The organism is Haloimpatiens massiliensis (genome assembly GCF_900184255.1).
Classification (GTDB): domain Bacteria; phylum Bacillota; class Clostridia; order Clostridiales; family Clostridiaceae; genus Haloimpatiens; species Haloimpatiens massiliensis.
On record NZ_LT854640.1, the window covers coordinates 1,037,549 to 1,095,219 of the forward strand.

The following is a 57,671-nucleotide window of genomic DNA, read 5'->3' on the forward strand; positions in this document are numbered from 1 at the left end:
AGTCTATTTTTCTATCAAAAGCGTTGACTATGCTTTCACCATCAAAAACCTTATCTTCTTCTAAATAAACAAACTTAATTATATCCTTTCGTTTCTTTATTTCTTCTTCAGCCTTTTCAAGGTCTAAAGTTTTATTAGCCAATTTATTTTTAACATCATAGATATTTTCTAAATTTCTTTTTCTTTCACTTTGTTTACTTTTTAATTTTTCTTCATCAGATAATATTTTTTCTACAATACTTTTTCTTTCCTTATTTAAGGTAAAAATTTCATCATTAATTTCTTTATCAATAACAAGCACTTTCTGGTCATCAAAATACCCCTCAATATTTCTAAATAGATTTAAACTATAATTACTGTTAAAGCTATATTCTAATTTATCAAAGGATAGAATCTCCGCTGACAAGCTACCTTTCTTCTCCGTTAAACCATAATTTTCTTTTCTAGTAGCATTAAGTTTATCATTGATATCCTCTTTTTCCTTTACTAAATCCTTCTTCAATTGTACCTTATCTGATTTCTCTATCTTTACAGTATCTAGTTGCTTTTGTAGAATTCCTCTTATAGTAAAACCAAGATTATTAATATACGGTGCACTATCTTCATTCTTTTTATTCAATATACGCAGTTCAGTTTCATACTGCTGTAACTCTTTTGAAGTATTTTGATACAACCTGTATATCTTAGCACACTCTAATATATTCCCTTTTCTTATCAAACTATTTTTTCTACCTTCACTTTCATTAAGAAGCTCCTGCTGGGTTTTACTCTGAGCTTCTAAAGTATAAATTTCCTCCTGCCTTTTATATATTTTTATTGATTCTTCTTCATATCTAAGCTCTTCTATTTTGTCATTAAGACTTTTAGCTAATTCTTCTAATTCCAGTTCTTCCCTTTCTTTGTCTTTAAGCTTTTCCTTTAAAAATTCCATTACATTCCCAATATAATTTTTTATCTCTTCCTTTTTTTCAGCTGTACCAATAAATTCATCACAACACATATGTATACCCTTAGATAACTCATTAAATAGTTCAAGCTTTGCCTTTTTATCAATGTTTGCTTTATTTTGCCTATACTGCTTAATGTATCTATCTAATAATTTTCTGTAATTATCAATCCTGTCCTCATCAATTTTTAGCTTATTTTCTACTGCTGGTAAAAACCATTCTTTAACTAAACCCTTGCTATCCTTAGCCTTAGTAAAAAGTTCTGATAACCCTGACTCCTTTAAGTTTATCTGCTTAATTATAGTTTCCCATTCCCTATAATTAATTTTATATTCCTCTAATTTACTAAAATAATTTTTAGTAGTTACAGAGTTATTCATATCATAACAATTAAACTTAAGCTCTCTATTCTTTTTCAAATTCTCAAATAGATTTTTGGAATTAGCATAGCTCTTTACTACCCTCCTATCATCTTTCTCCTCAATTATAGGAATGTTATCAATATCATATTTATTTTTATCTCTGTATTCATAAATAAAGTTTATAATGTCCAGCTTTTCTTTTGAATTTTCATCGGAAGCTGCCTGCTTTTTTCTAACCATCATACCTGTCAATAAATAACCTGCTCCATCATCCAGTTTCCATTCAACCAATATGTACGTAGGAGTTCCTGATGTAAAATAACTTTCAAAAGCTCTATTCTTTGTATTTCTGTATCTTCTATTAACAAAAGGAGCCATAACCATTTGAACAAGTACAGATTTACCTCCACCGTTTCTCAAGTTAAGCATAGTATTTTCGCCATTTAAATAAAATTTCTCATCATCTATTTTCATAGTATTGTAATTATAATTTAAATTAACAAATCTAATTTTATGTATTTTACTCATTTATCTCTTCTCCTAAAGCTTTTAATACCCTATTATAATTATTCTTATTTAACAAATTCCAGTCCATAAAACTGTCCAGTTTTTTAGTGGTTTTAATCATATCGTCGCCCTTAATATAATATATTAAACCCTGACTATCCAAGAAATCTAAAATTGTATTTATAAAACCTTCCTTTGTTGTCTTGGAGGTACTTTTACTATCACTACTTTTTAAAGCTTCAAATCTTTCAAGTATATTTTCAAAGGCAATTCCACTTTCAACATTATCTGCTTCTCTATCAATACCATCCTTTAATCTATCAGTGATAATATTCAAAAATTCACCAACTTTAATATACTCCCTGGACTTGCTAGAAATACTTTGAGAACTATAAAACTCAACTAAAAGAGTTAATATGACAAATTGAGATAAATAATAATCCTTATCATTTGCTCCAGATTTACATAATACTTTTTTAAGCTCCCCTTTTGAATATCCTATAAAGTCATTGTCTTCCTTAGGTATCAGATATACTATTCCACCATACTTTTTAACATAGCATTCTGACGCCTCCCCCTGCTCTTTAACAAGCTCCGTTACATTCTCATTTTCAGAATAATTCTTGTAAAGTTCTTCTACATCTTCTTTCAGCTCACCATGCTTTAATAAATAGTAAAATATTTTATTGCTAAGTTTAATTTCTTCAGTAGTATATGCCATTATAATCTCAAGCCTCCTGACTTTGTAATCTCAATAGAAATATCCGAGCATATGAAGTTTTTTATATCTCCATTTTCATTCATTAATCCCTCTAATTTAACGTCCTCACTATCCAATATCTTTTGAACTTTTATTTTCCATATGTTTTTAAAACTTTTATTTCCATCAATAATTTCTAAAATACTCTTATTAAGTTGAAATTCTATTTCACCAGACTCAACAGAGTTTTTTCTTTCCTCTCTTATGTCAGCTATATCTATAATTCTATTTTTAAGCATTTCAATAATAACTTCTCTAAATATTTCCACTGTTGGAATTAAAGTTTTCATTAATATGTTACTTTCTCTTATCAGTGAATTAATTTCCCCTAAAGAAATTTTATTTCTTTCAGAGGCTAGCTCCAAAAGTAATTCTATTACCCCTTTATACTTGTCTAGTCTTTCTAGCTTTTTCTTATTTTCAGCTTCAATTACTTCATCCTCATCAATGGCAAATTCCTCATCCTCTTCAACTTGATTTTTTCTAATAATCTTTTGATATTCTAATGCTTTATTTATGTTATAAAATTTGTGAGGCTTCATTTTAAATAGTGGGCTAAAAAATATATCAATATCTTCTAGTTTCTCTGGACTCTCTAGTATTTTATCATAAACCTCTGACTTAAAATTAAACCTTTCAATCAAAGACATTTTGGAGATATTCTCAAGTTCCCTTCCATAAACATCCTTCAAATCAAAATGCTTTTTCAGCACCTTTTGATCCTCATCTATAGTCCTGCTTAAATACTTCTCTATTATTTTTAAATTATTAAGATTTTCTTCTTCCTCTTTATTTAACTCTTTAATATGTATATCATGTTCAATGAACTCATTAATCTTTTCATTTACCATCTCTCTATGAATAAGAAACTGTTTTTTAGTATTATTTAAAATTTCTAAATTTCCTTCCATCATAGACTTATAGTCTTCTGCTGAATAGGAAAGAGGGTTTTCTCTTATCTTCCTTATGGCATTCTCCATGCTTTGAACTCTTATTCTAAGCATATTAAATATATTTTTAATATCATCCACTGCCTTATCATAAGATGCTTTTTCTAAATGCATTTTAAATACAATTTCATGAATAGTAATTTTTAAATTTTCCTCAATTTCTAAGGTAGATAACAGCAGTGAGTATCCATCATCTGTTAATGAATATGACACCCTTCTTACACCATCAATATATTCCATTTTGTTTTTAATAAAGCTTATATTAATATCCGTATATTGCCCTTCCTTAAAGTTGTAGGCCTTAAAATACATTGCATTACCTTCATCACATAAAATAGCATTCACTATAAACTCCCCTAAATTCTTGCACTCCTCATAGGTTATACCCTTTTTTAAATGAAGATTGTTAACCTCATCAATAAAGGCTGCTATATGGTCAATAGTACACATTTCTTCCTTTAAAGATTGTTCCATTATGTAAAGCAATATTGAAAATATTAAATTATCCTGTTCATAGCCTTCATTAAAACCATACTTTTTCCAAGTGCCCTTAGCTATACTATTTCTAAAAAGCAAAGCATAGGCACCAATTTTCTTCATTCTTATATGCTGTACATCTAAAAAGCTTAAATCCATTTTCTCCTCCAACTATAAATCTATAATACTAACTATCTCCTGTGGTATATATATATCATTTTTTAATATTTCTTCTATTTTAGTTCTGTACTCCTCATCAAATTCCTTTAAAAATATCTCGCTAATATTTTTATTCTGACCCTCTTTAGTCTTTGGTAAACATATTGATTCAATTTTAGCCTTATCAATCATCCTTTTATATCCACTTATAAATGGAATCATATTATACTCTTTACTAAACAGCTTATATAAACCTTCATATATAATAATTCCTTCATAATCTAAATCACCAAAATATAATATTTTATTTCTACTATCTGAAACATAATCTTCAACTGATATTTTATAATCATTAAAAGCTTTATTAATATTTTTACCTCCGCCATATATTAAAGTTCCAATATTTTCTCCAAAAATATTATCTCCGCCACTAATTAAATGTCTCCTCATTGTATAATAGGTATCTTTATTTTCTATAATTAAAACCTTTTGTGGCGTTTCTTTATATTTTGAATAGTATGCCAAAGGTTCAGAAGTATCATAATAATTTAGTTCTTTTAAATCAATTCCTAAATTTTTTAAAATAGTTTTTCCCCCTTCCTTTTGCAAAAATTTCTCCCTTCCCCATATTTGAAAGGCTCTTTCATTCATAGAAATGGTTTTACTTAATAACCACTGCTTATTAGTTATAAAATCATCTAATTTAAAAATATATTCTCTATGCTCCTTATACTTTTCTAAATGATTTTTGTAATATTCAATACTGAATTTAGTTGATAGTTTATAATTTATTTCATCAAGGATCTCACTATTATCTTTATTTTTCTCTAATATCCTATATTTTTTATATAGCGTTGGCTTTTTACCATTTCCACCACTATTCTTTACCGGCAAAAGTCTTTCCTCTTTTATTAAATCAGCTACAACCTTGCATAATTCTTCATAGGATTCTGTTTTATATATTTCATCAATTTTATCCAATTCTATAATTTTCTTACTATAACTATCTATATCTTTCATATTCCACCTCTAATTATTGCTTCATTTCTTTATTAATATTTTATCATAACTCTTTGTAATCGTAAAAAAAACACCAAAGTCCTAGTATCTACTTGGTGTTTTTTTATGCTTTCATATTTTATTTTATAACCTTAAGATTTGCTATATTCTCCATATTTCTAGCTGTTACTATTTCTACTGTTGCCAAGTCTTTTCTCATATTTTCAACTTTTGCTGAAAGATGAGAAATTTCATTACACATATTATCATGTTCTGCCTTATTAGTTATTGCCTTATCTTCAAGTATTCTTAAAATTCTTCCATGTTCCTTTTGCTGAATTTTTATAAATTTTACATCTTCCTTTAAACTAGATATATCTTCTTTTATTGGATTTAATTTTTCATCTAGCAAATTACTAATTGCACTCAATATATCTTTATCCATTAAATTCACCACCATAATTTATTTATACATATATATTATCATTAGATTTATATTACATCAACTAGAAATTCATTCCAGTTTAGTATAAATACCTATACCAAAAGACACTAGTAACTTTCATGCTAGCTACTAGTGTCTCTTTAATCACCTTTAGATTCTCACATCTAAATTTCTTCCTAAATTAGGGTCAGCTGATTGCTCTAACATTTTTGTCATTTCCGCTGCATTTTCTTTTCCCGTATTTAAAGCTAATTTCATAACAGACAAACTAGCTTGCTCCATAAGCTTACTTTGCCTCATTGTCATTGATAAACCTGCTATATCCATATTACCCCTCCTTGTATTAATCTATATATCGTAGCAAAAATAAAAAACCTTAGAATCTTTAGCATATCACTTAATTAAAGAGATTTTAAAAGTTCTATTATATAATTTGGCTGCTGATTAGCTTGAGCAAGCATAGCCTGTGCTACCTGCTGAAGAATACTATGTCTTGATAAATTCATAATTTCTTTAGCCATATCGGCATCTCTTATTCTAGATTCTGCTGCAGTAAGATTTTCAGAAGTATTTTCTAAATAACTTATTCTATGTTCTAACATATTTTCAGATGCTCCCAAACTAGCTCTTTGTGAAGATACATCATTTATGGCATCATCTAATATTTTAATAGCAGAAGATGCATTTTCTTGATTAGAAATATCCAATGCATATTGTGAATTACTACTAGTATCATTAGTTACATTTTTAATTTTAGTATACTTTGCAGTAACAGTTCCATCCTTAGAAGTTACAATTCCATCTGCAGTATCTCCACTTATTTTTAAAGCTTCAGATCTCATATCCTTTATTCCTACCGAACACTCTTGTCCTTTATTAGCACCAGTTTGGAGGATTATATTTGATAAATCTCCTTCACCTCCATTTAAAAGCTTTCTAGTATTGAACTCAGTGGTGTTTCCAATTCTGTTTATCTCTGAAGTTAATTGATTTAACTCTTCTTGGAGTGCTTTTCTATCTTCTGGTGAATTGGTATCATTAGCTGCTTGTACAGCCAATTCTCTCATCCTTTGTAAAATTGAGTGAGTCTCATTTAGTGCTCCCTCTGCAGTTTGGATTAGGGATATGCCATCCTGTGTATTTCTAGCCGCCTGTTCCAGCCCTCGTATTTGCCCTCTCATTCTTTCTGATATAGCAAGTCCTGCAGGATCATCTGCAGCGCTATTTATTCTAAGTCCAGAAGAGAGCCTCATCATAGCCTTACTACACATATTTGAATGGAACATTATGTTTCTATAAGCAGTCATGGCATTTATATTATGATTTATTATCATTTGATCTTATCACCTCCTATTGCAATTTTACCTTGAGTATTTCACTCCATGAATTACTTCCCCATAACTATGAGTATTAAATATTTTAAACCTTTCATACTGTTTTTTGTAAGTAACAGTTACCCAATTTACCCAATTTCGTCTGCTAATATACTTAGCTCATTTAGTATTTCTCTAAAACAACTATCATTAATACTTTTACTGCTATCTTTTCTTTCTCTCATAGCCTTGTAAAATTCATTTATTGTTGCATAATCATATTCTTTGTGAAATCTCGCATTTAGAATTATGCCCGTAGCAAATATAAAAGTTTGTGCAGTTACATCTTTATAAAGATATTCCTCTCCATGCAAAAAATCCATTTTATATACTTTATCTTTTCCTCGAACATTCTTAATTTGAAAAATAGCATTAAATTTATCATCAATTTTAATACTATTTCTTTTTATATTAGGTTCATTTTTTTGCATTCTTGATATGCTTGTATCTAGTTTTTTCCTCCTAGATTCCTCTGTAGAATTAAATCTTTCAAATACTTCAATGCCTATGTTAAAATTTTTCAAAAAATTTTCATATGTATACTTATCCGATATACACTTTTTCATTATAATCATATGTATTAGTTCCTCTTTCATAGTATCTAACATATTCTGTCTATATCGTACCCACTGTAGCTCTTACTCTAATGCTATTTTTAATTCTTTTTTTCTCTTTCTTTTATTCTCTCATTTACCTTGTTATAGCTTGGCACTGGGAAAATTTTCACCCCTGGGATGCAGGTGGGGCACCGTAGCTAGCTAAAAGTCTCCTTGACGATTACCTTTGCTGGACTTTCACCAGCTAGTATGGTCCAGCTTAGCTGGACGTGCCCCCTGAGGTCGTAACAAAAAGGATGTAGCGAAGCGGAAGACTTTTTTTGTTTGCTAATGCTGCCTTAAAATATTTATTAAATTATAAAAATAATATTTTTTATTTCTACTCTTGCCATCTGAATAAATAATTTGCTTTTCTTCTAACTTATTCAAATACACTCCTAATGTACTGCTTGGAATATCAACTATCTCTAATATTCTTTTCTTGGTAAATATAGGTCGTTTAAACATTACATTAACTATATCTATTAATTTATTTGAATTTATTATTTTTCTACTCTCTTCTATAGTTATATTATATAGTTTATCTATCTTCTCAATTAATCTTATATTTTGATTTGCTTGATTTATAATAGCAGTTATGAAAAACTTTATCCATACATTCCATCTTTGTGATGCTAGCATTTTGAATTTATCATCATCATTGGAACCTTCAATTCTTATATCATTTAACAACTTATAATACTTAAATTTATCTTTTTCTAAACTTTCACTTATAAAGAAATTTGGAGAATCAATAAAACCCTTATCAAATAAATATAGTGGTATAAGTATTCTACCTATTCTTCCATTACCATCTAAAAACGGGTGTATAGTTTCAAATTGAGCATGGATAATTGCTATTCGTATTAAATCATGTAAGTCATCCTTAGGCTCATTTATATATTTTTCTAAATTACTCATATATTCAGGAACTCTCTGTGGTTCTGGTGGTATATATGAAGCAGTTTGAATTGTACATCCTTCTGGCCCTATAAAATTCTGTATTGTCCTAAATTCGCCTGAATTTCTATTTTTCCCCCTTACATCACCAGATAATAGTATCTTATGCATTCCCTTAATTAGCCTTGCTGATATAGGTATTCTTCTTATTAAATCTTCCCCAACTCTTAAGGCTTCAGAATAATTTAATACCTCCTGAATGTCATTTGTTTTTTTATTTTCATCAGCCTCATATTCAAGCATATCATCTAAAGTAACTTGAGTTCCTTCTATTTTAGTTGATTGTATTGCTTCCTGTAATGTTATAGGTGCTAATAATAACTCTGGATCTATTTTAGATTTATTTAATAGCACTTGATATATCCCTACTAATTTGTTTGCTTCTAATAATTCTTTAATAAATTCATTAATATTAATTAAATCATCTATAGGTAAATTAAAAGGCTCATATGCTTTTGCCATATTATCCCCTCCAATATAAATTCGTTGATTTTTGTTATATACTATATATATTATAACACTTACAACAAAAAATAAACATTTTTTGTTGCAAAAATCAAACTTTACTATTTAATATTTCTTAACCACCAGATACCAGGTAGCCTAGCGAGAGAAGAGAAATAACCGAGCTTGCTATTTTTTAGGTGAAGAAAAAATCTTCCCTTTTTTGAGGAATTTTTATTGACACTAACATTTAAAATGATACAATTTATATGAAACTATTTGCTTATATCTAATTTTTATAGAAGAAAGGGGACTCTTATGAAAGAATTTGAATTAACTATTGAATATCTAAAAAAAGGTTCTGATGAAATATATGAAAAAGAAATTTATGTAGATTTAGATGATTATATTGAAAGTTATTCAGAAGATTCTTTTCATTTACAACAACAATATTCTATTAAAAAGGTTGAAAAAGAAATAAAGCCTACAAAAAAAAATTTTCTTTTAAATTTGATCAATACACAACTTAGCAATAATGAAGAATTGCATTCCAATATTGATTTACTTATAAGTGAAATTAATGAATGCATTAATGAACTTGGAGAAGAATTTGAAAGCTATTCTAATGATTATGACTAAATAATTACATACATAATAAATATCCACCAGCTAAGCTAGTGGTTTTTCTTAAGCCCTATAAGGGCATTTTACCAGCATTGTGCCTTAAGGCACGTGTAAAAGTATCGCCAGCCGCAATTTAACTGTTACTTGCCACCCTTAAAAGGGTCCATATATTCTTTAATACTTATTTGGTCGGCGATCATATCTTCATTTTGTTGATTTTTTATATACTCTTCTATCGCCTTTTTATTTTTTCCTACTGTATCCACATAATAACCTCTACATCAAAAATGTCTGTTTCCATACCTATATTTTAAATTTGCAAATTTCTCAAATATCATTAAACTACTTTTTCCTTTTAAAAACCCTACAAATCCTGATACACTCATTTTTGGTGGTATTGATACAAGCATATGTATATAATCTTTACATGCATTGGCTTCTATTTTTTCTACTCCCTTACATTCACATAACGTTCTCAATATTTTTCCTATTTCTTTTTTCTTTTTTCCATATATTTCTTTCCTTCTATATTTAGGTTCAAATATTATATGATATTTACATCTCCACTTAGTATGTGCTAAGCTATTATTGTCCATTTTGGGCAATACCTCCTTTGATTTTAGATTGGCTGACGAAACCATTTCTATTTTATCAAAGTGAGGTATTTTTTTTCAACGCTTAAGCTTTTCCGAACACACCTGCATAGCAGGTGGTTTTATTTATAGACAATGAAAATTTTAAAAGCTTTACTTTTAAAATCCACCCAATTTGATATTTGAACTTTGTTATCTGATATCTATAAAAAAAGCCAGGGAAACCCGGCTTTTTTATATTATCTTAATAATTGAAGAACTCCTTGAGGTTGTTGGTTAGCTTGCGGACCATCAAATACCTTTCAGTATCTGCTAGACTATATCTTTAGCCTTTGTTTAATTAATAATTTATAATTAATAGTTTTGGTGAAAATTCAGCAAGCTGAATTTCTTCATTAATTATTCATTATTAATTTTTAACTATTAATTATCAATTGCTTAACTCGTTCGTCTTAGTCATTGAACCTTCTCCAACCTTTTGGCACAGGAGCTTGAGCTGCTTAAGTATCCTTTTTAAATTTATATAATCACTTTTTAACAATAAAAATCACCTTTACATGTTCCTTAGACAAAACCTACCACAAACCACCAGATACCAGTACTCTAGCGAGGGAAGAAATGACCGAGCTTGCTATAAGTTTCTATACATTTGTCCGATTAACCCTTAAATAACCATTGAATAATATATATATTAACACTATAATAATATTATAATACTTTAAAATAGGAGGTGCAAAGTGTCTAAAATAACTGCAAGTGAATTAGAAAGAAAAATTTATGAGTTAGAAGAGGTACGAGTTGTTATTAGAGTCGATAAAAATCAAGAATTTAAGGATTACGATTATTCTAGAAAAACCGCTACTAATACTAGTATATCCGAATGGTTAAATACTAGAGTAAAACCATTATTAGGGACAGATGTACAAGTTGACGTTATAGACGGAACAGGTAATAATCCACATGGTAGGACTAAAATTGAAAATGTAAGAAATAGTTACGTAAAATAAGGAGGATTTTTATGTTTAATAATAATCAAGTAGAATCAATTCCAGAAAAATTAGGTTTATCATATAGATGGTTAAACCCTGAAAGTGGTGCTAATGTTATAATAGTTGAAAATGTTATAGAATTCAAACCGTTTTCTAATTGGATAACTGATTTACGAAACAACAAAAAATATCATTCTGATACTATTCGAAAATTCCAGGAATTATGTCGAGAATTAGCAAATAAATAATAAACAATTATGCTATTTCAGAAGTAATACTTGGTATATTTAGCATCTCAATTACTTTAAATATTATTAATAAACAAAGCTCACATAAGTTAAGGTGTATTTTTTCTTACACATATTGACTTGTATTTTATTGTATACTTGTAATTTTACATCTCTATATTACAAAAGAGAGAAGGGTGTAACGTAGAAAAAAACTTTTTTGTATTTATTAGTGAGTATTTTTAATAAAATGGGCAAATGATGAAAAATATATGAATCAGCAATGTATATAAATGAATTAAATCACCTATGAAATTATATACTTCATAGGTGTATATTTTAAAAAAATCATGAACTAAAAAGTTGTTGACATATACATACGCTAACAGAATAAAAATAGAGTTAATCATTTCATTTCCTTACAGAATAATTTTTATAAAAAGGGTCAGAGCTTTCACTCTGTTACTTTTATTTATTCAACATTCTCCTAACGTCGAAAACCACCACATACCAGACAACCTAGCTATTAGCTATTGATAATAACTATTGAATCCTTTACTAGTTGTTCAAATTCATCATAATTCTCCAATTGAGAATCCATAATTAAATCAACAATTTTACAATTTATATGTGGTTTAAGTGCAAAAATATCATATCCTTCTTCCTCCAATTTTAAATTGCAAATTTCTCAAATATCATTAAACTATTTTTTCCCTTTTAAAAACCCTGCAAATCTTAATACACTCAATCATATGTATATGATCTTTACATCTCCATTTATTATGTGCTAACCTATTAGTATCTATTTTAAGTAATACCTCCTTTGATTTTAGATTGACTAACAAAACTATTTCTATTTTATCAAAGTGAGGTATTTTTTTTCAACAATTAAACACCTGCATAGCAGGTAGTTTTATTTATAGACAAAAGAAGCCAAAGCTTTCACCCTGACTTCTTAATAATTCTTTTTTTAATTCTTTTATAAATCTATCAATTATAGGAAACTCCTTCTCATTACTTCGAATGAGTAAGTTCCACTAACTAAATCGTAGATTTAGAGTGTCACTTATCTTAATAATTGAAGAACTCCTTGAGGTTGTTGGTTAGCTTGCGGACCATCAAATACCTTTCAGTATCTGCCAGACTATATCTTCAACCAAACAAAATAATTGGATATTTAATATTTGCTATTTGTACTTTGCTTTGGTTGTCGGGCACTTCGGGAAACCTCATTCCCTACAGACCTCATGAACATACAATTAATAATTTATAATTAATAGTTTTGGTGAAAATTCAGCAAGCTGAATTTCTTCATTAATTATTCATTATTTATTTTTAACTATTAATTATCAATCGCTTAGCTCGTTCGTCTTACTCGTTGAACCTTCTCCAACCTTTCGGTACAATAGCTTGGATGCTGATTATCCAAGCTACTTTGTTTTTCAACCTATCACGCTTGTCCTTTCAAACTACGCTGTAGGAAAAGTAGCTTAAAGAAGTTCCAGCAATTCAACCGGTTTACAATAAGGATTACTCCTTGAGGGCCCCTTGAATAGTAAACCTATGAAACTCTGCCTCCTCTCGTCGGTGTAGTAAGTTCGAATAACTAAATCAAATATTTAGATTCTCACTTATCTTAGAAGTTGTAATACTCCCTGAGGTTGACTATTTGCTTGAGCCAACATAGCTTAAGCTGCTTGAGTATCCTTTTTCAATTTATATAATCACTTTTTAACAATAGAAATCACCTTTACATGTTCCTTCGACAAAACCTACCACAAACCACAGATATCATGTAACCTAGCGAGGGAGTGGAATGACCGCGCTTGCTACGTATTAATTCTTTATTAAAATAGCCATATATGCCATAGTATTATATCCATTTTCTTTAAATAGCTCAAATGTATTATCAAAAAATATATTATTATGTTCTATAGCTCTTGAAAAAGAATAAACAAGTCTTACAATCAATGCTTCATCCAATTTTTTATTATAAGTAGCCATTCCTATTAGAAGCATTTTAATAAGTGAATAATGTATAGCTAGCTTCATATAGTCATCAAAGACTTCCCCTTTTGAACTTATAGGAAATATTTTTTTAAATACATAATTTACAAGAAGATTCTCAAAGATATATTCATGTTCTCTCATAAAAGGCTCATAATAATTTAAATATCCTTCTTTGTATCTTTCTCCTATATCTTCTACTTTAGCATCGTCAGTATACTTTATGCCCTTTAGGAACTCAGCAACACATTTTACATACGACTGAATATTTGGTGAAATTACTATAGAAAATCGCTGATCATTGAACTCTTTCATAAGTTCCATCTGAATTGTTAAATTAGTTGGAATATCACTGAGTAATTCTTTTAATTTCCGATTTTCAATACTAATATTGTATTCTTCTATAAGTGTAGGTATTTCATGAACTCTATTACTATCCAAATACTCCTGCACTTTTTTCATGAATAATCCTAAAATAATTAGCCTATCTGTAAGTGAATAATTCCTATTTTGGAGTAGAGATATACTAAATATTCTAAGAGGCCAAAAATATCTCTTTACGTTATTAGCATTTTGGATACTATTGGTATTTATTTTATAAAGAATATTATGTTGAATTTCTTCTTGCTCTTCAATTTCATCAAATTCCATGATATTAGAATTTAACAAAACTAATCTCGCTGTTTCTGGACAAGAAAGCATTACTGATTTTTCATATATTCCATTAATTATATTTGTAACCCTTGGATATGTCATACAAACCTTAGATAGATACTCCCCTCCAAGTTTCTTATGTATACTACATAGTTTATCCTCTTGTAAAAAAGGACAACAACCATTCTCATCCATCTTTATTTTTGCATAATCGCTAGAAGAAGGATTAGAACGATTTCTAGTTACATTTTTATCTAATAGAGACTTTAAACATGAATCCGAAGCCTTTCTATATTTCTTGTACGTATTTTCATCTATCCTTACCTTCCAACCATAACAACAATTATCTTCACACTTAGTACCTATACATTGGAATTGTTTCATATATTGTGGAGTTAATAATATCCTTTTTTTCATTATAAAAACTCCTTACTTAGATTATTTTTAAATTTAAATTAATTAAGGAGCCAGAGTTTTCACTCTGACTCCTTAATATTTCTTTTATAAGTTTAACAATTATCTTAATAATTGAAGAACTCCTTGAGGTTGTTGGTTAGCTTGAGCAAGCATTGCTTGAGCTGCTTGAGCAAGTATATTGTTCTTGCTGAAGTTCATCATTTCTTTAGCCATGTCTACGTCTCTAACTCTTGATTCTGATGCTTGTAAGTTTTCACTTGAAGTATTTAAGTTAGCAATTGTATGCTCTAATCTATTTTGGTATGCACCAAGTTTTGATCTTTCAGCTGAAACTGATTCAATTGCTTTGTTTATTGTTGTAATAGCAGCTGATGCAACTTTTTGTGAAGAAACATTTATACCTAAATCCTTATTTGATGTACCAGCTGTTACTGTAGTATCAGTTGGTACTGCAGTAGTTGCATCTAAAGCTGCAGTTAAATCAGTTCCATCTGCTATTTCTAATTTTACTAAACCTGTTGATTCTAATGCTTTTGCCACATCAGCTTTTGTAGCAGTGATTGCTCCAGCAGTAGTACCATCACCTGCAGCTTGCGCTAATGTAATTGTTATAGTTTTTCCATCAGCACTAGCTTTTGCTGTTGTCTCTTTAACTGCTGTTTTTACATCTTTATCACCTAAAGCAGTGTATGTGATTTTAACTTCATTTTCAGTTAAGTTCTTAACTCCTACTCCTGTTACACCTGCTACATCTACTTTATCACCAATTACGCCTTCTACACCTAATTTATTAGCACCCATACCATTAATCTCTAATGTAATATCTTGTCCTTCGTTAGCTCCTATATGGAATTTTCCTTGGAAATCTCCACCTAAAAGATTTTGAGTGTTGAATTCTGTAGTATCAGCTATTCTTGTAAGTTCTTGTGCTAATTGGTCTACTTCCTTTTGAATTTCTCCTCTATCTACTGCTACGTTTGTATCGTTTGATGATTGAACTGCAAGTTCTCTCATTCTTTGTAGAATTGAATGAGATTCATTTAATCCACCTTCAGCTGTTTGGATTAATGAAATACCATCTTGAGCATTTCTTGAAGCTTGGTCTAATCCTCTTACTTGCGCTCTCATTTTTTCAGAAATAGCTAATCCAGCAGCGTCATCTCCAGCTCTGTTTATTCTTAAACCTGAGCTTAATTTTTCCATTGATTTTCCTGATGCTACTGTGTTAGCTGTCATCATTCTATGAGCGTTCATAGCGTTCATATTGTGGTTAATTATCATAATAAATTCCTCCTTGAGTTTAAAGTGCACTTCCCTGCGCACTATTTTTTATTTATAGTTAAGCTTTTAGCTTACTAACAATTTTTAAGTTGAGAATTTAGAGTATACAGTTAAAAATGTTCTTATTTCTTCTTAGCTTTCAAATTCTCTTTAATGATTTTAACTACTGTTTACTTACAATATAAAGTCAATCTTATAATAAACATTTCTCTCTTGCTTACTTTAATTATCGTATTCGCTCACTTTACCTTTACACCTTTTTTAATATTTTTTTATTTTTTTATAGTTTTATTTAATCCTAAGACATTCCCATTTGTGAATACAACCAATTACTTTGGGCATTCAAGTTATTCATATTTCTCTCCAATACAGCAAACATATTATAATATTTTTCTTGCTTTCTATAAATTTTCTTTTCCATTTCCTTTATAGCCTTGTTTCTTTTTTCTATTTTATTAGATAAGTCATTATTTGTTACCCATCTAGTATCTTTGTAACCAGCTTTTTGAATTAAAACACCTTCTGAACCTATATAGCTTTTAAAGGTCTCCTTAAATCTTTGAAGTATTCCTTTTTCATCGTCATTATCACTAATTTGAGTAAATAATTTTTGAACTTGATCACCTTTTGTTTCTAGTGCTTCTTTAAGTTTCGCTTCATTTAGTTTAAGTTTTCCCCCGTCTTTCCATTTACTAGTAGTTTCTATACCTATTTCTTGAGCACTTAATCCAGCTCCCTCTACGGTGCTATAAAAAGTTTCTCTTAAATTCGTGAGTAAACTAGAAAGACTAGCTTCTCTAGAAAGTATTCCTTTTTTAGCTTTTTCTTCCCATCTTTTTATTTCGTCATCACTCAATTCCTTCTTTTGATCTTCTGTAAGTGGCTTGAATTTATATTCTCTTTTCTCATCTACTTTAGTTTTAATTTTATCTATTAATGAATTATATTTATCAATAAATTTTCTGAATTTTTCTATTTTATCTGTGGCATCTGGTTTTACGTCTATGTTTACTTCATCATTAACATTAGCGTCATCTATGTCATATTGGATATTGTCTATGGTAAAAATATTTTTATCAAAAGTTTTAGATTCAAAATACTCAGTTTCTCCTGGCGGTTTAATAGATACCTTAGCATCTTTACCAGTAAAACTACCATCTATTTTTAGACTTTCAGCTGGAGTTCCTGATATGCTTAAAGTTTCAATAGCTCCCGTCTCCTTAGTTTCAATTGTAAATTTTCTAGTAAGTTCACTAAAGCTTATATTTATATGATTGCCTAAAGGATCTTGACTATCACTACTAAGTTTAGTATTTCTAATATCATTTAAAAAATCACCTATAGATTTGGTATTATCTACATTTACAGAAAATTCTTTGTCACCTACTTTGTCACCTACTTGAAACTTCATCGTTCCACTGGAAATGCCAAGAGTTTTTAGACTAGTATTTAAGTCTGTTCCTTCTGCAAGCGCATCACTTTGTTTTCTAGCAGTTTCTGCTACTTGTAAAACCTTCACTGCATAGTTTCCTTTTGCAGCTCCACCTAGAGCAATAGCTTTAATCTTATTTTCATCACTACTTTGAACCTTCAATCCTGAATAAGCTAAATTTGACATTAGATTAGTTTCTTCTGGAGCTAATATATCTAAATATGAGTTATAAAACTCTTTTAAATCATTGATTATATCTATGTAAGCCTCTTGTTGCCATTCCTCTACCTGTCTCCCTTGCTTCATTTGATCTAATTTCATATTATCCCCAGCAACCATCTTTTTGACCATACCATCAATATCCATTCCTGTGGCTAGACCTGTAATTCTGCTATAATCTGTATTGCTATTACTCGTTCCATTTATTTGCATAAAATCACCTCCATTATATTTTTGTGCTAAAGAAATTTCTATTAACTATAGAATTTTTATTATAATTCTTATTGGCACTGTTTTTAACTTTCATTTTGTTCATCTCATGTTTTGCTTGATCTTTTTTGTGCCATGCTAATTTCGTCAACGTTTCTTCATATTTTACTAAATCTATTTCTTTACATATATCTTTAAACTCATTTTGTGTATATTTAAACTTATCTATAGATGATATAACTTTTTGCCTCTCTTCTACATAAGCATCCACATTTTCTAATTGCTCTTTCTCTATGCAATTTATTAACTTTTGCGTCAATTGCTTATATAACAGGAGTTTTTCTTTCAATTGTGTATTAAATTGAAACACCCCCTTTTTCAATTCCCATTATCCAATCACTAATCTCCAAAATATTAAATTAGCTCACTTATCTTGGAAATTTGGGATTGGCAATTGTGATTAAAATAAATGTACTATTTTGCACCTTTAGAAACCTTATAGGCCTGCTCCCACATATCCTTTACTTCTTCAATAAGTGGTATCACTTCATTCATTATTTGCAAATCTTTTTTAAGGTTAGCTTGTACCAAACTATCTATTATAAACTGATAAACTGATACTAAATTCTTTGCCCATTCTCCACCCTTATTTACATCTAAGGTTACCATTAATTCATAAAATATATCTTGAGTTTTAACTATATTTTCGTGAGCTTTTTTTACATCTTTATCAACTATAGCTTGCCTTGCTATTTTAGAAAACTTAACTGCTCCATCCACCAGCATTAGTAAAAGTTGTTCTTTTGAAGCAAAGTTCACACTATTATTTTTGTAGGCATTATATGCATTTGCATGTCCACCGTACATTCTTATTCCTCCTATTTTTTAATGTCTATAAACATTCCTCTATCTTCATTATAATACTCTACTTCTTCTTTGTAGGCATCCACATCAATATCTTGTGATTTATACGCTTCTACTTCTAGCTTGCCTTCTCCTTTTTTAAATTTCTTAAGTCTATAGGCAAAACTTCTGTCTTTAGGAGTATCTTCACTTTTGTCATGGTTTATTCTTATTTCGTCTTTTCTGTGCACAACTCCTGACTTTGTAGTGTCTTTCACTCTTTGTCTAAGTTCTGTGTCTATTTTATTTAATCGAAACTCCATAAAAACACCCCCCACGTTTAGTGGGCTAGGGGGCTAGGGGGCTAGAGGACTAGAGGGCTAGAGGGCTAGTGTAATTTTTTATACATTTGATATGTATAAAAAATTTATTTCCCGTCTATAATGTAAATATAGTATTTATTATGAGGTGGTTTCATTGATTTCTGAACAAAATAGTATTATATATAAAAAATGTTTTAAATTTTCTCTAGAAATAATAACTCTTTGCAAATACCTTAATAATTCTAAAAAGGAATTTGTGCTTTCTAACCAAATCCTACGTTGCAGCACTAGTATTGGTGCCAACGTAAGTGAAAGTTTCAATGCTCAAAGTCATAAAGAATACATATCCAAATTATATATATCCCTTAAAGAAGCATCCGAAACCAAATACTGGTTAGAACTTCTCAATGCATCAAATACTATAAATGACGCTACCTATAAAGATTTACTAGATCAAATTACTCAAATAATCAAAATACTAAGTTCAATTATCAGAAATACAAAACTAAAACACCATCTATAACCTCAAAATCCTAGCCCTCTGACACCCTAGCACTCTATCTCTCCTAGCCCTCTAGCCCCCTGACACCCTAGCCCCCTTCGTAGATAAAAAAGCTAAGCTTTTTTATCTACGATGATTCCTATCATTTCACACATTTTAGCAACCATATCGAGTATCTTCTTTGGCGGTATTTCCTTCACTACTTCTTTTGTTTCATTGTCTACTATTCTTATTACATATTCGTTGAGTTTCTCGTGTTTTTCGTATTCTAAATGAGTATCCGCGTTTTTTATCAATTTGTTTAATCCATCCACCATATTTTTTACTTCTCTTCCGTCTACTACTTTTGCATCCTTATTGTTATATGCTACTTTAGACGTACTTTCTAATGTTTCTTTGGCACTATTATTAGATGATTGTAATGATACCTTAGCTGCAGAATTTACATTTACAATACTCTGTCTTCCTTGACTTATTGAGTTGATTTCCATATCAAACACCCCGCTTATTAGGGGCTAGGGGGCTAGAGGGCTAGTCTTTTGCCCCTAGCGCTTAGCACCGCTAGCTCCTATTTTTTTAAATTTTTAAGTATATCTATGTTAAAATTTAATGCACTTTTATTCTCTTCTTCCACTTCCTTTAGAAGTTCTTTTCGCAATATGGCAACCTCTTTAGGTGCCTTTATAGCTATTTTTACAGAACCACCATCTATATCCACTACACTTATTTCTATATCTTCTCCTAAAACTATAGCTTCTCCTTTTTTTCTTTTAACTACCAACATTATTCTGCCTCCTTAAAAATAGGCTGCTTTATTAAATATTTTTCATTATTTAATATTATTTGTTCCCCTAATCGTTCTTTTATATTAATTATAATAGGAGCTCTCATATTAGTAGTTATTTTTTTTACATCTGAATCTAAAGTAACTGTAGTTAAAACCAATACATCATCTTGTGTACTTATTTTTAATCTCTTTATTACTTCCTCAGATAAGTGAAATTCATAATTCTTATCCACTATAAAAGGAGAAATAACCACAAATCCCACAGAACCATTTTCTATAGAATGTAATACATTGAAAATTTCATTTTCCTCTACTGGAAAGGAAATAAATCTCTTTAAATCTTCAAATCCACATATACCTTTATTAAAATTCCATACCTCTTCTTCACCATATTCACGAATTCCGTGATATTTTGTGCTCAATTTCATGTAATACACCCCTTTTTTTAGGGGGCTAGGGGGCTAGGGGGCTAGAGGGCTAGTTTTTCAATACTAACCTTTAGCTCACTAGTTCACTAGTCCGCTAAATTTATCTAATGTAATCAATTAAAGTTGGTTGAAGAACTCTAGCACTGGTTTGAAGTGAAGCTATATATACTGTCTGTGCTGTGGCAAATTGCATTGTAGTTTCAGTAATGTCAATATCCTCAGTTTTTGAAAGTATTTCCGTCATATTAAAGTTTTGATCTTTATTTTTATCATTAGCACTTTCCATGCTGTTTTGCTTTGCTCCTACTTCTGAACGAACTTTCAATATATTATTCATTACATCACTTATATCTTTAAGATCTTCATTTACAAGTTTTTTAACAGCTTCATCATCCAATGTTGTTCCATCTTCATTTTTTCCATCTAAGTGATTAACTATATTCTTAAATATATCTCTTAAATCTTTAGTTTCGCCATCTGCATTTTTAAACTCAATTATTTCTTTTGCTGAAACATTATAGTTAAATACAACACCTTGAGATACTTCTACTTTTAGTTTCTCACCTATATGCTGATATTCTACTCCACCTACTAATTCTCCACCACCTTTTTTATAGTAAAACAACATAGCATTTTCATTATTATTTTCATTAAAAGTAGCAGTTTTAGTATTAGTAGTTCCAAATAATGTAGAAGATGTTATTTGAACTTCTTTTTTATCCTTATCATCTATATTTACAAACTTTAGCGTCCCATCAGCTAGATTAGTTACAACTTTTACTTTATCCTTTATATTATCGTTATTTGCTATTTGGTCATTTATCTTACCAGCTAAATCACTTAAGCTACTAACTGATGTACCCTTTTTTATGATTATTTGTTGTGAACCCACTTCTATTTTTAGGTCATTATTTAAGGAACCATTAGTAGTTAAGCTATCAGCTCCAGATAAATTTAAATCTGTGCTACTTACGGATTTATTGGCATCTATTTTTGTATCTGCTGATATGCCTAGTTCAGTAATTTCATTGCTGATTTTAATTTTATCACTAGTTTTATTTTTAAATTCCAACTTATTATTTGCTATATCTGCTACAACCTCTATTTTACCTTTTAAATTATTATCCGCTTGTATTTTATCATTTAGCTTATCAGCTAAATCTCTTAAATTATTTATTACCACATTATTCCCAATAGTTACTTCATGATCAGTTGTGTCACTACCAATTTGAAACTTTATTTTCATTTCATTTACTAAGGTTTTATCTCCCTCAGTTAAACTGCTTGTACCTGAAAAATTCAAAGCATTTGTTTCAGCAGCACCAGCAAAACTACTTCCACCTGTTGTATCCATAGGCTTAGTGGTTCCTCTAGTTCCACCAAATATATATTTCCCATCAAAGTTTGTATTCATCACTTGAGAAAACTCTGAAATTTTTTCATTTATTTCATCTTTTGCAGCTCTTCTCTCCCCTGCGCTATAAGTTCCATTACCAGAAGATATTAGAAGTTCCCTTACCCTATGCAAAATATCTCCAGCCTGTCCCAAGGCTGTATCAGTAGTATCTAACCAATTTAAAGTATCTTTTATATTTTCATTATATTGTTTATTTGAGTTGATTTCTGTATGAAGTTGCATAGCTCTAGCTACTTTAAAAGGATTATCTGAAGGTCTTCTAACTGATTTACCGGAAGTCATTTGTTCCTGCAATGTCTTTAAATTTGTTAAGTTAGTCCTCATGTCTCGTAAAAAGTTGTTTGAAAGCATTTTATTTGTTATACGCACTTTTTATCACCCCTCTATCGTTTTAATCCATTAACAACTACATCCAAAAGTTCATCTACTGTAGAAATTATTTTTGCATTAGCCCCATAAGCATGTTGGAACTGAATTAAGTTTGCCATTTCTTCATCCATAGATACTCCTGATACTGAGGTTCTTCTTTGATCAAAATCACTTAAAAGCTTTTCTTGATTTCCTACTATTCTTCTAGCTTCATTTTCTTGTATTCCAAGCGTATCTACTGTATCTTTAAAATAATTATCTATAGTCATTCCATTTACATTACTTTGTATAGTGTAAACTTCTAACTCCTCATCTTTTGCAAATCCACCAGTTAAATCAGTTATAAATTTTTGCCTATCCATCTGTGACAAATCTATATTTTGTATTTTGAACAATACATTTCTAAGTTTTGCTATAGCTAGAGCTCTTTTACCATCATTTTCACCTGAATTATCTCCTGCTCCTGTTTTTATGTTCATTACATTATCCATAATTTTAGTATTTACTGCTATATTACTAGCATCTATTTCTTCTTCACCTAGCATTTGTATACTGCCATCAGGGTTCAATTTAAATTCATCTTTATTAACGAAAAAAGGCATGTCATCATTTGAAGCATCACTTTGCCCACTGTGAACTGCATTCACTGAAAAAGCTATAGATTTGGCTAATTTATTAATTTGATCCTCATAGTTATCTACATCTTCCTGAACTGACATATAACCTTGAAGACTTCCATCAGATGGCTTAAATAATCCTAATTTTTTGTCTAATATAGATAAATCATTTGGATTTGTTATATCGATAGCCTTATCAACATAAGCATTCCCTTCTTCATCTGCCCAAATTACTCTACATTCATCTATATGTCTTTTTATTTCATTAGCCTTTCCTTGCTCAACTGGTGTATTAAAATTTATCATTATTTCCTTTCCAGGTCTATTACTATCTCCTTCTTTTAAATAATTTATCTTTAAACCAGTTACTTTTCCTTGATCGTTCTTAACTTCTTCTATTCCATTTATGTAAGAAAATCTGCTTACAGCATAATTAGGTTCTTTTCTTACTAAAAGTTTTTCTCCACCTTCTGGAATATCTTCTACATCTCCAGGACTTAAGTCTATGGTATAAAAATTCTTCTTTTTAACATCTATATTAAATTCTGCACTTAATTTATCCATAAGCAAATCTCTTCTGTCCATTAAGTCATTAGGCTCTTGTCCAGAAATTTTAACATTCATTATTTGCTGATTTAAAGAATCTATTTGCTCAAGATAATTATTAATTTGGAAAACAGTATCCTTTATAACTGTTTGAGTATTAGTTCTTATCTTTTGAAGCTGATTATAAGTATGATTTAGTTCATTAGCAAGAGCATTAGCTTGTTGTGCTACCACAGTTCTAGCATTAGACGTATCCGCCTGCTTTGACAGTTCTTGCCACGAATCAAAAAACTTACCTATAACCGTGGAAAGGCCCTGATCTGATGGTTCATTAAATACGCTTTCTATTTCACTTAAGAATCTGTCCCTAGCTTCATAAGTACCCATAACACTCTGTTCATTTCTAAATTGAAAATCTAAAAACTCATCTCTAACCCTTTGAATTATTGATATTTCAACTCCAGTACCTAATTGCCCTGGTCCTATAGCATTATTTACGGAAGGCATAGCAAAAGGTCTTGTAGTTTCCATTATAGCTCTTTGCCTTGAATAACCTTCTGTATTAGCGTTCGCAATATTATGTGTAGTTACATCTATAGCCTTCTGTTGAGCAAAAAGCCCTCTTTTGGCTACATTAAATGTTGCAAATAATCCTGACAACAATAATCACCCTTTCTACTAATCCTGATTACTAATTGCTATTTTTTAGTAACTAACTCTTTAATCCTTATTACAGCTAAAACCAACTGTGGATTATGAATTTATAACTAAATACTAGCTTAAAAATCCGGAATTATCTTCTTATCTTTCCAGTAGCTCCATATGTCCTCGACACTGGTCTTGATGGATTTATTATCTCTAGCATTTTATTGGTATAACTAAGTCCTTGCTTTATTAAAAGTTCATTGGTTTCCTTTTGAAGTGTTACGGAATGTAATACCTTTCTTATTTCTCTATAAGCCTCCTCTAACTGTAAATCCTTACTTTCCAATACTATTTCACTTATTGCTACGTCACCAACTAAATTTCTTCTGTCCATCTCTATTTTTGCAATTTTAACACTAGCTTCTTTTATACTATTAATTATGTCATCCATTTTAAAAACATCTTCACTAACTATATAATCATGCTGAGTTTCTAATAATATAAGTAAATTATTTAATGCATCTATTTCTTCGTTTATTATTTTTTTAAGCTCCGTTAACATAACTAAATTTCCTTTCTTTCAAAGGCTTGCATTATACTTTTAGCTAAATCCTCCGGATCTACACTATACTTTCCAGAAGCTATTTTGTTTTTTATTTCTCTAACCTTTTTATCATTTGGAATTACATCATTCTCCATAGAGTAAGCACTTAAACTTTTTCCTATCTCTGAAATTTCTAGTTTGTCTGATAAGTCTACGTCCTTTTTTTTCTCTAGGGCCCTGCTATTTTTCACCCCATACATGTTTACTATTTTACTAGGGTTTATTCCGTTGACTTTCATAATATACACTCCTCAAATTACTTTCTTAAAATATTTATCGAATTAGAACTTCAAAAGTTTAGTACATAATTAAAAAATTTTAGTTATAAAAGTAAAAATTAGGAACTTCACAGCCCCTAATTTCATGCTTTTTTATTTCCCTAAACTTCTTACTCTTTCTGCATTGCTAATTATGCTTGTTATTCTGACGCCGAAGTTTTCATCTACTACAACTACTTCCCCTTCAGCCACCATCTTGCCATTTACTAATATTTCTACCGGTTCCTCTGCTAACTTATCTAATTCTATTAATGAACCAGTGCCTAAATCTAATATTTCCTTTATGCTTTTCTTAGTTTTTCCTAAAACTACTGATATCTCTAAAGGAACATCTAATATTAAATCAATATTACTAGGCATAGCTGTCGGTGCTGAATTTTGAAGAGGTTTAAAAGCAGCTTTTTTAACCTCCACTTGTGGTTCACGAACTTGCTGCTCTATACCTTTTTCCATTAATGGATTTGCCTCCTGAATATTATTAGAACTACTTGAATTTACATTATTATTTTCATTTGTAGTATGTGTCTCTTGCGTTTTTGGACTTTCTTCCTTTCCAGTCATTATACCTACTATCTTCTTTCCAGTTTCTAATGGAAGTATTTGCATTATTTCACTATCTACTAAATCACCTATAGTTAACTTAAATGCTACCTTTATTATTTCTTCATCGTCCTTTACGCTTTCCGTAAGTGTTTCTGTATTTTCATTCCATATTCTCGATTTCGGTGGTGATATATTTACTTCTCTACCAAACATAGTAGCCATAGATGTAGCTGCTGAACCAATCATTTGATTCATAGCCTCTGACACAGCACTTTCTTCTATTTCAGATAAACTACTTATATCCTCTGGAACGATTCCATCTCCACCCATCATTAAGCTAGCTATAACAGCAGCATCTGATACTTTCATTACAAGAAGATTTTCTCCAGTAATCCCACTTATATATTTTACCTCAAGACATATATTGGGTACTTCAAAGGTTTCCCTTAATTTTCTCAAAGTAGTTGTAGATACTTGTGGTGTTGTGATGTTAACTGCTTGATTTAATATAGTAGAAAGAGCAGTAGATGCAGATCCCATGGAAATATTACCTACTTCGCCTAAAAGATCCTTTTCTGTTTCAGTAAAATACTCTTCATTAGCTTTATTTTCATCATCATTTGACTCCACACTTCCACCATTTAAAAGAGAATCTATTTCTTCTTGTGAAAGAAAACTATTAGCCATAATTTTCCACATCCTTAATATCTAATATTTGTACACCTTTATTCTTTCCTATTATCCCCACTTTACCATAATAGTGAGCTTGCTCTCCTATTAAAATTTCCACAGGCTCACTTGTCTTTTGATCTAAGGTTATTACGTCTCCTACATTAAGCCTTAAAAAATCTTCTACAGTTAAAGAACACTTACCAAGTAAAGTTTTAATTTGTACATCAACTATATTTAGCCTATCTTTAATTTTTTCTCGTGAATCTTCTTTAAAAGCATCGTCACTTTCTTTAAACCAATATTGAACAACTAATTTATCTAATACCTTTTCAATACTTAAATAAGGTATGCAGATGTTTATAAATGAATTGCTATCTACCATATCCACAGAAAATGTTATAAGGGCCACTGGCTCATTAGGGGCAAGAGTCTGATTTAAAGCTGGATTAGTTTCCAAACTCTCTATTTCAGGATCTACTACATCAAGTATATCTTCCCATGCCAACTTCAAATTTGATATTAATCCATCATTAACATTTCTTATTATATTTTTATCAATATCCGTGAATTCCCTCATTTTAAATTCTTTCACTCCACTACCACCCAAAAGTATATCTAATACTTTAAATACAAATTCAGGATTAGCCTCAAAGAGTATAGAACCACTTAAAGGACTCATGTTAAACGCTGTAAGTATAGTTGGATTTGGTACGGAATGAATAAATTCTTCATAGGTTATCTGTTGAACAGACATTATCTTAACCTTAACATTTGTTCTTAAATGAGCAGATAAATAACTTGATATTATCCTGGCATAATTATCATGAACCAGTTCTAATGTTCTTATATGGTCTTTAGAAAATTTTTGAGGACTTCTAAAATCATACTTTTTAACTTTATGTTCTTCCTGTTTGGCCAGTTGTTCTGGCTCTAACTCACCAGAAGATAAGGCAGACAAGAGAGCATCTATCTCACCTTGACTTAAAACCTCTGCCATACTAATACCTCATTTCTATTTAATTTAGAACTAGTTTATCTATATCAATTAAAGTAACTATTCTATTTTTGAAATTAATAATTCCTTTTATATATTCCTTTTTATCTTTTTCACTTACACTTTCTATGACACTTTCTTCTATTTCTAAAACTTCCTCTACTACATCTACAATTATACCTATAGATTCCTCATTTATAGATACTATTATTATATTCTCTTGTTCTACATCATTACTTTCTATATCTAAAAGTAACTTTAAATTTAAAAGAGTAATTATATTTCCTCTTAAATTTATTAAACCCCTTATGTAGTCGGGTGCCTTAGGCACCCTAGTAATTTCCATAGTATCACTTATACTTTGAATTTTTGCGGTTTCCACTGCAAATTCTTCATCCTGAAGCTTAAATACCACAACTTGCATAACACGCCCCCCTAACCAAGTACTTTTTTAATAGCTTCAAGTACTCTGTCTGCTTGAAATGGTTTTACTATAAAATCCTTTGCACCTGCTTTTATAGCATCCATTACCATGGTCTGTTGTCCCATGGCACTGCACATTATTACTTTTGCCGCTGGGTCTATGCTCTTTATAGCTTTTACTGCTTCAATTCCATCCATATCTGGCATAGTTATGTCCATAGTTACTACATCTGGTTTTTCAGCCTTATATATTTCTACAGCTTTTATACCATTGTTTGCTTCTCCTACTACTTCAAATCCATTTTTCTCTAATATATCTTTGATCATCATTCTCATAAAAGCAGCATCATCAACTATTAAAACTTTTGAACTCATTTATTTTCCCTCCACTATTTTATTCCTATAGAATTTAATATTTTTTCCAATGAACCAGGCATCGGTATATAGTAAAAATGCCCATTTATCATTTCATCATTTTGACTAAATAAAGTCTCGATGTCTAGAACATACTCATTAAATTGACCAGACTCAATAAATGTTGTAGACAGTATTGCTCCAAGCATATCATAGGTAACTGCTGGTACAGATGGCATTATAACCATGTTAGTAAACCTAGCTATGGAATTCATATAAGCACTGCACATTATATTTCCTATTTCACATAAAACAGAATTTCCCATTTCACTTATTTCTTTCTCATTTCCATCTAATAGCTTGTTTATAATTTTCATAGCTACATCTTTTTCCATAACAAATAGTATATTTCCCGGCGTATCACCTAATACCCTGACCAAGACACCTATTACAACTTCTTCCCCTCCAATATTATTAAATATTTCATCAAAAGGGATAACATTTATTGCAGGAACTGACATATTGACTTTTATGTTTAAAAGCTGAGCCAACGCTGTAGCTGCATTACCAGTTCCAATATTCACTATTTCCTTTAATGCATCCAGCTGTAAATCGTTTAAATCCAAATAACTCATTCTATCCTCCCTTTACACTAGTGAGGAAACATCTAATATTAAAGTAACCTTTCCTCCTAAAATAGTAGCTCCAATATATTCCTTTAATGATTGTAAAGTTTTTCCTAGAGGTTTTATAACTATTTCTTGTTGTCCAAGAAGAGAATCAACTAAAAGTCCTGAAGTTTTTTCTCCTACTCTAACTATTATTATATACTTTTTACCTTCTTGTTTACATGGCATTCCTAATTTTTCATTTACTCTTACTAAAGGTATTACCTTATCACTGTATATTATCACTTCTTTATTATTACTCTTTTTAACCTTTTCTTCATGATAATCTATAACTCTATCTATATATCCAAGAGATATAGCCATGTTCTCATCTCCAACTTTCACAAGAAGAGCTTGTATTATTTGAAGTGTCAAAGGTAATGTTATAATAAAAGTAGTTCCCTTGTCAATTTCACTAACTAAATCTAATGTTCCACCTAATGAGGATATTTTTGTCTTTACTACATCCATACCAACTCCTCTTCCTGATATATCTGTAACTTCCTCATTAGTACTAAATCCCTGCATAAATATTAAATTGTTAATATCTGTATCAGTCATACCCTCTGTATTTATACCTAATTTTTCAGCTTTTTGCTTTATTTTTTCAGGATCTAAACCCTTTCCATCATCACTAACTTTTATAACAGCCTTAGTACCTTCTTGATATGCTACAAGTTTTATTTTACCAACAGGATCTTTACCTTTTTTTATTCTCTCTTCCTTATCTTCAATTCCATGATCCGCAGCATTTCTTAAAAGATGTATAAGAGGCTCTCCTATTTCATCTATAACTGTTCTATCCAGTTCAGTTTCCTGGCCCTCAATTATAAGTTCCATTTCTCTGTTTAACTCTACTGAAAGGTCTCTTATCATTCTTGGAAATCTACTGAAAACCACTTCTAATGGTAGCATTCTTATTTTCATAACTAGATCCTGTAAATCCGAAGTAGTTCTTGCTACCTGCTCTAAGGTTTCATTTAATTCTGGAACTTTAACTTCTTCACCAATTTGTTCCAATCTTGTTCTATGTATAACTAGTTCTGAAACCATATTCATAAATTTATCTAATCTTTCTAAATCAACTCTTACTGATTGATGGTTCTTTTTATGATGAGTTTGGTTATCACTTACAGATTTATTTTTGGGTCTTTTTTTACTACTTTCTACACTTTTTTCTATTGGTTTTTTCTCTTCAATTTCTTGTGAAGACTCTTTACTTCCCTGTACTTCTTTTACAACTACTTTATCGATCTCAGATATATGCATTAAGGAATCATATACCTCATCCCCATGTCTTTTAGTTAAATATATAAGTTCCATGGATAAATCAAAATTTTCACTTTCAATATCTTCAGTACAAGGTATTGATTTTATAATTTCTCCATAGTCTTCTAGATCTTTAAATATTAAAAATGCTCTAGCTGATTTCAAAAGAGTATTTTCATTTAAAAGTATATGAATTTCATAAGCTTTATATTGTCTTTCCTTAGCCTGTTTTATTACACTCATTTCATATTCATTCAATTCTATTTCTGATTCTCCATCATCCTGTTTATCAAAACTTTCTTCATTACATTGCTCTTTTTCCTTATTCTTTTCATCACTATCTCCATGTTCAGTTAAACTATGTAGCTGTTCTATTATATGATCTATTGGAATATCTTCCTCTATACCATCTGATATATTACTTACCATCCTTTCTAAAGTATCTAAACATTTAAAAAGTATAGTTACTACTTGTTGATCAGCCTTTATACTTCCTTCTCTAAATTCTGTAAGTACATCCTCCATTTTATGAGTTAAATCTGCAATATCATTAAAGCCCATAGTTGCAGACATACCTTTTAGAGTATGCGCTATTCTAAAGATTTCATTTAACTTATCAATATCCTCTGGGTCTTGTTCTAGTTGTAATAATGAATCATTTAGAACTTGAAGATTATCCATAGATTCTTCCAAAAACATAGACATATACTGAGAAGTATCCATTTTATTTCCCTCCTAAGCTTTCTTATAAATGAATGTAGAAGATTTTTCAAAGCCGAAATCTCTATAGTTATATATGCTTTCTGTAGCTCCTACAAATAAAAGTGCTCCTTTATTCATAGACTTTCCAAATTTACTATATATGGAATTTTTAATTTCAGGTTTAAAATATATAACCACATTTCTACAAACTATAAGATCAAAATTATTTTCATAGTTGTCTAATATTAAATCATGCTTTTTAAAATTAACCATGCTTTTTATACTATCACTTATAATATATTTATCGTCTAGTTTTTTAAAATATTTATCTAGATATACATTTTTTATATTTTTAATTTCAGATTCACCATATTCACCTTTTTTAGCTTTCTCCAATATATTTTTGTCTATATCTGTAGCTAAAATTTTGTGTCTTACCCCAGGATTTAATTCATTTAAAATCATGGCTAATGAATATGGTTCAGCTCCAGTAGAACAAGCAGCACTCCATATCTTAAGAGGTCTTTTAAGTGGCAAAAGCTCTTCTTTTAATACTTTTGATAATTCATCAAATATCTCAGGATTTCTAAAGAACTCCGTTACATTTATAGTTATAAAATCCAAGAATTTTTCTTTTTGTTTAGGATCAGTTTTTAAAACTCTAGTATACTCATCTACAGATTTCACTCCTACTCTAGACATAAGGCTTTCAATTCTTCTATGTAATTGATTTGACTTATATGCAGATAAATCTATGTTAAACTCCCTAAACACCCATTTTTCAAATTCAAACAAATCCACTGCTATCTCTCCTTATTGCTTACGATTTTAATTATTTCATCCGCTATGGCATCGAGAGGCAAAACCATGTCCACTTTTCCTGTTTCATATGCTGCTTTGGGCATACCGTATATGGTACATGTAGATTCATCCTCAGATATGGTAATCCCTCCTTTTTCTTTTATATACGCCGTTCCCTCTGCCCCATCTTTTCCCATACCGGTAAGTACAGCACTTAAAAGATTGCAACGGTATAAATCTGCAGCTGAAAAAAACAATTTATCTACTGCTGGCCTAACTCCCCAAATGCTTGGTTCCTTGTTTAAATGAATTTTTTTGTCTAATCCTACTACCATGTGAAATCCACCTGGAGCTATATACACAGTATCATTTTCTATGTTTTCACCTTCACTTGCTTCTACTACTTTTAATTCACTGTTTTTATCTAATCTTTCGGAAAAAGCTTTAGTAAATCCTACAGGCATATGTTGTACTACAAATATTGGTACACCTATGTTTCTAGGCAAACGGGTTATTACACTATATAACGCCTTTGGTCCACCTGTAGATGCTCCTATTGCAACTGCTTTCACTTTATTGCAAGATGTATGTGTTTTTCCAAATTTTTCATTACTGTTTATTTCCTTATGCTTAATATTTATTTTCTCAGCATTTTGTCTTTTAGATGAATATGCTACTCTTATTTTTTCTATAAGATCATCCTTCACCTTTTTTATGTCTAGAGAAATGTTTCCTGAAGGTTTTGCTAAAAAATCAAAAGCCCCTTTCTCTAAACAATCCATAGTCATATTTGCTCCTCTATTAGATATGCTACTTAATATTATTACAGGAATTTGTATGTTCTTGTTTTTCAAATTATTCAAAGCTGTCATACCATCCATTTTAGGCATTTCTAAATCCATTGTTATTACATCAGGATTTATTTTATGTATTTTTTCTAATAATTCTCCACCATTTCTTCCTGTAGCCACTACTTCCATGTCCTCTTGTTCATTAATCATATCTGAAATTATTTTTCTCATAAGGGCTGAATCATCAACTACCATAACTTTTTTTCTTTCCAAGCTGATCACTCCATTTTCTATATTTGTCTCGTGCCTATACCGACTGTTTTAATTTCTACAAGTCCGTTTTCAGTATATAGTATCATGGTTCTGCCTTTATTCCCCCCTACATCCTGTGAGATAATAGGTATTGACATATCATTTAAAGTTTTAATTACACATTGACTATTCCTATTTCCTATATCCATTATCATACTTTTATCAGAAAAATTAAACATTGAAGCTCCACCAGCTATTTTTGCTTTTAAATTTTTTTCTTTAGCACCTTTGTTTATCATGTTTTTCACTAATATTGGAATAGCTAAATCTGCAAACTTAGCTGGATTAGTTACATTGGAAAACTTCTTGCTATCTGGCAACATAATGTGTGCAAGTCCTCCTATTTTACTTACACTGTCATATAAAGCTATCCCTATACAAGAACCTAGTCCCACAGTTATAAGTCTATTAGGAGAACATACAACATTTAAGTCTGCTATTCCAATTCTTATGTCCTGTAATTCCATACCCCATCTCCTTTATGAAATATTATTTATTCATAATTTTTTCCTTTTCTTCATCACTAAGTATCGATGCTAATCTTAGAAATATTATTATTTTTCCATCTAACTTTATAAGTCCTTTTATATATCTACTAGATATGGATGCCGCTATATCAGGTGCATCTTCTATATGAACATTTTTTACATCTTTAACTTCTGACACAACATCTACAATTATACCTATTTTTTCATCACAATTCTTTGCAACAATTATTTTACTATCATCTGAAATATTTTCCTCATGCAAATTAAACTTTTTTGCTAAAGATATTACAGGAAGAATCCTTTCTTCATAATTTATAACGCCTTTAACAAAATCAGGCGCATCAGGAAGTTTAGTAGGAACTTTATATCCTAGTATTCTTTCAACCTCCATTATGTCTGCAGCATAATATTCATTATTAATATTAAATATCAGTACTTTTATATCTTCTTCATTCATACTGAACCCTCCTATACATTTAACTTATTATCTTGTTAGTACATTGATCAATCTATGCATTTAACTTTTCAATAACGATTTCTCCTTCAGAATCTAAATAAACGTGTATATCCCTGCTATATGTATCTAATACATATTCTCTACTTCCCACAAGAAAAACAGTGTTTTGATAAGCTTTTTTTGCATATATATGACCTTTTTTTCCAACTTGAAGTTTTGTTATTACTCCGCCTTCGCTACCTACTTCAGCACATTCTATTTTATTATTTGCTTCAATTATGCCCCCTCTAGCTACAGCATTGTCATTTGTAAATATCACTTCACGTTTAGCCAAAATCTCAGAAACATACTCTCCTTTTCCATTTATATATATGCTTCCAGAACTTTTAATTACGCTATCCTGAGAGTATCCTATACTCACATTAACTGGCAAAGTCACCTCTTTATTTAAACTTTTTAATTTATCTTCTATTATTTCAATTATTTTATATAATTCAGAGATACCTTTTATTTCTATAGGGCCTAATCCTATTAACTTATTTTTTATTACTTCTAATACTTCATTTTTTTCTTCATTGCCAACATTTTTATATCTTAGCAATTTAAAATATAACTTAGGTATATTCTTAAATTTATTTTCTATAAGTACCTTAATTATTTCCCCATCCTTACTATCATTATTAGTTAAATTCCTTATTTGTTCTGCTGCTACTAATAATTCTTGTACATTATCTTTCATTTTTTCTAAGCAATCTATTATATTTAAAATATCTACATCTTCGCCTCCACCAATAATTTCAGAGGATATAATATTTTTTTCTACGCTTATATCACTTTTGCTAAATAATTTACTTTCAGCTACATTTTTATCTATTGTGATTTTCCCATGTGCCTTAACTTCCATACCTTCCTTTACATTTCCATGTATTATCACTTCACCTATAAAGTCTATATTCCCAGTAGAAATATCCACATCATCTACAACTTCATGTACTGGGAAAACATAAAATATTCCATTTTTATAAACTGGTTTTCCTTCTATACCTGCAATGACTGTATCCCCATTAATTAAGGCACCTTGTCCTACTTTTAAAAGTTTTTTCTTATTTTTGGGTCTTTTTACTTCTTTGCCTAATATGTTAACTCCATCTTGGCCTTCTTTTCCAGTATGCTTTACTGCTATTATATCGCCTCTCTTAACTTCTTTTATGGAATGCAAATTTTTAAAGTCTACCTTTTGCACTTCATCTGATATCTTGTCCGCTAAATCATGCCCTTTAAATTTTATATCTATAACATCTTCTTCATCTGGTACAAAAGGAATTCCTTCTGCTATTAAAACTTCTTCTACTCCTGCTTTATCTAAGCACTTATTTACGCTTTCCTTAATTATTCCAAAAACTATATTTTTACTATTTAAAGCCTCTATTATTTCCTCTTCACTATATATCGGAGGATAATTTTCTTCTGATATTTCTTCTTCTAATCTTAAAACAGTTGTTTTTTGAGCATCCTTAAGCGTATATATATATTGAGGTACGTATTTTATTGTTACAAATGCATGCATTCTATTATTATCTATTTCTATATTTAAAAATCTTTGGGGTATTTCTTCTTTTTGACAAATCTTAATTACGCTATTTTCGCTCAATTCTGTTGATCCTTTAATCTCATTTCCATCTACAAATATACTTAAATTTTCAGGTGGAATAATACAAGGTTTTTTCTCTTCACCAATAATATCATTAACAATTATTTTCCCATTTTCAACCCTTACTGTTCCATTATTTCTATCTAATTCTTTTATATCATTTTTATTTTCCATGTTTTCCCTTTTACTTTCTTCTATTTCATCATTTGGATTTTCATTTTCTTCCACTCTTACTTCTATTGTTGCTTTACTTTTAAATAACCCTCTTTTGTTTTCTATTACAGTGTATTCCAATTTATCCTCTGATATATTAAGCTCTTTACAAGCCTCTTTAATACATTCTTCCAATGTCTTAAATGTAAACCTCAATACCTCCATATCATTTCCCCCACACTTATAACTTTGCATTTAAACAAAATGCTCATTTATTATTTTATCGTTAACTTATTCTTAATCTTTATTTAATAATCCTTAATTTCTAGTTTTTTCTTTTATATAATTTTTAATATCCCTATCATACCCCTCTCGTATCTTATTTAAAATATTATTCTCTGATGAATCAAAACAAAGTTCCCCTACTTGCTTTATAGGTAATACCTTTGGAGAAGTTCCTGATACAAATAGAGCATCCAATTTATTTATATTATTATAATGGAACTTTTCTTCCCTAACTTTTATACCCATATTACTACACACATCTATAATCATAGCCCTTGTTACACCTGGAAGCACTTTATCACATGACGAAGTTATAACTTCACTTCCTTGTATCATAAATATATTTGACTTACTACCTTCAGTTATATTACCCTCTCTATCAACTAATATGGCTTCAAAAGCGTTGCTTTTATTTATTTCTTCTGTAACTTTACTTCTAAAATCCATGTCTATTACTTTAGCATTTGGATTATTTCTTTCCCCATGATACAATATAGTCTTTACGCCTTCACTGTACATCTGCTTCGTTGGATAACTATGCTTTACAAAATAAACCAGAAAATTATTGCTTTCATTAAAATTAAAAACCATTTTAATGTTTCCTTCTTTTACTTTATTAATTTCTATAAGCCTCTTCATACTAATCTTTATTTCATCAATAGTAAGCCATAATTTATCTTGTGACAATTTAGCAGTGTTCTGAAGCCTTTCTAGATGCTTTTCTAAATAAAGTGGAATCCCATCTATTATTCTTATAACTTCATATAGTGCTTTTCCCTCCTTTAAATATTTTCCATCAAAGCTACTACTATCTTTAACTTCACCATTCAATATATAAAAATTCTCTATGCACTCAGACATAATTGCACCATCCCTTTCTCAAAATTACTTCCAATATAATACTTCTATATTATTTCTCTTTTTCCTTGCATTAATTAAATAAGGTTTACCAACTAATTTAAATAATGGTAAATCTGCCATAGAATCTGAAAACATATAAGAATTCTTGAAATCCACCTGTATTCCTTCTTTTTTAATATATTCTTTTAATCTTTTTACCTTTTCTTCACCTTTACAATTTACACCTATTATTCTACTTCCATGCTTTCCATCTACTACTTCAAACCTTGTTCCCATTACCTTATCTACTTCTTTTATATTATATAATTGATTTAAATAAAACTCAGCGGAAGCTGATATGAGAATTATTCTATATCCTTCAGCTTTTAGTTTTTTCATAGTTGCTATAGCATCTTTATAAAGTATTTTACTTAATCTTTTTTTATAAAATTCTTTTACTGTATCTTGCATATGCTTCTCTTCAATGCCATCTATAAATCCCAAAAATTTTTCTTTAGCTTTACCTGCATCATATATTTTTATAGCATATAGTAGTGCCGATATAACACTTTTAGGAAAATGAATTATAAATTTAGGATTTTTCTTCATCATAAAAAACATAAATTCCATAGCTGTTTCTCTTTTAGTTAGAGTGTAATCCACATCAAATATAGCTAATTTTTCCATAACAATCCTCCAAATATGTATTTACCTTATACGTATCATCGCTAATTCTATATTAAGGCACATTCAAATAAATAATAAGTCAGTATGCTAGTCTATTTTGCGTCATACTGCGTCAACAGAACCCGCCGGCAGTTATACTAGCGACGGAACCTTCTTCCTTGTCTAACACAAAATATACTAGCATCTTTGACTTGTTATTTCTTTTCATGTACCTAACACTAATTTTAAATTAATATATTAATTTAAAATAAAGAGCCGATGCATAAGCAGCGACTCTTTACCTTATTTAATCTTCTAGTAAACTTTCATAGTATTCTTTAACTTCATCAAATTCTTTATCATCTGGTATAGCGAGTTCTGCTATTTCTTCTCCATCACCTATTACCTTAAATAAATATACTGAACCATCTTCTGGATTTTGAACAATAGCATATTCATTGTCTTTATATGCAAAGCCATCTACTACTTCACATTTCACCACATTTCCATTTTCATCTTCTAAGTCTACCATTAGAGTTTCATGTTCGCCACAACCGCAACCACATTCATGATCATGTTCTCCACAGCATCCATGATCTTCACCATGTTCTTCACAACAGCTATGATTTTCTTCTTCGTTGCAGCAACATTTTTTCATTTCTTCATTATTCATATTTATACCTCCCCTTATAGGTTATGGTATAATTTTACCCTTAATTCGATAATTTTAAAAGCCTTTTTTGAAATTCTTTCATAAATTATATTATTTATATTTAAAACATTCTTTTTGCTCTTCTTACCATTCTTTTCATATTTCTTCCCATACCATTAAGTGATCTTCTCATCCTCATTCTTCTTATCATTCTTTCCATTATAATATCATCTCCTTTCTATTAATATTTTGTACCGATTAGTTTAATTTAAACTATAAACCTTTTGCCAAATTCGGCAGGTTCCTGCATCAAACTAAATTTTCGACAAAATTCGGTAGGTGCCAGGCACCAACTAAAAAAGGAAGTACCTTCTTTTATAAGAAGATACTTCCTTTTTAGTTAGTGTTTAGTCAGCAAGTCTTTTATAAGTTGCTATTCTGTCTTTAGCTTGTTTTTCGTTCAAGTCAAATAATGAGTCTGCTTGATCTGGGAATACTTTTTGAAGTGATGCATATCTAACTTCACCTAATAAGAATTCCTTAAAGTCTCCAGTTGGCTCTTTAGAATCTAATGCGAAAGATTTTTTGCCTTCTTCTACTAGTGCTGGGTTGTATCTATATAGAGCCCAGTATCCGCAATCTACAGCTTTCTTTTCTTCTAATTGACTCTTGCCCATGCCTGATTTTAATCCATGGTTTATACATGGAGCATAAGCTATTATTAGTGATGGTCCTTCATAAGCTTCTGCTTCTTTTATAGCTTTAAGAGTTTGATTTTTGTCAGCTCCCATAGCTATTTGAGCAACATAAACATATCCATAACTCATAGCCATCATTCCAAGGTCTTTCTTCTTAGTTCTCTTTCCACCAGCTGCAAACTTAGCTATAGCTGCTGTTGGAGTAGCTTTAGAAGATTGTCCGCCTGTATTAGAGTAAACTTCTGTATCAAATACAAGAACATTTACGTCTTCTCCAGTTGCTAAAACGTGGTCTAATCCGCCATATCCTATATCGTAAGCCCAACCGTCTCCACCAAATATCCATTGAGATTTCTTAGTGAAGTATTCTTTTCTATCATACATTTTCTTAGTTAAATTATTTTTATCTTTTTCAGCTTCTAACAATGGTACTATCTTAGCTGTTACAGCTTTTGATTCATCACCCTTGTTCATAACTTCTAACCATTCATTTAAAGCAGCTTTTAAGTCAGCTCCTACATGTCCGCCTGCAATAGCTTCTTTAACTATTTCAGCAAGAGTTTCTCTTATAGCTTTAACTCCTAAGTACATTCCAAGACCAAATTCAGCATTGTCTTCGAATAATGAGTTAGCCCAAGCTGGTCCATGACCATTGTCATTTACAGTATATGGAGATGCTGGTGATGATCCACCCCAGATTGAAGAACATCCTGTAGCATTAGCTACCATCATTCTATCTCCAAATAGTTGTGTTACTAATTTAGCATATGGAGTTTCTCCGCATCCACCACAAGCTCCACTGAACTCTAGAAGTGGTTTTTCAAATTGGCTACCTTTTACATTAGATACTCCCATTGGGTTTCTCTTTTCAAGTTTTAATGCATAGTCAAATGAATCTTGTTCTTTTGCTTGTTCTCCAAGTGGTTTCATTATAAGAGCTTTTTCCTTAGCAGGACAAACTTCAGCACAACTTCCACATCCTGTACAGTCCATAACGCTTACTGTCATAGCAAAGTTTAATCCTTCAAAGTTCTTTCCACCATTGGCTTTAACTACTTTAAATCCTTCTGGTGCATTTTTAACTTCTTCATCTGTCAATAAAGCTGGTCTTATAACAGCATGTGGACATACATATGAACATTGGTTACATTGTATACATTTATCCATTTGCCATTCTGGTACATTTACAGCTATACCTCTCTTTTCGTATGCTGCAGTTCCTGCTGGTATAGTACCATCTACATAATCTATAAATTTACTTACAGGAAGTTTATCTCCTTCTTGTCTATTCATAACATCTGCTACTTCTTTAATGAATTCTGGTCTTTCTCCTCCGCAGCAGCAACATTCTTCGTCTTTAGCATCTTTCCAGCTTGCTGGAACTTCTATTTTAACTACGCCTTCAGCACCTGCATCTATAGCGGCATGGTTCATATTAACAACTTTTTCACCTTTTTTGCCGTACATCTGAACAACTGCATCTTTTAAGTATTTAGCAGCTTCTTCTACAGGTATTATATTAGCTAATTTGAAGAAAGCAGATTGCATTATCATGTTTATTCTTCCACCAAGGCCAATACTTTGAGCTATCTTCACTGCATCCATTGTGTAGAAATTAATGTTATGTTCTGCAATGTATTTCTTCATTGATGCTGGTAAGTTTTTATCTAATTCTTCTTCATTCCATATAGTATTTAATAGGAATATACCACCATCTTTAATTCCAGCTAATACATCATATTTGTAAACATACGCTTGATTATGACAAGCAACATAGTTAGCTGCACTTATTAAGTAAGTGGATTTAATTGGTTTTTTACCAAATCTCAAGTGAGATATTGTAACTCCACCAGATTTTTTAGAGTCGTATGCAAAATATCCTTGAGCATACATATCTGTGTGGTCTCCTATAATCTTTATAGCGCTCTTGTTAGCTCCAACAGTACCATCTGATCCAAGACCCCAGAATTTACATTCTGAAGTTCCTTCTGGAACTGTTACAACTGTTTCTTTTATTTCTAGAGATGTATTAGTTACATCATCAACTATTCCTATAGTGAATCCATTCTTTGGTTCTGCAGCATTTAAGTTTTCATAAACAGCTGCTATATGTGATGGAGTTGTATCTTTTGAACCTAATCCATATCTTCCACCAACTATTAACATATCTTTGTCTTTTTCAAAGTATGCATTTCTTACATCTAAGTATAGTGGCTCTCCTTCTGAACCTGGCTCCTTAGTTCTGTCAAGAACAGCTATTTTCTTAACAGTCTTTGGTATATATTTAAAGAAATGTTCTAGTGAGAATGGTCTGTATAAGTGAACATTAAGTACACCTACTTTTTCTCCCTTGTTCATTAAATAGTCAACAGTTTCTTCTATAGTATCGCAAACTGATCCCATAGCAACTATCATTCTTTCAGCATCTGGTGCTCCATAGTAGTTGAATAGATGATAGTTTGTTCCTATAGATTCATTAATTTTTCCCATATATTTTTCTACTATTTCTGGAAGTGCTTCATAATATTTATTAGAAGCTTCTCTTCCTTGGAAGTATATATCTGGGTTTTGAGCAGTACCTCTAGTTACTGGATGTTCTGGATTTAAAGCTTTTTGTCTAAATTCTTCTACTTTATCCATATCTATCATTTTTGCAAGTTCTTCATAATCCCACATTTGTATCTTTTGTATTTCGTGAGAAGTTCTAAATCCATCAAAGAAGTTTACAAATGGTACTTTTCCTTCTATAGATGCAAGATGAGCAACTGGAGAAAGATCCATAACTTCTTGAACTCCACCAGAAGCTAGTAATGCAAAACCAGTTTGTCTAGTTGCCATTACGTCACCGTGGTCTCCAAATATTGATAAAGCGTGAGTTGCTAGAGCTCTAGCACTTACGTGGAATACTCCTGGTAATAATTCACCAGCTATTTTATACATATTAGGGATCATTAATAATAATCCTTGAGAAGCTGTGAATGTTGATGTTAATGCACCTGCTTGTAATGAACCGTGAACAGCTCCAGATGCTCCGGCTTCAGATTGCATTTCCATTACTCTTACAGTTTGTCCAAATATATTCTTTCTTCCTTGAGTTGCCCATTCATCTACGTGCTCTGCCATAGGTGATGATGGTGTTATTGGGTAAATTGCTGCAACGTCAGTAAACGCATAAGCAACGTGTGCTGCTGCAGTATTACCGTCCATTGTCTTCCATTTTCTTTGGATTGGACTCATTTAAATCATTCCTTTCTTTAAATATGCAATTTTAAGTGACACTTTTATTTTATGTAAAGACTGCTAAATTACACAGTCTATAGATTAGCTAATTTTTTACCTAAATCATAAGCATTATTAAGCTGCTGCTCATTAGGTGTCTCTCTTACTACTAAAGTATCGATTACATCAAACCCGTAATCTTTCATTTTTTCCTTCCAATCTTCCATGAACTGTCCATTATCCCAACCATAGGAACCAAATAATGCAACTTTTTTACCATTCACAGGTAGCATCTTGAATTCATTTATGAAAGGTTCCATTTCCAGTTGTTCAATTCTATTATTATCCATAGAAGGACTTCCAAAAGCAACTACATCACTTTCAGTTACATCTTGAATTTTTGCTTCTGAAACCAATTTCATATTTACATTCGCATTTGAACTTTCAGCACCCTCTTTTATTTTATTTGCCAAAACTTCAACATTTCCACCATTGCTCCAGTAAATAATTGACATTTTTTTCACAAAGCTCACCTCTCAACACTTTATTTTAGAAAAAATATCCTTTTTTATATTCAATACCCACATATTATTATATACCATATAAAAAATAATTCAACAATTGTTTCATATATATAAATATTTAAATAGATATTTTCTATATTATTTTGATATTTTCTATTCACATAAATATTGAAATTTAGCTACTATGCTATTTTTTATTCATTTTAATTATATTCCTAATATCCTCAATTAGTTCATCTATGTTGCCTTCATCAAGCTTTTCATAGGAATCTATTTTCCTAATTACCTTATCTTTAAATGTTTCTTTATCTTCCTTGATGAAATTATTTCCGTTAAAAACATCTCCTTGTTGCATTATTCTTGCATCATATCCTTTACTTTCTAATGCGACCTTAAAACTTTTTTGTGTTTCACTTTCTCCATGAACTAAAAGTATACCCTTAGGTTTGTTTTTAAATCCCTCTATCCAGTTGAAAAGTCCCTGTCTATCTGCATGGCCAGAAAGTCCATCTAGTCTATGGATTTCCGCGTTAACTGCTATTTCTTCTCCGAAAATTTTAACTTTTTTTTCACCATTTAATATTTTATATCCCAAAGTTCCTTCAGCTTGATATCCTACAAATACTATAGAACACTCTTTCCTCCATAAATTATGCTTTAGGTGATGTCTTATTCTGCCAGCTTCACACATACCACTGGCAGATATAACCACCGCTCCCTTTGGTATTTTATTTACTTGTACAGACTCCTCTACTGAATTCACAAAGGTGAGTCCCCTAAAACTCAAAGGATCATCTCCTTTTCTTATTAATTTTTTAGCTTCCTCATCATATTCCTCAGTATGTTTTTCAAATATTTTAGTAGTTTCATTTGCTAAAGGACTATCCACGAAAAATTTTACATTTTTAAAAAAATTACTTTCTACATATTTATTTAAGGAATATATTACTTCTTGGGTTCTTCCCACAGCAAAAGATGGTATTATCACATTTCCTCCTCTAGCTATAGTTGTTTTAATTATGGTAGCTAGCTTTTCTAATTGGTTTGTAATATTTCCATGATATCTGTTACCATAAGTAGTCTCCATTATTATGTAATCTGCGTAATCTATAGTAGCTGGATCTTTCAGTATAGGTACATTTACATTTCCCAAATCACCACTATAAACCACCTTCACTTCTCCATCTTTTTCTACCATAAATATTTCTACTATGGCTGAACCTAAAAGATGACCAGAGTCTTTAAATCTAATCTTAAAACCTGGAAATAATTCTATAAATTTATCATATTTATATCCTCTAAATAAATACATACTCAATTCTGCTATTTTAGCAGTATAAAGAGGTTCTATAAGTTCTAAACCTTGTCTCATTTTCTTTCTATTTTTCCACTCAACTTCCATTTCTTGTATAAATCCACTATCCCTAAGCATTGCACTACATAAATCCATGGTAGCTTCTGTGCAAATAACCTCTCCTTTAAAACCCATTTTATATAAAAGAGGTATTCTCCCACTATGGTCAATATGAGCATGAGATAGTATCACATAGTCTATTTCCTTTGGATTAAAGGCAAAAAAATCATTTCCCCTTTCTTTTTCATCCTTACCTTGATATAGACCACAATCTAAAAGTATTTTCTTACCCCCATACTTAAGAATGTGACAAGAACCCGTTACACACCCAGCTGCGCCATAAAACTCTATCTCCATCTTAATCCCTCCCTTTTTGAATTAATAATTAATCATTAATAACTCATCTTTTATACATAATTTTAAAGCTGTACATTTAATAAATATAACTTTTAGTTTAAAATGTTCCTTTAATGTAAATTTTAAAATGTAAAATGAAGGTTGAAATTCCACATAAATTTGTTAAATTTATATTTTATTAAAGACTTCTAAAGTAGTTTTATCCTTAAATTTAAATTCCCAATTTTAATTTTTCATTGCCTTCCTAATGGTGTCAATAATAATATCAGTTCCATTTTGGAATCCACTTTCTCTCATTTTTTTAATGTATAAGTGTTTTTCATTATATAGTTCCTCTAAATTTTGCATAAACACTTCATTATTAGTTTCTTCTTCCTGAAGAACTTTACTAAATCCACTTCTTTTAAAAGAACCAGCATTTAATATTTGATCTCCTCTGCTTACTTTAGCTGATAATGGTATTAATAGATTGGGTTTGGTTAATGCCAATAATTCATAAATAACATTAGCTCCCGCTCTAGATACTACTAAATCAGCTGCAGTCATAAAATGCTTTAATTCCTCTCCCACATATTCATATTGTTTATATCCTTCCCTATGTTCTAAACAAGTATCTAGATTATTTTTACCACAAATATGAATAATATCATACTTATCAATAAGTTTATCTATATTATTTCTAATTAAATCGTTTATAAATTTAGATCCTAAGCTTCCTCCTATTACTAATAGAATAGGTTTTTCTCCATTAAATTTGCATATTTTTAAAGCTTTAATTTTACTTCCCTCAAATAATTCTTCTCTTATAGGAGTTCCACTTACAATTCCTTTTCCACTTTTTATATGTTTCAAAGTTTCAGGAAAAGTAACACATATTTTGTTGCAATAAGGTATGGCTATTTTATTTGCTAGTCCAGGTGTCATATCTGATTCATGAGAAACTACTGGAATTTTATTTAATTTAGCTCCTATAACTACTGGCACAGAAACAAATCCACCCTTAGAAAATACAACTTTAGGTTTTTCGCTTTTAATTATAGCAGCTGCCTCAAATATCCCCTTTATAACCTTGAATGGATCAGATATGTTTTTTAAATCAAAGTACCTTCTAAGCTTTCCTGTGGATATGGAATAGTATTTTATTCCCTGTTCTTCTATTATTTTTCTTTCAATCCCCTGTTCACTACCTATATACTCTATTTCATATCCCAATTTTCTTAGCTTTGGTATTAATGCTAAATTAGGAGTTACATGTCCTGCAGAACCTCCACCAGTCATTATTATCTTCATTATATTTCATCCTTCCTATTTATCAACTATAGTTTTATTATATCTGAAATTTGAAACTTGAATTACTACCCTTTTAATTTAAAATTTAGAATGTAAAATTTTAAATTAAAATTATTAAGAACACTTAAATATATTGTTGAAAACCAACTGTTACTTTATGGTATATTATAAATTATAATTTTATTATATTCATTTTTTAGACATTCTTATAATCCTTTATATAGGTTTATTATCAACTATAATTTTATTATATACTACATTGCCCATACATTAAAATAAATTTTGTCAAAAAAAATTCCAATTGGACATTTGTTTTCTATACCTTGTACGTATTTCATATGCATCCTTCAATCTCCCAATATAATTAATATAAAATGTGCAATAATAATAGTACACCAATAAAAAAGGAGGTTGTTATAATGAGAAACTTAGTACCAGAAGCTAGGAATGGATTAAACAGATTTAAAATGGAAGTAGCTAATGAACTAGGCGTACCTTTTACAGATTACAATGGTAACTTAACTTCTAGACAATGTGGTTCTGTTGGTGGAGAAATGGTTAAACGAATGGTAGAACAATACGAAAGAACTTTATAAAATTAGCTCTACAATACTACCATAATGAACTTTGTTTTTAACACTTTGCTAAAATAATAGGGGTGTGACAATTTTGTCACACCCTTAACCATATTTACATTTTCAAAAGACTCTAAGATTTTTATTACACTTAAAAAATGATATAAAAACAATTTTATAGCTCATTCAATTTTTTTATATTGTTTATAAATCTTTTCTTATCTCCAGTATTCAAATTTATATATGTTAATATTACATGTTTTATTATAGTTCTTGTTTTATTACATGAATTTATTTCATCAGATATAAATGATGTGTTCTTTTCATTTAGTAATTTCCATGTACATTTATTACAAAATTCACTTGCCCAACAATCTTTACAATATTCAATCTCATTTTTTTTCAAAATATCTTTAAAACTTAGATTTATTTTATCATCCAATATATTTCCAATTTTATAATTTTCATTTCCAACAAACCTATGGCAAGGATAGTAAGCACCATTTCCTAAAATACTGATCATTTTATAACCCGACGAACAATATAAATTATTTGTAATTGATTTGTTGTTCAAATGGTTTAAAATCCTTTTTATTAAATTTAAAATTTCATTATCTAATTCTGCTATATTATTATTTATCATAGCATCATCTATACGTTTAAGTATACCTTCTTGGACATTTTCAACAGTTTTGGGTTTAAATTTCGTTGATGTACAATCAGCTAAATACACAATAGGTATAGATAATTCCTTTTTCAGTATATTTCTCAAGTCACATCTTGAGATATTATTTATTTCATGTATATTAGTATAAGTTGCCTCAACCATTGCCGGTTTAATACTATTTTTTTTCATTTTTATTAAATTGTTATAAACACAAGTATATGTCCCTTCCCCATTCTTATTTATTCTTAATTGATCATTGATATATAGTGGGCCATCCAAACTAATAGTAAGCTTTATTTCATACTCCTTTATAGTTTCAATTAATAACTCGTTTAAATTCGTTCCATTAGTTACCATATAAAATTTTGGAATTGATACTAAGTCACCTTTACTATTAAGATATTTACAATGTTCACATATTGCTTTTATAACTTCTGGATAAATACTAGGCTCTCCTCCAAAAAATGTTATCTTATCTATTTTATGGATACCTTTCTTGATAAGATTATTAAGTATTACCACTGCATGATTTTTATCAAGAATTATATTATTTGAAAATCCATATGTTCCTTCATCAGCATAACAATATTTACACTTTAAATTACATGATAATTGAACCATAAATTGGAGATGATTGATAATTCCTGTTTTTTTAAAATTTTCATCAGACAACATTTTATTTTTGTTATCTATATCAAAATTGGAATATACAAATTTTTTAAATACCATTCTTTGTAAACTAGTTAATTTATTTTCTTTAAACTTTATTTGCCATTCACTAATTTTATTTGCCTCTGATGCATTTATTAAAATTATAGAGTTTGTATTTTTATGATATATTGCAGCTTTATTATAAGAATCGCTAGATAACACTTTTAAATTCCACATTGATGAATCATATTCTTCAAATTTTGTATATAATGTATCTTGTATTATAATTTTATCATTATAATAAATTTTAAATATTAAAGATTCTTTACAAACCAAAGTAAATACTAATGGTAAAGAATATCCTAATTCATTTGCTTTATTTTTCAATAATTCACATAAATCACTATCTACATACGAAAATTCTGATTTACTTTTTTCTTCAGATGCACGGGCATGCACAAGAATATATACCCATTTATTTTTCTTAAACTCTTTGATACTAGCATATAATTTTTTTTTACTAATAGGTAATTTATCATTCTCACATGATTCCATATATTCATCTAAATTAATAAAATCGATTATATTAATAATTTCATCCTCATAATTAAAATCTCCCTTTAACAAGTAAAAATTCCCATCATTAGTCAAATCATCTATAGATATTGAAATCTTTAAAAATGCCTCTATAGTATCAAATATTTTCATCATACCACACCCTTTTTTAATTATAAAATATAAATAATACATTTAAAAATAACATTATTATCTTCTTAGCTATTTATTGTATATAGGCTATAAAAATACCCCTTATTATTCATTAATTCATCAAATGAACCATATTCTTCGATTCTACCGTGATTTAATGTAACTATACAATCATATTTTCTTAGAGTATTTGGCACTAATTTGTGAGTTACCACTATTGCTGTTAGTTCTTTTTTTTCTAGAACTATATTTTCTATTTTCATTGCAGTTTTATTATCTAAGCTTGATGTTGCTTCATCAAGTATCATTACAGAAGTATTTTTCAAAAATGCACGAGCTATAGATATTCTTTGTTGTTCTCCACCAGAAAAATTATTTCCACTTTCATGAACCTTTGTATCTACTCCTTCTGGTAAACTTCTAATCAATTCATCTAATCCTGCACATTTTATAGCTTGTTGTACATGCTCCTTTGAATACTCCTTAAACATAGTTATATTATTTTTAAGAGTATCATCAAATATTATTACTCTCTGATGAATCATTGAAAAATTATTATTTAAACTTGTTTTATCAATATTTTTTAAATTTTGTGTACCTATAATAATTTCTCCTTGATATGCATCATAATATTTCATAATTAATTTAACTAAAGTTGATTTACCAGATCCACTACTTCCTACTAACGCATACTTTTTACCTTCTTCAAAGTTAAAGTTAATATTCTTCAAAACTAAACTACTAACATCGTATCCATAACTTAAATTATTTAATTTTATTGGTGCTGACTCTATTAAATTCTCTCCAATAAACTTTGAATTTTCATCTTGTTTTGGAACATTCAAAATTTCCTCTATTTTAATTTTTATAGATTTTATAGATTTTAAATTAACTAATTGCTTAGAAGCTTGTCTAATTGGATTATTCACATAATTAGATATTTGCATAATACCTAAAAATACCCCCAAAGTGATTTTACCTTTTAACACAAAATATATAGAAAATGTTAACTGAATTATACAAGATGTATAAGTTAATGTATGTTGTATAACCCACGATATACTTTGAGATTTTCTAAAATCGAATCGTGAATTTTCCACATCTTTGGTAGCACTAGTATGTAGTTTGTTAGCTTCATTATCAGCATTAAAGCTTTTAATAATTTCAAATCCATTAAAAATATCTTTTATCTTAGTATTATATATTTCTAAAAAATTAAAATATTTCTTCTGTTTTTCTGAAATTTTTTTGCCAAATATCATTGGAATTAACATAGGAATACACGATAATAATAATATAACTATAGCTATTAAAGGTTCATATACAAATAAAGTAATTGTTGCAACTAAAAAAGTAATTATATTTTCAATAATATTTGGTATATTAATAAAATAATTATTTTCAATTGTAACAATATCATTATTTAAAATAGATATAAATTTTGCACTATTACTTTCATTAAAATCATTTATATTTTTTGATAATATTGCATTAAAAATATCTCTTTTAAGCTGATAATTTACTTTTCTTAAAAAATATCTACTACAAAAATATTGAAAATTATTAATTACAAATGAAAATATTAAAAAAATAATTCCAAATAATAATAATTTTTTTATACCCATTATATCACCTTTTGTTCCAACATCTGCTAATCCTTTCATAAAAAGTGACCAAATAACCATTGAAATAGCTACCCCAATATCTGCAATTATCAATAGAATAAATACTATTATGTTGGAACGAAAATATTTACTTAATCTTATTCCTTTATTTTTCACCTGATACCTCCCTACTATATTTTAATACTATTCATATTCCACTTTTACAAAATAGTAGAAATAATTTTCATTATCAAATTTTTAAACATACTTTACTTAAAAAACGTCGTGATTATTCCACGACGTTCTTAAACATTTTTAACTAGTCACCACAGGTTCCGGTACCATTATTAATTCCACAGCTATTTTCTAAATCTTTAATATCTTCATTATCAATAATGTCATCTGATACTAATGTCTCAACCTTTAAATCTATAAGCTCTTTTATATTCATACATTTGCCTCCTTTCTTTTTAAATTTATACTATAATTGTAACATTATTCAATTTATTTGTCAAACTTTTCCATATACTTTTAATAAACTTTTCTTTCTTACCTTATTGGTAAAAATTTACAGTTACCTTTTTTTAAAATATCCGCTACATTTTTACCTAAATCAAATTTAGTATGCATTTTAATATGGCTTCGATACTTTTAAATTTAACCCACTTGAAATAAATCATAATTAATACTAATTAGTTTATTCTTTAGCCTGCTGAACTGACTTAACATGTTAAAGCCCATAATTATAGGGTGTGACAATTTTGTCACACCCCTAACCATTTATTCATCTTATTTATTTGATATTCTAATATCATTTATTTTTATTTGAAGATAATATTTATCATTATAATTATTTTTAAAAGGAGAAAATATAAGATCCACCTTAAGACCCTTTGGTTCATCTATTATACTTAAATAATCTTCCCCATATTCTTCTTTTAATAATTCTATAAATTCCTCTACCTTTCCAAATCCTAATGCATCTATAAAATTTCCTTCCCTGGTAAAAATGCATCTTAACTTTAAGGTATTCTTATCCTTACCCAAAATAGCTATAGACTTCACAGGTATATTTTTTTCTGCTAAAACAGGAGCTGAATTTCCCTTTCCAAAAGGTTCTAGCATTTTTATTTGGTTTATAATATCAAAATTAACTTCTCTCAAAGGTAGCCTTTTATCTATTCTTATTTTAGGTATTATATCATTATCTGTAAGAGTACAATTTTGAAGTAATGCTTCTCTGAGCTTAGGTATATTTTCTTCTTTTATTGAAAGTCCTGCTGCCATAGGGTGTCCACCAAATTTATATATATATTCTTTGCATTTTATAAGCTCTTCAAATAAATTATATTCTTCTATAGATCTGCCTGATCCCTTTGGCATATCCTTTCCCTTAGTTAATACAATAGTTGGAACATTATACTTTTCTTTTATTTTTCCTGCCACAATCCCTGCTATGCTTTCATGTACATCTTCCTTATAAATTAAAAATACTTTTTGATTTTTCATAGATGATTTTTCTATACTATCAATAATTTCTTCCACATTTTCATTGGTTATATCTTGCCTTTTTTTATTTAATCCATATAAAATATCAGCAAGTTCCTTAGCTCTCTTTTCTTCATTACATAATAATAGTTCTACAGATAAAGATGCATTTTCCAATCTACCTGTGGCATTTATACAAGGTCCTATTTGAAAACCAATGGTATAAGAATTCACACTTTTACATCCAATACGTTCTATTAAGCATTTAAGTCCTAAATTAGAGGTTTTATTCAATTCTTCTATAGCCTTTTTCGCTATAATTCTATTTTCATCAACTAAATCAACTATATCACATACTGTTCCAATACCCGCTAATTCCATATATTCATCAACATTATAGTCCATTTTTAATTTATCAAATAAGGTTTGTGCAAATTTAAACGCAATACCTGCGCCACATAAAAGTTTAAAAGGATAATTACAGTCCTTTCTCTTAGGATTAATAACTGCATCTGCTTTTGGCAAAACATATTTTCTTTGCCCCTTTTCCTCTATAAAAGGCAATTCATGATGATCTGTTATAACCACAGTCATACCTAGCTCCTTAGCCAATTTTACTTCTTCAGTGCAGGATATACCATTGAATAATTACTTGAATAATTGTCTAAGCATGTGAAACCATTGATATTACTTATCTTATCTTTATTATGCTAATAAATATCAATTTAGACACTATTCTTTTGTATGAATTTAGTAATTTACCAAAATTATTTTTGATTAATTTATCAAATCAACCTATTTCAGTAAAATATTTTAGACAAGTGAAGTACTATATTTTTACTATAAGTATTTTAACTTAAATATCAAGTGTAACTTATTAACATGTTATTTACAACTTATCAACACTCATCAAAGTGTATTTATATAAATCGCCTTTACATTAGTCTCATATTAAACACTATTTTAATTTCTATACAGTATGAACTTTATATGTTTAAATATTTTATGCAAGTTTTTCACTTAACATCAAAAAAAGGATTTTTATTTTCAAATATATCTTTAAACTCCTTAGTATATTGGAATTGAATAGAATTAATATATTTTAGTAATGTATTTATAGATGTATGACCAAGTTGAGTTGCTATTTTAGATGGATGAACACCTAATGATGCTGTTAAGCTACACCAATTATAGCTTAAGTCTATTGGCTTTATTTTAAATCCTAGTTTTTAAAGTACTTACCAAATATTTCATTTATCGCTGTTCTATCTAATATATTTCCTTGTTTATTATAAATAAAAATACTTCTATTCTATCTAAAAAATCAATATATTCTCTTATAATTTTAACTAATGTTGTAGGATAACTTATAACTAACTCTATATTATTCTTACTACGTAAGCGTAAAAAATTATCAATGGGAGGTTTACTTATGTATAGAAAATTAGATAATGATGCCTGGGAAGAATATTTAAATAAATTTAACTCTGTTAAAGATACAATAACAGTGAAAGATTTCTGTGCTGAGAATAACCTTAATAAGAGTCAATTTTATTACCATAAAAAAAGAGTAGAAAAATTAATTGAAAGTAAAGAACCTGTTTTTCAGGCTATTTCTTTGAATAGTAAAGTTGATAATATTAAAGAAAATAAATCTACATTAAAAGAAGTAAAAATTAATGTAGGCAATGCTAATATCCTTATTCCTGTTAGCGAAGCTACTTTAATAACATCAATAATTAAGGAGTTAATTCTAAAATGTTAAATATAGATAAGGTAGAAAAAGTCTATCTTGCCTGCGGTTATACGGATTTAAGAAAAAACATTGATGGTTTAGTTATGATAGTGCAAAACCAATTTAAGTTAGATCCTTTTGATAAAGCACTATTTGTTTTTTGTAACAAGAAAATGGATAAATTAAAAATTCTTCACTTTGACGAAGGTTTTTGGCTATATTATCACCGTTTAGAAGCTAATCGCTTCAAATGGCCAGCGACAGCTGCCGATGCATTAAAGATTAATATTGATGAATTACGTTGGCTTTTAAAAGGCTATGAAGTAAGAACAAAATCTAAATTTAAACCTGTAAAAGCAAGTAATTATTATTAAAAAAATATAAACTTTGAACCCTTGAAACCTAGTAATATCAAGGGTTTTGTGGTATAATAACGGTATCAAATAAAACTAACGAGGTAATTATGAGTTACCAAATTTTAACTAATGAGCTTGATGAAAATACAAAAGCATTAATTGAAAAAGTTGAAAAAATGGAAAATGAAATTAATGAAAAAGATAAAGAATTAAGCTCAAAAGATGAAGAAATAAGAAAACTTAAAAATGAATTAGAATTCTTAAAAGGTGTTATATCTAATAGAAATAGAAAGATATTTGGAGCATCCAGTGAACAAATAGATGTTAATCAATTATCTTTTTTTAACGAGGCTGAAAAACATAGTGATTCAAAGGTAGAAGAACCTACTTTAGAGGAAATTACATATAAAAGAGCTAAGAAAAGCAATTATACTGGAAAGAAAGACAATTTAGCTAATTTAGAAAGAGTTGTTGTTGAACATAAATTAGAAGGTGAGGATCTTAACTGCAAGGAATGTGGTGAAGAGCTTACTCCTATCGGAGTTAAATCTAGAAAAGAGATTGTTAAATACATTCCTGCTAAATTAATAATTGAGGAGCATGTTATTTATAGCTACGCTTGTAAAACATGCGAAAGAGCCACTGGTGAAAGTAAAATAGTTTCACCAGAAGCCCCTAAAACAATTTTTTATAATAGCATGGCCTCAAATGAGTTAATTGCACATACTCTAATACTTAAATATCAACATGCAATGCCACTATATAGGCAAGAAACTTACTTTGATATGATGGGTGCTACTCTTTCAAGGCAAACTCTATGCAATTGGACTATGTCTGCAGCGACAGCTCTGGAACCTATATATAGACATATGAAAAAAGAATTGCTTAGCCGTAATTACATTCATGCTGATGAAACTACTCTTAAAGTAATTAATGATAATGGCAAAGATTCTAAATCTAAAAAGTACATGTGGTTATATATGAGTAATACTAACTCTAAGCCTGTGATCTTATATGATTACCAAAGCACTAGATCAAGCTCTTGCCCTAAAAGTTTCTTAGGAAATTTTAAAGGGTTTCTCCAAACGGATGGATATACTGGATACAATTCCGTCAGCGGAGCTACAAGGGTATATTGTTTAGCTCATATAAGAAGATACTTTCATAATATAATAGTAGATTTAGATGAAGAAGCTCTAAAAAATTCTAGAGGATTAATAGGGTTTAATTATTGTGATCAAATTTATAAACTTGAAAAAGAACTTAGAGAATCTTATTCAAGTGATGAAAATTATTATGATATTAGATTTAAAATAAGAACTGAGAAACTAGCTCCAATTATAGATAACTTTATTGATTATGTTGAAAGAGAAATAAAAGATGCTCTTCCAAGAAGTCCGTTAGGTAAGGCACTTGAGTATGCTAAAAAGCATTTACCAGGATTAAAAAATGTATTATTAGATGGCTCTTTAGAAGTTGATAATAAGCTGCGTTATTCTTATCAATAAATTATTCTGACTTTAACAAGAAGACTGCGTAATTACTTAGTTTTATTCTAAAATGCTCAGAATAATTTTTTATTTTCTCTGATATTAATATAACCAGTTATGGGCAATAATATATCAGAGGTGAAATAAATGAATAATTTTAGTGAACTATCAAAAACAACTCTTTCAAAAATTAGAACATTCGGTATTAAAAGTCGAAGTGTAATTAAAAGCTTTAACCGCTCTTGCAGGCTAATCGAAACTTTTTTAAAAGAGAATAACCTTGAATTCTCTGATGAAAGTGGCAATCAATGGCTTTCTCAATTTGAAAGTCTTAAAGAAGGAACACGTAGTGAACGAAATTTGTATCTGTCATATAGGAGGTCTTTATTACTTTTACTTGACCTACAGAGTGGAAAACTAAACGAATGGAAAGTATATCCTATAAAGACAGCCGAAAGGCCAACCACTGAGTATTATGCTAGTTTATTAGAACAGTATAAACAGTATCTTGCCATGCAAGGCATGGCGATAGCCACCATAACTTTTGCTACCAGAGTAGCAAGTATGTTTTTTCATTACCTTGAAAGTATGAATATCTACAGTATAAGCAATCTTACATCTAAAAATGTATCAGACTTTTTTGGACAAGATGCATTCATAGGCAGAAAATCAATGGGTGTTCAAGCATATGCATATAAGCTAAAAAAATTACTAATCTTCCTTGAGGATAGACAAATTACTTATAATGAACATCTACATCTCGCAATTCCTAAAGTTTTTGCAAAACAGGTTTCAATAGTAACAACGATATCACATAAAGCTGAGGAAAAACTTATTTCTGCTGATAAGTTCTCGGAACCCTTAGGAAAAAGAGATCAGGCAATGCTCCTTTTGGCATTGCGTCTTGGAATACGACGTTCTGATATAGTGAATTTAAAGTTTAGTAACATCAACTGGCAAAATGATACAATAACATTTATACAGCAAAAAACGAAAGTGCCAGTAACACTTCCACTTCTTACGGATGTAGGCAATGCAATAATGGCTTATATTCTTGATTCATGAGAGGATTCTAATGTAGATGAGATATTTTTAAGAGGCTATGCACCTTATAAAGCAATTAAACCATCTTCTGCCAGTAAAATATCACTAAAATATCTTTCGGAATTTGACTCAAATGATTGTCCCGAAAAGGGATTTCATATATTGAGGAGGACAGCAGCAACAAAACTATTTGAGAACAATGTACCTTCAAGTGTTATTTCTGCGTCACTTGGTCATATAGATCCAGCATCGGCAGATGTTTACCTTTCTACAGATTCAAAAAGGATGCGTAAATGTGCTTTAAATCTTTGTGGTATTGAATGTAGGAGGGAGGAGCTGTTATGATCAAAAATTTTTCAAGTAACTTTGCAGGATATATAGAAGGTATGGTAAAGGAAAAACATAACTCTGGATTTTCTTTAAAATATATGGATAAGCACCTTATTGAATTTGATAGTTTTTGTATGGAGTACTTTCCAAATAAGGTTTCACTTGATAAAGAGTTAGTGGAAGCCTGGGTATATTATACCAAATCAAAATCTGTGCAGGAAATGCAAAAGAGATTTCGTACAATGATGCATCTTGGAAATTATATGTTACCACTTAAAAGTGAAACATATATTGCTAAAAACAGGATTAAAAAAGTAAAACCTAAGGAACCACATATTTTTACAGACGTTCAATTGGTGGAATTTTTTCAACTCTGTGATGCTTTTAAAGCAGTTAAATATCCTCCTTATAGACATCTAGTAGCATCAGTGATTTTCAGAATGATTTACTGCTGTGGATTAAGAAACTCCGAAGCTTGCAATCTCAAATGCTGTGATGTAAACCTTCAGGAGGGCATAATAAAAATCTATGAATCAAAAGGTCATAAAAATCGTATGGTATACATGTCAGACGATTTGATAAATCTTTGCAGAAAGTATAATTTAGTCATGGATATGTTGAATCCAAAACGTAAATATTTTTTTCCATCTTCTAGGTCTGATTGCTATACTAACATATTAATCTGTAAACTGTTTGATAGCATACTTAATAAAACATCATTTTACGGAAAGACAAGCAAGAAGCCAACCTGTCATAGACTTAGACATACTTTTGCTGTGAATAGCATGAGAAAGTGCATCTCTGAAGGAGAAGATTTTGATATTATGATTCGTTATTTGAGCCGATATATGGGGCACTCCTGTCCGCAGAACACTATGTATTATCTGCACATGGTAGTAACCCTTGTTCCAGAAATTAGAAAAATGGCGAAAGGATATGAGGATATCCTCAATGGTGTGACATATGTCGAAGAATATTAAACAGCAAAAAATGTTTTTTAGTTATGTAAGTAATTTCTTATTCCTTCATCTTAAGGAGCATGAATATAAATCTGATAATACCGTAACATCCTATAAGCAGGGACTAAACAGTTTTAGAAAATTCACTAAAGAAGCATATGGAAAAGGTGTTGATAAACTCACATTTAAAATGGTTACTTCTGAAATGATAAAAGAGTACTTAACGTGGCTAGTTGATAAAAAAAAGTGTAGCATTTCAACACGTAACCATAGACTTACTACCATAAAACAATATATGCAATACTGTTCTGCCAAAGACATATCTCTGGCACCACAATATATTCTAATATCAAAAATGAAACATGCAACTGTACGGGCTAAAAAAGGTAACTGGATGACAAGAGATGCCATCAAAGTTATTCTTGAACAGCCACCAAGGACAAAAATAGGAATACGTGACAGATTTTTTATGATATTTTTATATGGAACAGGTGTAAGGGTTTCTGAAGCTCTTAAAGTAAAGCTTAAAGATTTTGAACTTGCTACAAATGATCCTTTTGTTAGAATTGTGGGCAAAGGAAACAAACCAAGATGCGTTCCACTGATCGATATCACAGTAGAAAATTTAGATTATTATCTCCAACTTTATCATCCACTAAGATTGCCTGATGACTATCTTTTTTATACCATTATTAAAGAAAATAAAGATTGCATGTCAGTGGCAAATGCGGAACGCTTTATAAAGAAATATGGAGAATCTGCTCGTAAGATTTGTTCACAGGTTCCTGAAAGTGTACATCCTCATCTTTTTAGGCACAGTTATGGTGCCCATTTATACAGAATGGGGTTTCCTTTGCCAGTTATTGCAAAACTACTTGATCATGAATCACTAGAGACAACAGAAATCTAT

At 29.7% G+C, this 57,671-nt stretch carries 54 protein-coding genes and 3 pseudogenes (2 of these 57 running past the window's edge); 11 read left to right on the plus strand and 46 right to left on the minus strand.

Translation table 11 applies throughout. From position 1 onward, the window contains the following. The 9 genes from C1715_RS13200 to C1715_RS13240 form a co-directional block, all read right to left on the minus strand. Positions 1-1,837, minus strand: partial view of a coiled-coil domain-containing protein gene (locus C1715_RS13200; protein WP_102400941.1) — the start only. The gene continues 2,543 nt to the left of window position 1, outside the view; the window shows 1,837 of its 4,380 coding nt (coding positions 1-1,837); its start codon is at positions 1,835-1,837; its stop codon lies beyond the left edge, outside the window. Next, positions 1,830-2,537, minus strand: a complete 708-nt coding sequence (locus C1715_RS13205) for a DUF6063 family protein (RefSeq protein WP_102400942.1) — start codon at positions 2,535-2,537, stop codon at positions 1,830-1,832. Before C1715_RS13205 ends, C1715_RS13200 begins: the two co-directional genes overlap by 8 nt. Further along, entirely contained in the window at positions 2,537-4,162 is a 1,626-nt protein-coding gene (locus C1715_RS13210; protein ID WP_102400943.1) for a hypothetical protein, read from the minus strand. The genes C1715_RS13205 and C1715_RS13210 overlap by 1 nt, the downstream gene beginning before the upstream one ends. Positions 4,163-4,174: 12 nt before the next feature. After that, positions 4,175-5,182, minus strand: a complete 1,008-nt coding sequence (locus C1715_RS13215) for a Wadjet anti-phage system protein JetD domain-containing protein (protein ID WP_102400944.1) — start codon at positions 5,180-5,182, stop codon at positions 4,175-4,177. Between the two features lie 118 nt (positions 5,183-5,300). Continuing rightward, on the minus strand, positions 5,301-5,606 hold the full coding sequence (locus C1715_RS13220) for a hypothetical protein (protein WP_102400945.1): 306 nt from the start codon (positions 5,604-5,606) through the stop codon (positions 5,301-5,303). A 150-nt stretch (positions 5,607-5,756) separates the two neighbouring features. After that, positions 5,757-5,933, minus strand: a complete 177-nt coding sequence (locus tag C1715_RS13225) for a YjfB family protein (RefSeq protein WP_102400946.1) — start codon at positions 5,931-5,933, stop codon at positions 5,757-5,759. Positions 5,934-6,007: 74 nt separating this feature from the next. Then, positions 6,008-6,940 (minus strand): flagellin N-terminal helical domain-containing protein, encoded by a 933-nt coding sequence (locus C1715_RS13230; protein ID WP_102400947.1) that lies wholly within the window; start codon positions 6,938-6,940, stop codon positions 6,008-6,010. Between the two features lie 128 nt (positions 6,941-7,068). Continuing rightward, positions 7,069-7,545: a hypothetical protein gene (locus C1715_RS13235; RefSeq protein WP_207654978.1), complete on the minus strand. Its 477-nt coding sequence runs from the start codon at positions 7,543-7,545 to the stop codon at positions 7,069-7,071. A 318-nt stretch (positions 7,546-7,863) separates the two neighbouring features. Further along, positions 7,864-8,997: a Fic family protein gene (locus C1715_RS13240; protein ID WP_102400949.1), complete on the minus strand. Its 1,134-nt coding sequence runs from the start codon at positions 8,995-8,997 to the stop codon at positions 7,864-7,866. A gap of 300 nt (positions 8,998-9,297) precedes the next feature. Here C1715_RS13240 and C1715_RS13245 point away from each other — a divergent pair, with 300 nt between their 5' ends. Beyond that, entirely contained in the window at positions 9,298-9,618 is a 321-nt protein-coding gene (locus C1715_RS13245) for a hypothetical protein (RefSeq protein WP_102400950.1), read from the plus strand. A gap of 125 nt (positions 9,619-9,743) precedes the next feature. Here the strand turns inward: C1715_RS13245 and tnpA (C1715_RS13250) are convergent. Next, positions 9,744-10,199, minus strand: a pseudogene (tnpA, locus tag C1715_RS13250) (IS200/IS605 family transposase). Between the two features lie 734 nt (positions 10,200-10,933). Here tnpA (C1715_RS13250) and C1715_RS13255 point away from each other — a divergent pair. Continuing rightward, entirely contained in the window at positions 10,934-11,203 is a 270-nt protein-coding gene (locus C1715_RS13255; protein WP_102400951.1) for a hypothetical protein, read from the plus strand. An 11-nt stretch (positions 11,204-11,214) separates the two neighbouring features. Beyond that, entirely contained in the window at positions 11,215-11,433 is a 219-nt protein-coding gene (locus C1715_RS13260) for a hypothetical protein (RefSeq protein WP_102400952.1), read from the plus strand. 505 nt (positions 11,434-11,938) lie between these two features. Here C1715_RS13260 and C1715_RS19495 read toward each other — a convergent pair. The 7 genes from C1715_RS19495 to C1715_RS13290 form a co-directional block, all read right to left on the minus strand. Further along, positions 11,939-12,082, minus strand: coding sequence for a hypothetical protein (locus C1715_RS19495; RefSeq protein ID WP_180964089.1), 144 nt, complete (start codon positions 12,080-12,082; stop codon positions 11,939-11,941). Positions 12,083-13,248: 1,166 nt separating this feature from the next. Then, on the minus strand, positions 13,249-14,490 hold the full coding sequence (fliB, locus tag C1715_RS13265; RefSeq protein ID WP_207654979.1) for a flagellin lysine-N-methylase: 1,242 nt from the start codon (positions 14,488-14,490) through the stop codon (positions 13,249-13,251). Positions 14,491-14,589: 99 nt separating this feature from the next. Continuing rightward, positions 14,590-15,771 (minus strand): flagellin N-terminal helical domain-containing protein, encoded by a 1,182-nt coding sequence (locus C1715_RS13270; RefSeq protein ID WP_102400954.1) that lies wholly within the window; start codon positions 15,769-15,771, stop codon positions 14,590-14,592. Positions 15,772-16,069: 298 nt separating this feature from the next. After that, a complete protein-coding gene (fliD, locus tag C1715_RS13275) occupies positions 16,070-17,635 on the minus strand; it encodes a flagellar filament capping protein FliD (protein ID WP_102400955.1) in 1,566 nt (521 codons plus the stop codon). 13 nt (positions 17,636-17,648) lie between these two features. Further along, a complete protein-coding gene (fliT, locus tag C1715_RS13280) occupies positions 17,649-17,951 on the minus strand; it encodes a flagellar protein FliT (RefSeq protein WP_207654980.1) in 303 nt (100 codons plus the stop codon). 155 nt (positions 17,952-18,106) lie between these two features. Next, on the minus strand, positions 18,107-18,499 hold the full coding sequence (gene fliS / locus C1715_RS13285; protein WP_102400957.1) for a flagellar export chaperone FliS: 393 nt from the start codon (positions 18,497-18,499) through the stop codon (positions 18,107-18,109). Positions 18,500-18,510: 11 nt separating this feature from the next. Then, positions 18,511-18,798, minus strand: a complete 288-nt coding sequence (locus C1715_RS13290) for a hypothetical protein (protein WP_102400958.1) — start codon at positions 18,796-18,798, stop codon at positions 18,511-18,513. Positions 18,799-18,952: 154 nt separating this feature from the next. Between C1715_RS13290 and C1715_RS13295 the strand changes: the two genes are divergently transcribed. Then, positions 18,953-19,321, plus strand: a complete 369-nt coding sequence (locus C1715_RS13295) for a four helix bundle protein (protein ID WP_242971955.1) — start codon at positions 18,953-18,955, stop codon at positions 19,319-19,321. Positions 19,322-19,413: 92 nt separating this feature from the next. On the opposite strand, the gene C1715_RS13300 is transcribed toward C1715_RS13295, so the two are convergent. The 25 genes from C1715_RS13300 to C1715_RS13420 form a co-directional block, all read right to left on the minus strand. Further along, complete coding sequence (locus C1715_RS13300; RefSeq protein WP_035289836.1) at positions 19,414-19,791, minus strand: flagellar protein FlaG; 378 nt, start codon at positions 19,789-19,791, stop codon at positions 19,414-19,416. A 77-nt stretch (positions 19,792-19,868) separates the two neighbouring features. Beyond that, the gene (csrA, locus tag C1715_RS13305; RefSeq protein ID WP_102400959.1) at positions 19,869-20,084 is read right to left on the minus strand and encodes a carbon storage regulator CsrA; all 216 of its coding nucleotides are present in this window, start codon (positions 20,082-20,084) and stop codon (positions 19,869-19,871) included. Beyond that, on the minus strand, positions 20,084-20,515 hold the full coding sequence (gene fliW / locus C1715_RS13310; RefSeq protein ID WP_102400960.1) for a flagellar assembly protein FliW: 432 nt from the start codon (positions 20,513-20,515) through the stop codon (positions 20,084-20,086). The genes csrA and fliW overlap by 1 nt, the downstream gene beginning before the upstream one ends. 100 nt (positions 20,516-20,615) lie before the next feature. Next, positions 20,616-22,301, minus strand: a complete 1,686-nt coding sequence (gene flgL / locus C1715_RS13315) for a flagellar hook-associated protein FlgL (RefSeq protein ID WP_102400961.1) — start codon at positions 22,299-22,301, stop codon at positions 20,616-20,618. Between the two features lie 14 nt (positions 22,302-22,315). Then, positions 22,316-24,124, minus strand: coding sequence for a flagellar hook-associated protein FlgK (flgK, locus tag C1715_RS13320; RefSeq protein WP_102400962.1), 1,809 nt, complete (start codon positions 24,122-24,124; stop codon positions 22,316-22,318). Positions 24,125-24,257: 133 nt separating this feature from the next. Next, complete coding sequence (locus C1715_RS13325) at positions 24,258-24,671, minus strand: flagellar protein FlgN (RefSeq protein WP_102400963.1); 414 nt, start codon at positions 24,669-24,671, stop codon at positions 24,258-24,260. A gap of 2 nt (positions 24,672-24,673) precedes the next feature. Further along, positions 24,674-24,952, minus strand: coding sequence for a flagellar biosynthesis anti-sigma factor FlgM (gene flgM / locus C1715_RS13330; RefSeq protein ID WP_102400964.1), 279 nt, complete (start codon positions 24,950-24,952; stop codon positions 24,674-24,676). A gap of 132 nt (positions 24,953-25,084) precedes the next feature. Further along, positions 25,085-26,221 (minus strand): flagellar motor switch phosphatase FliY, encoded by a 1,137-nt coding sequence (gene fliY, locus C1715_RS13335; protein ID WP_242971956.1) that lies wholly within the window; start codon positions 26,219-26,221, stop codon positions 25,085-25,087. Then, entirely contained in the window at positions 26,214-27,203 is a 990-nt protein-coding gene (gene fliM / locus C1715_RS13340; RefSeq protein WP_102400966.1) for a flagellar motor switch protein FliM, read from the minus strand. Before fliM ends, fliY begins: the two co-directional genes overlap by 8 nt. Positions 27,204-27,222: 19 nt before the next feature. Next, positions 27,223-27,624, minus strand: coding sequence for a chemotaxis protein CheW (locus tag C1715_RS13345; protein WP_102400967.1), 402 nt, complete (start codon positions 27,622-27,624; stop codon positions 27,223-27,225). 11 nt (positions 27,625-27,635) lie between these two features. Beyond that, on the minus strand, positions 27,636-27,998 hold the full coding sequence (locus C1715_RS13350; protein WP_102400968.1) for a response regulator: 363 nt from the start codon (positions 27,996-27,998) through the stop codon (positions 27,636-27,638). 14 nt (positions 27,999-28,012) lie between these two features. After that, positions 28,013-28,612 carry a chemotaxis protein CheC gene (locus C1715_RS13355; protein ID WP_102400969.1) on the minus strand — a complete coding sequence of 200 codons (600 nt, stop codon included), beginning with the start codon at positions 28,610-28,612 and terminating at the stop codon, positions 28,013-28,015. Between the two features lie 12 nt (positions 28,613-28,624). Next, positions 28,625-30,637: a chemotaxis protein CheA gene (locus C1715_RS13360; RefSeq protein ID WP_102400970.1), complete on the minus strand. Its 2,013-nt coding sequence runs from the start codon at positions 30,635-30,637 to the stop codon at positions 28,625-28,627. 12 nt (positions 30,638-30,649) lie between these two features. Beyond that, positions 30,650-31,417 carry a CheR family methyltransferase gene (locus tag C1715_RS13365; protein WP_102400971.1) on the minus strand — a complete coding sequence of 256 codons (768 nt, stop codon included), beginning with the start codon at positions 31,415-31,417 and terminating at the stop codon, positions 30,650-30,652. Positions 31,418-31,419: 2 nt separating this feature from the next. Then, entirely contained in the window at positions 31,420-32,481 is a 1,062-nt protein-coding gene (locus tag C1715_RS13370) for a protein-glutamate methylesterase/protein-glutamine glutaminase (RefSeq protein WP_102400972.1), read from the minus strand. A gap of 17 nt (positions 32,482-32,498) precedes the next feature. Beyond that, positions 32,499-32,987, minus strand: a complete 489-nt coding sequence (locus C1715_RS13375) for a chemotaxis protein CheD (RefSeq protein WP_102400973.1) — start codon at positions 32,985-32,987, stop codon at positions 32,499-32,501. Between the two features lie 22 nt (positions 32,988-33,009). Beyond that, on the minus strand, positions 33,010-33,465 hold the full coding sequence (locus C1715_RS13380; RefSeq protein WP_102400974.1) for a chemotaxis protein CheW: 456 nt from the start codon (positions 33,463-33,465) through the stop codon (positions 33,010-33,012). Positions 33,466-33,517: 52 nt separating this feature from the next. Beyond that, positions 33,518-35,494, minus strand: a complete 1,977-nt coding sequence (locus tag C1715_RS13385; RefSeq protein WP_180964090.1) for a flagellar assembly protein A — start codon at positions 35,492-35,494, stop codon at positions 33,518-33,520. Between the two features lie 93 nt (positions 35,495-35,587). Then, on the minus strand, positions 35,588-36,415 hold the full coding sequence (locus C1715_RS13390; protein WP_102400976.1) for an aminotransferase class IV: 828 nt from the start codon (positions 36,413-36,415) through the stop codon (positions 35,588-35,590). A gap of 24 nt (positions 36,416-36,439) precedes the next feature. Next, complete coding sequence (locus C1715_RS13395) at positions 36,440-37,081, minus strand: HAD-IB family hydrolase (RefSeq protein WP_102400977.1); 642 nt, start codon at positions 37,079-37,081, stop codon at positions 36,440-36,442. A 286-nt stretch (positions 37,082-37,367) separates the two neighbouring features. Next, positions 37,368-37,733: a DUF1292 domain-containing protein gene (locus C1715_RS13400; RefSeq protein WP_102400978.1), complete on the minus strand. Its 366-nt coding sequence runs from the start codon at positions 37,731-37,733 to the stop codon at positions 37,368-37,370. 386 nt (positions 37,734-38,119) lie between these two features. Beyond that, on the minus strand, positions 38,120-41,647 hold the full coding sequence (nifJ, locus tag C1715_RS13405) for a pyruvate:ferredoxin (flavodoxin) oxidoreductase (protein WP_102400979.1): 3,528 nt from the start codon (positions 41,645-41,647) through the stop codon (positions 38,120-38,122). A 77-nt stretch (positions 41,648-41,724) separates the two neighbouring features. Further along, positions 41,725-42,153, minus strand: a complete 429-nt coding sequence (locus C1715_RS13410; RefSeq protein WP_102400980.1) for a flavodoxin — start codon at positions 42,151-42,153, stop codon at positions 41,725-41,727. A gap of 187 nt (positions 42,154-42,340) precedes the next feature. Then, positions 42,341-43,864 carry an MBL fold metallo-hydrolase RNA specificity domain-containing protein gene (locus C1715_RS13415; protein WP_102400981.1) on the minus strand — a complete coding sequence of 508 codons (1,524 nt, stop codon included), beginning with the start codon at positions 43,862-43,864 and terminating at the stop codon, positions 42,341-42,343. A gap of 225 nt (positions 43,865-44,089) precedes the next feature. Next, entirely contained in the window at positions 44,090-45,157 is a 1,068-nt protein-coding gene (locus C1715_RS13420) for an undecaprenyldiphospho-muramoylpentapeptide beta-N-acetylglucosaminyltransferase (protein ID WP_180964160.1), read from the minus strand. Between the two features lie 413 nt (positions 45,158-45,570). On the opposite strand from C1715_RS13420, the gene C1715_RS13425 reads away from it, so the two are divergent. Further along, entirely contained in the window at positions 45,571-45,750 is a 180-nt protein-coding gene (locus C1715_RS13425) for an alpha/beta-type small acid-soluble spore protein (RefSeq protein ID WP_180964161.1), read from the plus strand. 154 nt (positions 45,751-45,904) lie between these two features. Here C1715_RS13425 and C1715_RS13430 read toward each other — a convergent pair whose 3' ends face one another. The 4 genes and pseudogenes from C1715_RS13430 to C1715_RS13440 all read right to left on the minus strand — a co-directional run. Then, positions 45,905-47,755, minus strand: coding sequence for a radical SAM/SPASM domain-containing protein (locus C1715_RS13430; RefSeq protein WP_180964091.1), 1,851 nt, complete (start codon positions 47,753-47,755; stop codon positions 45,905-45,907). A gap of 65 nt (positions 47,756-47,820) precedes the next feature. Then, a complete protein-coding gene (locus tag C1715_RS13435; protein WP_102400983.1) occupies positions 47,821-49,536 on the minus strand; it encodes an ABC transporter ATP-binding protein in 1,716 nt (571 codons plus the stop codon). A gap of 142 nt (positions 49,537-49,678) precedes the next feature. Next, a complete protein-coding gene (locus C1715_RS20070; RefSeq protein WP_278320112.1) occupies positions 49,679-49,810 on the minus strand; it encodes a hypothetical protein in 132 nt (43 codons plus the stop codon). 338 nt (positions 49,811-50,148) lie between these two features. Continuing rightward, positions 50,149-51,489 (minus strand): annotated as a pseudogene (locus C1715_RS13440) (single-stranded-DNA-specific exonuclease RecJ); the annotation flags it as partial. 790 nt (positions 51,490-52,279) lie between these two features. Here C1715_RS13440 and tnpA (C1715_RS13445) point away from each other — a divergent pair. The 6 genes and pseudogenes from tnpA (C1715_RS13445) to C1715_RS13475 all read left to right on the plus strand — a co-directional run. Further along, the gene (gene tnpA, locus C1715_RS13445; protein WP_102400985.1) at positions 52,280-52,612 is read left to right on the plus strand and encodes an IS66 family insertion sequence element accessory protein TnpA; all 333 of its coding nucleotides are present in this window, start codon (positions 52,280-52,282) and stop codon (positions 52,610-52,612) included. After that, positions 52,606-52,956 (plus strand): IS66 family insertion sequence element accessory protein TnpB, encoded by a 351-nt coding sequence (gene tnpB, locus C1715_RS13450; RefSeq protein ID WP_102400986.1) that lies wholly within the window; start codon positions 52,606-52,608, stop codon positions 52,954-52,956. Before tnpA (C1715_RS13445) ends, tnpB begins: the two co-directional genes overlap by 7 nt. An 89-nt stretch (positions 52,957-53,045) precedes the next feature. Continuing rightward, positions 53,046-54,446, plus strand: a complete 1,401-nt coding sequence (gene tnpC / locus C1715_RS13455) for an IS66 family transposase (protein ID WP_102400987.1) — start codon at positions 53,046-53,048, stop codon at positions 54,444-54,446. 504 nt (positions 54,447-54,950) lie between these two features. Then, positions 54,951-55,817, plus strand: a pseudogene (locus C1715_RS19820) (tyrosine-type recombinase/integrase). Then, positions 55,814-56,782, plus strand: coding sequence for a tyrosine-type recombinase/integrase (locus C1715_RS13470; RefSeq protein WP_102400990.1), 969 nt, complete (start codon positions 55,814-55,816; stop codon positions 56,780-56,782). Before C1715_RS19820 ends, C1715_RS13470 begins: the two are co-directional and overlap by 4 nt. Then, positions 56,766-57,671, plus strand: partial view of a tyrosine-type recombinase/integrase gene (locus C1715_RS13475; RefSeq protein WP_102400991.1) — the 5' portion only. Its footprint extends 144 nt past the window's final position; only the first 906 of its 1,050 coding nucleotides appear in the window; the start codon lies at positions 56,766-56,768; its stop codon lies off the right edge, out of view. The genes C1715_RS13470 and C1715_RS13475 overlap by 17 nt, the downstream gene beginning before the upstream one ends.

What these genes read in the sequence shown, in the direction of transcription:
- C1715_RS13205 (WP_102400942.1), bottom strand. Translation starts at nt 2,537, where the DNA reads ATGGCATATACTACTGAAGAAATTAAACTTAGCAATAAAATATTTTAC.
- C1715_RS13210 (WP_102400943.1), bottom strand. Translation starts at nt 4,162, where the DNA reads ATGGATTTAAGCTTTTTAGATGTACAGCATATAAGAATGAAGAAAATT.
- C1715_RS13215 (WP_102400944.1), bottom strand. Translation starts at nt 5,182, where the DNA reads ATGAAAGATATAGATAGTTATAGTAAGAAAATTATAGAATTGGATAAA.
- C1715_RS13220 (WP_102400945.1), bottom strand. Translation starts at nt 5,606, where the DNA reads ATGGATAAAGATATATTGAGTGCAATTAGTAATTTGCTAGATGAAAAA.
- C1715_RS13225 (WP_102400946.1), bottom strand. Translation starts at nt 5,933, where the DNA reads ATGGATATAGCAGGTTTATCAATGACAATGAGGCAAAGTAAGCTTATG.
- C1715_RS13230 (WP_102400947.1), bottom strand. Translation starts at nt 6,940, where the DNA reads ATGATAATAAATCATAATATAAATGCCATGACTGCTTATAGAAACATA.
- C1715_RS13235 (WP_207654978.1), bottom strand. Translation starts at nt 7,545, where the DNA reads ATGAAAAAGTGTATATCGGATAAGTATACATATGAAAATTTTTTGAAA.
- C1715_RS13240 (WP_102400949.1), bottom strand. Translation starts at nt 8,997, where the DNA reads ATGGCAAAAGCATATGAGCCTTTTAATTTACCTATAGATGATTTAATT.
- C1715_RS13245 (WP_102400950.1), top strand. Translation starts at nt 9,298, where the DNA reads ATGAAAGAATTTGAATTAACTATTGAATATCTAAAAAAAGGTTCTGAT.
- C1715_RS13260 (WP_102400952.1), top strand. Translation starts at nt 11,215, where the DNA reads ATGTTTAATAATAATCAAGTAGAATCAATTCCAGAAAAATTAGGTTTA.
- fliB (WP_207654979.1), bottom strand. Translation starts at nt 14,490, where the DNA reads ATGAAAAAAAGGATATTATTAACTCCACAATATATGAAACAATTCCAA.
- C1715_RS13270 (WP_102400954.1), bottom strand. Translation starts at nt 15,771, where the DNA reads ATGATAATTAACCACAATATGAACGCTATGAACGCTCATAGAATGATG.
- fliD (WP_102400955.1), bottom strand. Translation starts at nt 17,635, where the DNA reads ATGCAAATAAATGGAACGAGTAATAGCAATACAGATTATAGCAGAATT.
- fliS (WP_102400957.1), bottom strand. Translation starts at nt 18,499, where the DNA reads ATGTACGGTGGACATGCAAATGCATATAATGCCTACAAAAATAATAGT.
- C1715_RS13290 (WP_102400958.1), bottom strand. Translation starts at nt 18,798, where the DNA reads ATGGAGTTTCGATTAAATAAAATAGACACAGAACTTAGACAAAGAGTG.
- C1715_RS13300 (WP_035289836.1), bottom strand. Translation starts at nt 19,791, where the DNA reads ATGGAAATCAACTCAATAAGTCAAGGAAGACAGAGTATTGTAAATGTA.
- csrA (WP_102400959.1), bottom strand. Translation starts at nt 20,084, where the DNA reads ATGTTGGTAGTTAAAAGAAAAAAAGGAGAAGCTATAGTTTTAGGAGAA.
- fliW (WP_102400960.1), bottom strand. Translation starts at nt 20,515, where the DNA reads ATGAAATTGAGCACAAAATATCACGGAATTCGTGAATATGGTGAAGAA.
- C1715_RS13325 (WP_102400963.1), bottom strand. Translation starts at nt 24,671, where the DNA reads ATGTTAACGGAGCTTAAAAAAATAATAAACGAAGAAATAGATGCATTA.
- flgM (WP_102400964.1), bottom strand. Translation starts at nt 24,952, where the DNA reads ATGAAAGTCAACGGAATAAACCCTAGTAAAATAGTAAACATGTATGGG.
- fliY (WP_242971956.1), bottom strand. Translation starts at nt 26,221, where the DNA reads ATGGCTAATAGTTTTCTTTCACAAGAAGAAATAGATTCTCTTTTAAAT.
- fliM (WP_102400966.1), bottom strand. Translation starts at nt 27,203, where the DNA reads ATGGCAGAGGTTTTAAGTCAAGGTGAGATAGATGCTCTCTTGTCTGCC.
- C1715_RS13345 (WP_102400967.1), bottom strand. Translation starts at nt 27,624, where the DNA reads ATGCAAGTTGTGGTATTTAAGCTTCAGGATGAAGAATTTGCAGTGGAA.
- C1715_RS13350 (WP_102400968.1), bottom strand. Translation starts at nt 27,998, where the DNA reads ATGAGTTCAAAAGTTTTAATAGTTGATGATGCTGCTTTTATGAGAATG.
- C1715_RS13355 (WP_102400969.1), bottom strand. Translation starts at nt 28,612, where the DNA reads ATGAGTTATTTGGATTTAAACGATTTACAGCTGGATGCATTAAAGGAA.
- C1715_RS13360 (WP_102400970.1), bottom strand. Translation starts at nt 30,637, where the DNA reads ATGGATACTTCTCAGTATATGTCTATGTTTTTGGAAGAATCTATGGAT.
- C1715_RS13375 (WP_102400973.1), bottom strand. Translation starts at nt 32,987, where the DNA reads ATGGAATTACAGGACATAAGAATTGGAATAGCAGACTTAAATGTTGTA.
- C1715_RS13380 (WP_102400974.1), bottom strand. Translation starts at nt 33,465, where the DNA reads ATGAATGAAGAAGATATAAAAGTACTGATATTTAATATTAATAATGAA.
- C1715_RS13385 (WP_180964090.1), bottom strand. Translation starts at nt 35,494, where the DNA reads ATGGAGGTATTGAGGTTTACATTTAAGACATTGGAAGAATGTATTAAA.
- C1715_RS13390 (WP_102400976.1), bottom strand. Translation starts at nt 36,415, where the DNA reads ATGTCTGAGTGCATAGAGAATTTTTATATATTGAATGGTGAAGTTAAA.
- C1715_RS13395 (WP_102400977.1), bottom strand. Translation starts at nt 37,081, where the DNA reads ATGGAAAAATTAGCTATATTTGATGTGGATTACACTCTAACTAAAAGA.
- C1715_RS13400 (WP_102400978.1), bottom strand. Translation starts at nt 37,733, where the DNA reads ATGAATAATGAAGAAATGAAAAAATGTTGCTGCAACGAAGAAGAAAAT.
- nifJ (WP_102400979.1), bottom strand. Translation starts at nt 41,647, where the DNA reads ATGAGTCCAATCCAAAGAAAATGGAAGACAATGGACGGTAATACTGCA.
- C1715_RS13415 (WP_102400981.1), bottom strand. Translation starts at nt 43,864, where the DNA reads ATGGAGATAGAGTTTTATGGCGCAGCTGGGTGTGTAACGGGTTCTTGT.
- C1715_RS13430 (WP_180964091.1), bottom strand. Translation starts at nt 47,755, where the DNA reads ATGAAAATATTTGATACTATAGAGGCATTTTTAAAGATTTCAATATCT.
- C1715_RS20070 (WP_278320112.1), bottom strand. Translation starts at nt 49,810, where the DNA reads ATGAATATAAAAGAGCTTATAGATTTAAAGGTTGAGACATTAGTATCA.
- tnpA (WP_102400985.1), top strand. Translation starts at nt 52,280, where the DNA reads ATGTATAGAAAATTAGATAATGATGCCTGGGAAGAATATTTAAATAAA.
- tnpB (WP_102400986.1), top strand. Translation starts at nt 52,606, where the DNA reads ATGTTAAATATAGATAAGGTAGAAAAAGTCTATCTTGCCTGCGGTTAT.
- tnpC (WP_102400987.1), top strand. Translation starts at nt 53,046, where the DNA reads ATGAGTTACCAAATTTTAACTAATGAGCTTGATGAAAATACAAAAGCA.
- C1715_RS13470 (WP_102400990.1), top strand. Translation starts at nt 55,814, where the DNA reads ATGATCAAAAATTTTTCAAGTAACTTTGCAGGATATATAGAAGGTATG.